The organism is Thioalkalivibrio sp. AKL12, from assembly GCF_000377925.1.
In the GTDB taxonomy this organism is placed as follows: Bacteria; Pseudomonadota; Gammaproteobacteria; order Ectothiorhodospirales; family Ectothiorhodospiraceae; genus Thioalkalivibrio; species Thioalkalivibrio versutus.
The window spans coordinates 1-56,687 of the sequence record NZ_KB898901.1; the positions used below are offsets into that span (position 1 = coordinate 1).

51 protein-coding genes and 1 pseudogene (1 of these 52 running past the window's edge) are annotated in these 56,687 nt (G+C 68.2%); 19 read left to right on the top strand and 33 right to left on the bottom strand.

Features of this window, described 5'->3' with window-relative positions:
* Window positions 1-999: ISL3 family transposase (locus D579_RS0110980; protein ID WP_018952049.1), on the top strand; the 999-nt coding region annotated here is incomplete at its 5' end.
* A 120-nt stretch (window positions 1,000-1,119) separates the two neighbouring features.
* The gene (locus D579_RS0110985) at window positions 1,120-1,587 is read left to right on the top strand and encodes a HEAT repeat domain-containing protein (protein ID WP_018952050.1); all 468 of its coding nucleotides are present in this window, start codon (window positions 1,120-1,122) and stop codon (window positions 1,585-1,587) included.
* A 126-nt stretch (window positions 1,588-1,713) separates the two neighbouring features.
* Here the strand turns inward: D579_RS0110985 and D579_RS0110990 are convergent, their stop codons facing one another.
* A complete protein-coding gene (locus D579_RS0110990) occupies window positions 1,714-3,369 on the bottom strand; it encodes a tetratricopeptide repeat protein (protein ID WP_231373001.1) in 1,656 nt (551 codons plus the stop codon).
* A gap of 370 nt (window positions 3,370-3,739) precedes the next feature.
* Between D579_RS0110990 and D579_RS0110995 the strand changes: the two genes are divergently transcribed.
* From D579_RS0110995 to D579_RS0111010, 4 genes are all read left to right on the top strand, one after another.
* Window positions 3,740-4,123 carry a DUF6394 family protein gene (locus D579_RS0110995; RefSeq protein WP_018146378.1) on the top strand — a complete coding sequence of 128 codons (384 nt, stop codon included), beginning with the start codon at window positions 3,740-3,742 and terminating at the stop codon, window positions 4,121-4,123.
* 33 nt (window positions 4,124-4,156) lie between these two features.
* Window positions 4,157-5,875, top strand: a complete 1,719-nt coding sequence (locus D579_RS0111000) for a TrkA family potassium uptake protein (RefSeq protein WP_018952052.1) — start codon at window positions 4,157-4,159, stop codon at window positions 5,873-5,875.
* Window positions 5,876-6,264: 389 nt separating this feature from the next.
* Complete coding sequence (locus D579_RS0111005) at window positions 6,265-8,376, top strand: molybdopterin-dependent oxidoreductase (protein ID WP_018952053.1); 2,112 nt, start codon at window positions 6,265-6,267, stop codon at window positions 8,374-8,376.
* On the top strand, window positions 8,376-9,215 hold the full coding sequence (locus D579_RS0111010; protein WP_018952054.1) for a hypothetical protein: 840 nt from the start codon (window positions 8,376-8,378) through the stop codon (window positions 9,213-9,215). The genes D579_RS0111005 and D579_RS0111010 overlap by 1 nt, the downstream gene beginning before the upstream one ends.
* A 228-nt stretch (window positions 9,216-9,443) precedes the next feature.
* Here the strand turns inward: D579_RS0111010 and D579_RS0111015 are convergent, their stop codons facing one another.
* From D579_RS0111015 to D579_RS0111025, 3 genes are all read right to left on the bottom strand, one after another.
* Window positions 9,444-10,355: a D-hexose-6-phosphate mutarotase gene (locus D579_RS0111015; protein WP_018952055.1), complete on the bottom strand. Its 912-nt coding sequence runs from the start codon at window positions 10,353-10,355 to the stop codon at window positions 9,444-9,446.
* 185 nt (window positions 10,356-10,540) lie between these two features.
* The gene (locus D579_RS0111020; RefSeq protein WP_018952056.1) at window positions 10,541-11,287 is read right to left on the bottom strand and encodes an RES family NAD+ phosphorylase; all 747 of its coding nucleotides are present in this window, start codon (window positions 11,285-11,287) and stop codon (window positions 10,541-10,543) included.
* A gap of 12 nt (window positions 11,288-11,299) precedes the next feature.
* The gene (locus D579_RS0111025; RefSeq protein WP_018938814.1) at window positions 11,300-11,659 is read right to left on the bottom strand and encodes an MbcA/ParS/Xre antitoxin family protein; all 360 of its coding nucleotides are present in this window, start codon (window positions 11,657-11,659) and stop codon (window positions 11,300-11,302) included.
* Between the two features lie 220 nt (window positions 11,660-11,879).
* On the opposite strand from D579_RS0111025, the gene D579_RS0111030 reads away from it, so the two are divergent.
* The gene (locus D579_RS0111030; RefSeq protein ID WP_018952057.1) at window positions 11,880-12,206 is read left to right on the top strand and encodes a DUF3634 family protein; all 327 of its coding nucleotides are present in this window, start codon (window positions 11,880-11,882) and stop codon (window positions 12,204-12,206) included.
* A gap of 42 nt (window positions 12,207-12,248) precedes the next feature.
* On the opposite strand, the gene putA is transcribed toward D579_RS0111030, so the two are convergent.
* The 3 genes from putA to D579_RS0111045 form a co-directional block, all read right to left on the bottom strand.
* Complete coding sequence (gene putA, locus D579_RS0111035) at window positions 12,249-15,926, bottom strand: bifunctional proline dehydrogenase/L-glutamate gamma-semialdehyde dehydrogenase PutA (protein WP_018952058.1); 3,678 nt, start codon at window positions 15,924-15,926, stop codon at window positions 12,249-12,251.
* A 91-nt stretch (window positions 15,927-16,017) separates the two neighbouring features.
* Entirely contained in the window at window positions 16,018-16,671 is a 654-nt protein-coding gene (locus D579_RS0111040) for a cupin domain-containing protein (RefSeq protein WP_026289512.1), read from the bottom strand.
* A 73-nt stretch (window positions 16,672-16,744) separates the two neighbouring features.
* Window positions 16,745-17,314 carry a Spy/CpxP family protein refolding chaperone gene (locus D579_RS0111045; protein ID WP_026289513.1) on the bottom strand — a complete coding sequence of 190 codons (570 nt, stop codon included), beginning with the start codon at window positions 17,312-17,314 and terminating at the stop codon, window positions 16,745-16,747.
* Between the two features lie 123 nt (window positions 17,315-17,437).
* On the opposite strand from D579_RS0111045, the gene D579_RS0111050 reads away from it, so the two are divergent.
* From D579_RS0111050 to D579_RS0111060, 3 genes are all read left to right on the top strand, one after another.
* Complete coding sequence (locus D579_RS0111050; RefSeq protein WP_018938810.1) at window positions 17,438-18,799, top strand: GntP family permease; 1,362 nt, start codon at window positions 17,438-17,440, stop codon at window positions 18,797-18,799.
* A complete protein-coding gene (locus D579_RS0111055; RefSeq protein WP_081621411.1) occupies window positions 18,792-19,946 on the top strand; it encodes a glycerate kinase in 1,155 nt (384 codons plus the stop codon). The genes D579_RS0111050 and D579_RS0111055 overlap by 8 nt, the downstream gene beginning before the upstream one ends.
* Before the next feature lie 92 nt (window positions 19,947-20,038).
* Window positions 20,039-21,142 (top strand): alkene reductase, encoded by a 1,104-nt coding sequence (locus D579_RS0111060; RefSeq protein ID WP_018952062.1) that lies wholly within the window; start codon window positions 20,039-20,041, stop codon window positions 21,140-21,142.
* A 41-nt stretch (window positions 21,143-21,183) separates the two neighbouring features.
* On the opposite strand, the gene parE is transcribed toward D579_RS0111060, so the two are convergent.
* Window positions 21,184-23,070, bottom strand: coding sequence for a DNA topoisomerase IV subunit B (gene parE / locus D579_RS0111065; RefSeq protein WP_018952063.1), 1,887 nt, complete (start codon window positions 23,068-23,070; stop codon window positions 21,184-21,186).
* Window positions 23,071-23,202: 132 nt separating this feature from the next.
* On the opposite strand from parE, the gene trxA reads away from it, so the two are divergent.
* Window positions 23,203-24,078: a thioredoxin gene (trxA, locus tag D579_RS0111070; RefSeq protein WP_018168052.1), complete on the top strand. Its 876-nt coding sequence runs from the start codon at window positions 23,203-23,205 to the stop codon at window positions 24,076-24,078.
* 262 nt (window positions 24,079-24,340) lie between these two features.
* On the opposite strand, the pseudogene D579_RS14265 reads toward trxA, so the two are convergent.
* The 5 genes and pseudogenes from D579_RS14265 to D579_RS0111095 all read right to left on the bottom strand — a co-directional run.
* A pseudogene (locus D579_RS14265) lies at window positions 24,341-24,631 on the bottom strand (OsmC family protein); the annotation flags it as partial.
* 431 nt (window positions 24,632-25,062) lie between these two features.
* Window positions 25,063-25,776, bottom strand: coding sequence for a DsbC family protein (locus D579_RS0111080; protein ID WP_018952064.1), 714 nt, complete (start codon window positions 25,774-25,776; stop codon window positions 25,063-25,065).
* 91 nt (window positions 25,777-25,867) lie between these two features.
* On the bottom strand, window positions 25,868-26,773 hold the full coding sequence (xerD, locus tag D579_RS0111085) for a site-specific tyrosine recombinase XerD (RefSeq protein WP_018168175.1): 906 nt from the start codon (window positions 26,771-26,773) through the stop codon (window positions 25,868-25,870).
* A 3-nt stretch (window positions 26,774-26,776) separates the two neighbouring features.
* Complete coding sequence (locus tag D579_RS0111090) at window positions 26,777-27,595, bottom strand: slipin family protein (protein WP_018168176.1); 819 nt, start codon at window positions 27,593-27,595, stop codon at window positions 26,777-26,779.
* A 39-nt stretch (window positions 27,596-27,634) separates the two neighbouring features.
* A complete protein-coding gene (locus tag D579_RS0111095; RefSeq protein ID WP_026289514.1) occupies window positions 27,635-29,188 on the bottom strand; it encodes a nodulation protein NfeD in 1,554 nt (517 codons plus the stop codon).
* A 127-nt stretch (window positions 29,189-29,315) separates the two neighbouring features.
* Here D579_RS0111095 and mobA point away from each other — a divergent pair, with 127 nt between their 5' ends.
* The 3 genes from mobA to glp are packed head-to-tail and all read left to right on the top strand — an operon-like array spanning window position 29,316 to window position 31,763.
* Window positions 29,316-29,897, top strand: coding sequence for a molybdenum cofactor guanylyltransferase MobA (mobA, locus tag D579_RS0111100; RefSeq protein WP_018168178.1), 582 nt, complete (start codon window positions 29,316-29,318; stop codon window positions 29,895-29,897).
* A 52-nt stretch (window positions 29,898-29,949) separates the two neighbouring features.
* Complete coding sequence (mobB, locus tag D579_RS0111105) at window positions 29,950-30,492, top strand: molybdopterin-guanine dinucleotide biosynthesis protein B (RefSeq protein WP_018168179.1); 543 nt, start codon at window positions 29,950-29,952, stop codon at window positions 30,490-30,492.
* Between the two features lie 14 nt (window positions 30,493-30,506).
* On the top strand, window positions 30,507-31,763 hold the full coding sequence (gene glp, locus D579_RS0111110; RefSeq protein WP_018952066.1) for a gephyrin-like molybdotransferase Glp: 1,257 nt from the start codon (window positions 30,507-30,509) through the stop codon (window positions 31,761-31,763).
* A 19-nt stretch (window positions 31,764-31,782) separates the two neighbouring features.
* On the opposite strand, the gene D579_RS0111115 is transcribed toward glp, so the two are convergent.
* Window positions 31,783-32,136, bottom strand: coding sequence for a PilZ domain-containing protein (locus D579_RS0111115; protein ID WP_018168181.1), 354 nt, complete (start codon window positions 32,134-32,136; stop codon window positions 31,783-31,785).
* Window positions 32,137-32,195: 59 nt separating this feature from the next.
* Between D579_RS0111115 and D579_RS0111120 the strand changes: the two genes are divergently transcribed.
* The gene (locus D579_RS0111120; RefSeq protein ID WP_018168182.1) at window positions 32,196-32,735 is read left to right on the top strand and encodes an RDD family protein; all 540 of its coding nucleotides are present in this window, start codon (window positions 32,196-32,198) and stop codon (window positions 32,733-32,735) included.
* Window positions 32,736-32,808: 73 nt separating this feature from the next.
* On the opposite strand, the gene D579_RS0111125 is transcribed toward D579_RS0111120, so the two are convergent.
* From D579_RS0111125 to lptF, 3 genes are read right to left on the bottom strand one after another with little or no spacing between them, the layout of a single operon-like run.
* Window positions 32,809-33,453, bottom strand: a complete 645-nt coding sequence (locus tag D579_RS0111125) for a GDSL-type esterase/lipase family protein (RefSeq protein ID WP_018952067.1) — start codon at window positions 33,451-33,453, stop codon at window positions 32,809-32,811.
* Entirely contained in the window at window positions 33,450-34,523 is a 1,074-nt protein-coding gene (gene lptG / locus D579_RS0111130) for an LPS export ABC transporter permease LptG (protein ID WP_018952068.1), read from the bottom strand. The genes D579_RS0111125 and lptG overlap by 4 nt, the downstream gene beginning before the upstream one ends.
* Window positions 34,520-35,647: an LPS export ABC transporter permease LptF gene (gene lptF / locus D579_RS0111135; RefSeq protein ID WP_018952069.1), complete on the bottom strand. Its 1,128-nt coding sequence runs from the start codon at window positions 35,645-35,647 to the stop codon at window positions 34,520-34,522. Before lptF ends, lptG begins: the two co-directional genes overlap by 4 nt.
* Before the next feature lie 88 nt (window positions 35,648-35,735).
* Between lptF and D579_RS0111140 the strand changes: the two genes are divergently transcribed.
* A complete protein-coding gene (locus D579_RS0111140; protein WP_018952070.1) occupies window positions 35,736-37,214 on the top strand; it encodes a leucyl aminopeptidase in 1,479 nt (492 codons plus the stop codon).
* Between the two features lie 16 nt (window positions 37,215-37,230).
* Window positions 37,231-37,653, top strand: coding sequence for a DNA polymerase III subunit chi (locus tag D579_RS0111145; protein WP_018938788.1), 423 nt, complete (start codon window positions 37,231-37,233; stop codon window positions 37,651-37,653).
* On the opposite strand, the gene D579_RS0111150 is transcribed toward D579_RS0111145, so the two are convergent.
* Genes D579_RS0111150 through leuS form a run of 8 tightly spaced genes read right to left on the bottom strand, consistent with a single transcriptional unit; the run spans window position 37,610 to window position 45,337 of the window.
* Entirely contained in the window at window positions 37,610-38,263 is a 654-nt protein-coding gene (locus D579_RS0111150; RefSeq protein WP_018952071.1) for a nucleoside triphosphate pyrophosphatase, read from the bottom strand. The genes D579_RS0111145 and D579_RS0111150 overlap by 44 nt on opposite strands.
* Window positions 38,264-38,270: 7 nt before the next feature.
* Window positions 38,271-38,741, bottom strand: a complete 471-nt coding sequence (gene rlmH, locus D579_RS0111155) for a 23S rRNA (pseudouridine(1915)-N(3))-methyltransferase RlmH (protein ID WP_018938786.1) — start codon at window positions 38,739-38,741, stop codon at window positions 38,271-38,273.
* A gap of 22 nt (window positions 38,742-38,763) precedes the next feature.
* Window positions 38,764-39,156 (bottom strand): ribosome silencing factor, encoded by a 393-nt coding sequence (gene rsfS / locus D579_RS0111160; protein ID WP_018146421.1) that lies wholly within the window; start codon window positions 39,154-39,156, stop codon window positions 38,764-38,766.
* An 8-nt stretch (window positions 39,157-39,164) separates the two neighbouring features.
* Complete coding sequence (gene nadD / locus D579_RS0111165) at window positions 39,165-39,815, bottom strand: nicotinate-nucleotide adenylyltransferase (protein WP_018952072.1); 651 nt, start codon at window positions 39,813-39,815, stop codon at window positions 39,165-39,167.
* 45 nt (window positions 39,816-39,860) lie between these two features.
* A complete protein-coding gene (locus D579_RS0111170) occupies window positions 39,861-41,168 on the bottom strand; it encodes a glutamate-5-semialdehyde dehydrogenase (protein ID WP_018952073.1) in 1,308 nt (435 codons plus the stop codon).
* A 4-nt stretch (window positions 41,169-41,172) separates the two neighbouring features.
* Window positions 41,173-42,210, bottom strand: coding sequence for a DNA polymerase III subunit delta (gene holA, locus D579_RS0111175; protein ID WP_018952074.1), 1,038 nt, complete (start codon window positions 42,208-42,210; stop codon window positions 41,173-41,175).
* A complete protein-coding gene (lptE, locus tag D579_RS0111180; RefSeq protein WP_026287982.1) occupies window positions 42,210-42,749 on the bottom strand; it encodes an LPS assembly lipoprotein LptE in 540 nt (179 codons plus the stop codon). The genes holA and lptE overlap by 1 nt, the downstream gene beginning before the upstream one ends.
* Window positions 42,746-45,337, bottom strand: coding sequence for a leucine--tRNA ligase (leuS, locus tag D579_RS0111185; protein ID WP_018952075.1), 2,592 nt, complete (start codon window positions 45,335-45,337; stop codon window positions 42,746-42,748). Before leuS ends, lptE begins: the two co-directional genes overlap by 4 nt.
* 221 nt (window positions 45,338-45,558) lie before the next feature.
* On the opposite strand from leuS, the gene D579_RS0111190 reads away from it, so the two are divergent.
* Window positions 45,559-46,413 carry a DUF2189 domain-containing protein gene (locus D579_RS0111190; protein WP_018146427.1) on the top strand — a complete coding sequence of 285 codons (855 nt, stop codon included), beginning with the start codon at window positions 45,559-45,561 and terminating at the stop codon, window positions 46,411-46,413.
* 117 nt (window positions 46,414-46,530) lie between these two features.
* Here D579_RS0111190 and D579_RS0111195 read toward each other — a convergent pair whose 3' ends face one another.
* On the bottom strand, window positions 46,531-48,945 hold the full coding sequence (locus D579_RS0111195; protein ID WP_018952076.1) for a Lon protease family protein: 2,415 nt from the start codon (window positions 48,943-48,945) through the stop codon (window positions 46,531-46,533).
* A 197-nt stretch (window positions 48,946-49,142) separates the two neighbouring features.
* On the opposite strand from D579_RS0111195, the gene D579_RS0111200 reads away from it, so the two are divergent.
* A complete protein-coding gene (locus tag D579_RS0111200; RefSeq protein ID WP_018938778.1) occupies window positions 49,143-49,700 on the top strand; it encodes a zinc ribbon-containing protein in 558 nt (185 codons plus the stop codon).
* 4 nt (window positions 49,701-49,704) lie between these two features.
* Here D579_RS0111200 and lnt read toward each other — a convergent pair whose 3' ends face one another.
* From lnt to D579_RS0111235, 7 genes are all read right to left on the bottom strand, one after another.
* On the bottom strand, window positions 49,705-51,195 hold the full coding sequence (gene lnt / locus D579_RS0111205) for an apolipoprotein N-acyltransferase (protein WP_018168197.1): 1,491 nt from the start codon (window positions 51,193-51,195) through the stop codon (window positions 49,705-49,707).
* A gap of 5 nt (window positions 51,196-51,200) precedes the next feature.
* Window positions 51,201-52,133, bottom strand: coding sequence for an HlyC/CorC family transporter (locus tag D579_RS0111210; protein WP_018176983.1), 933 nt, complete (start codon window positions 52,131-52,133; stop codon window positions 51,201-51,203).
* The gene (ybeY, locus tag D579_RS0111215; RefSeq protein WP_018952077.1) at window positions 52,126-52,641 is read right to left on the bottom strand and encodes an rRNA maturation RNase YbeY; all 516 of its coding nucleotides are present in this window, start codon (window positions 52,639-52,641) and stop codon (window positions 52,126-52,128) included. Before ybeY ends, D579_RS0111210 begins: the two co-directional genes overlap by 8 nt.
* Window positions 52,631-53,644, bottom strand: a complete 1,014-nt coding sequence (locus D579_RS0111220) for a PhoH family protein (protein WP_018952078.1) — start codon at window positions 53,642-53,644, stop codon at window positions 52,631-52,633. The genes ybeY and D579_RS0111220 overlap by 11 nt, the downstream gene beginning before the upstream one ends.
* Before the next feature lie 12 nt (window positions 53,645-53,656).
* Window positions 53,657-55,009 (bottom strand): tRNA (N6-isopentenyl adenosine(37)-C2)-methylthiotransferase MiaB, encoded by a 1,353-nt coding sequence (miaB, locus tag D579_RS14270; RefSeq protein WP_018168201.1) that lies wholly within the window; start codon window positions 55,007-55,009, stop codon window positions 53,657-53,659.
* Window positions 55,010-55,054: 45 nt separating this feature from the next.
* Window positions 55,055-55,543, bottom strand: a complete 489-nt coding sequence (gene ssb, locus D579_RS0111230; protein ID WP_018952079.1) for a single-stranded DNA-binding protein — start codon at window positions 55,541-55,543, stop codon at window positions 55,055-55,057.
* Window positions 55,544-55,672: 129 nt separating this feature from the next.
* A protein-coding gene (locus D579_RS0111235; protein ID WP_018952080.1) for an MFS transporter crosses the window boundary here: on the bottom strand, window positions 55,673-56,687 show its 3' portion. The gene runs 356 nt beyond the window's last position; only the last 1,015 of its 1,371 coding nucleotides appear in the window; its start codon lies beyond the right edge, outside the window; the stop codon is at window positions 55,673-55,675.

Genomic DNA, 56,687 nt, shown 5'->3' on the forward strand with positions numbered 1-56,687 from the left:
GTGGTGCCGCGTCGCCGGGTGTGGTGCGAGCACTGCGGCGGTCCCCGGTTGGAACGTCTGAGCTGGCTGGGGCGCTATCAGCGGCTGACCAACCGGTTGGCGGATGCCTGCAGTCAGTTGTTGCGTTCGGCCAGTATCCAGGCTGTGGCCGCGTTCTATGGCCTGGGCTGGCACACGGTGAAGACCGTGGACCGGCATCGCCTGGCGGCTTCGCTACCGGAGCCGGACTGGGCGTCGATCCGCTATCTGGCGATGGACGAGTTCGCCCTGCACAAGGGGCACCGCTACGCGACCGTGGTGATCGAGCCGATCCGGCGCCAGGTGTTGTGGGTCGGCGAAGGCCGCTCGCGCGAGACCGCGCGGGCCTTCTTCGAGCAGCTCCCCGAAGGCGTGCGCGAGCGCATCGAGGCGGTGGCGATCGACATGACCACGGCCTTTGAGCTCGAGATCCGGGCGCAGTGCCCGCGCGCCGAGATCGTCTATGACCTGTTCCATGTGGTCGCCAAGTACGGCCGCGAGGTGATCGACCGGGTGCGTGTCGACGAGGCGAAGCGCCTGGGCGACGACCGACAGGCCCGACGCGTGATCAAGTCCAGCCGCTGGCTGCTGTTGCGCAACCGGGCATCGTTGAACGCCGGCCAGTCGGTGCGCCTGGACGAACTGCTGCAGGCCAACCAAGCGTTACTGACGGTCTACCTCTTACGCGACGAACTCAAGCGACTGTGGTTCCAGCGCAGCCCCGAGCGGACGTACCAGGCGTGGCGGCAATGGGTGCAGCAAGCGCACGAGAGCGGAATCCAAGCCCTGCAGCGCTTCGCACGCCTGCTGGAGCCCTACCTGCCCGGCATCGTCTCGCGCTGCCGCCACCGGCTGAACACCAGCGTCGTCGAGGGCATTAACAACACGATCAAGGTCATCAAGCGTCGGGCCTATGGCTACCGCGACCAGGACTACTTCTTCCTCAAAATCCGCGCAGCCTTCCCCGGTAATGCTCGATGAACCAAAATTGAGTGCGGATAAACCCTCGGCAATACGTGGATCGGAAGGCATTTGAAAGACAAACCCCTGCCGTTTTGCCCCTCTTCTGCCTGCTGGCTGACCGCATGGCTGGCCAGCGGGATGCTGCTTGTTGGCTGCGCCGGCGGGCCGCCATCGGCAAAGCCACCCGCCGCCACGGGTGCCGCGCCGCAGGAGCAGCCCGCCGCCGCGGCAGACGGACCCGCGGAGGGGTTCGCCAGCCTCCGGGACGAGATCCACTACTACCTCGAGCGCCTGTCGGATCGCGCGTTCACCGAGACCTACGGGGGCGAGGAGCATCCGCGTACCTGGTACACCGCGGCCGAGGCGCTCGGCCGGATCGGTGCGCCGGCGGTCCCGCATCTCGTGCCCTACCTCGATTCCGATGACCCGTGGGAACTGAAACTGGCGCTGTACGCCCTGATGCTGGCTTCGCAGGATCCGGCGGTGACCTCGCAAACCGGGGGCGAGTACATCCGCCTGGGAACCGTCCTCGACGAACGCGAGAACGTGGCCAACCGGGCCCTCGCCCGCGACTGGTGGGAACGCTGGGGCCACCTCTGGGATTAGCAAGCGCATCCGCGCTCGAACGAGCAACACGGCACGGGTGACGAAGCGCTTACTGGATAGACGATACGGGACCGACATGGCAACGCCCCCGCCAGGGTCAGCGCGACGCGGTGTCCGACACACGCATCAACGCACAACACGCGTTCGGCAAGCGCAGGAGGCCCGAATGGGAATATCGGCGCGGGCAGTGGCGAGGTCCAGGCGCTGCTTGATGATGGTGGCCTCCTCGTTGCGTCCGAGGCGCATCAGGCACTCGTGGTAGCCGTGCAGCGCCCAGACGTTATCCAGATGCTGGTACGGCCGCGGTAGCGCGGAGTCAAAGCCGAGGTCCTCACGGTATAGCTGCGCTGCCGCCGCGACCTCGCCCTGTTCCAGAAGCAACGCGCCACAGGCGTGGCGAGTCGGCTGCATCCACCCCCAGGGTTCGTCAAAGGGAAGCCCATCGTCCTGCTTGATGGCCTGGCGCAGGAAGGCGAAGGCCTCGTCGTAGTTGGCCTTGCGGTACTCCAGCTCTCCGTTCAGCATCGCACGGGCGATCGCGAGAATATCGCGGCAGCGATTGTTGAACAGGTAGCGAGTGTCGGGCATGCATGCCGCGGCGGCCTCGAAGCGCACGCGCTGTTCCTCGCCCTCCTCGATGCGACCGGTGGCGGCGTTGGCCACGCCCTTCGCGTAGTGGGTCAGCGCGGTGCTGAACGCATACAGCTCGGGGTCGGCAGGCAGCGGGGTGTCGATCAGTTCCTGCCAGCGCCCGAACCGCACCATTACGTGCAGGTGCATCGGCACGAAGGACTCCAGCCAGTCGGCCATTGGTGGCGATTCGATCCGCAGAAGGGCCTCCGGAATGGTGGCGCGCAACCCCTCCGCTGCCTCGCACGCGTCAGTATATCGGCCTTGGAACATCGCGCCGTACAGCTTGAAGTGGTAGTTGTGAGAGCGGTAAAGGGTGTAGAAATTGATGGCGCCTTCGCGCTCCAGATACTTGCTGTCGGCCGCGATTGCCTCATTGTTGATCCGCACCACGTTGTCGTACTGACCGCACAGCACGTCGATGTGCGAGGCCATGTGTTGGAGGTGGCCCGCGTCCGGCACCAACCCACGCAGCCGGTCGCAAACCCGCAGGGCGCGCTCCGGGTGCGGCGACATCTCCATCAGGTGTACGTAGTAGTGGAGGATGCCGGGGTGCCTGCGCGCCTCTTCGCGATAGAGCGCAGTCTCCAGCACCTCGGTGGCCTCGACCGTGCTGGCACCTTCCGCCGGGGCGTTGGCCTTCAGGTCCCACAACTGCCAGGGAGTGCGGTTCAGCAGGGCCTCGGCAAACAGGGCCACCACATCGAGGTCTTCGCCGTGTTCGCGGTACACCGCGCGCATGGCATCGGCGTAGTCGTCACTCCAGCGCTCGAGTGCGCCCACAGCTGGCGGCTCTGCCGTCTGGCAGCGTACCTGCAGCGCGTTGATCAGCGCCTGCTCCACCGGACTGCTGGTGGCAGCCTGCTGCGCCCGGGCCAGTGCCGTCGATCCGCGTGACAGGGAGTCTGCCAGCTCCGAATCGGCGAACGCCTCCCACGGCTTGTTGTAGTTCGGGCCAAGCGCCCAGGCGATGCCCCACCACGCCATCGCGCACTCGGGGTCATGCTCAATGGCCGTTTCGAAGCAACGGATGGCCTCCTCGTGGTTGAATCCATAGCCCCACAAGAGCCCGCGATTGAACCAGAGCCGAGCCTCCGGCGACGGTGAAGAAATACCCCGACGGTAGGGCCCAAGGTCGTAATAGCGTTCCATGATCCGCCTCCAACATCGTTCCGGATCATTACTTCAGATCATAGGCAGAAGAGACCAGAGCTGCTGCCGGTAGACGCCGGGCCGGAAGAAGGCGAATGCCACGGGTGGCTCCCGGATCGAATCTTGGCCGTTGCCTCTCCCTGCGCGACCGTAAGGAGACCAACTTCGTGGCACTTCGGCCGATTGCCACGGCCTCTGCGAGGCCTCGCAATGACGTTGCCCTGGCGTTTCGGCACGTGGGGAGATGAGCGCCCTGCCCTCGCCATCCGGGGCTTGTTGGGCCATGCTCCATGCTGCGGGCAGATGAAGACGGGGCCCGTGTCGCGGCGCCGGGCAGGAGCCGTTACCTCGAACGACAAGGAGCATGCGCATGAACCTGGAGAAGGTGATCTTCGGCTTTTTCATCATCCTGGCGTTCACGCTGAACTTCGGGTTCTTCCTCGGCGAGATCGATGATCCGGCGCACCACAATGTGTACGAGCTGTTCGCAGCCATCGTGGTAAACGTCATCGCGACGGCCCTGAAGCTGGGGGACCGGACGCAGACCGGGGCATTGCTACTGGCCAGTTCGCTGGTCGCGGTGCTGCAGTTGATCGCGGCCGCGGCGGTATGGGCCTATGCGAGCCACGTGCATGCCGGGGGCATGGATGCGATGTTCATGGCCAGCATCGTCTCCCTGGCGGGCGGGGCCATGGTGGCCAACCTGATCTCCGTACTGCTGCTGATCGCGGATACGGTGGCGCTGCGCCGCTGACGGCGGCCGCGAGCGCTACAGACACCACGAGCCGTGGGCCCCACGATCAACAAGGTGCTGTTCCTGTTCCTGCGGCGCATGCGGGCACCCCTGCTTGCGCTGACGGCGGCCTACGCGATCTCCGTTCTCGGCCTGGTGCTGATACCCGGCGTGGACGATCAAGGGGAGCCCTGGCGCATGGACTTCTTCCATGCCTTCTACTTCGTGACCTACATGGCCACCACCATCGGCTTCGGCGAGATCCCCCACGCCTTCACCGAGGCGCAGAGGATGTGGACGGTGGTTGCCGTTTACCTGTCGGTGGTGGCCTGGCTGTATGCGATCGGCAAGATCCTCGCACTGATCCAGGACCCGGCCTTCCGCCTGGCCGTCAGCCAGCATGCGTTCGACCGCACGATCCGCAAGCTGCAGCGACCGTTCCATATCGTGTGCGGCTATGGCGACACCGGGGCCCTGGTGGTGCGCTCCCTGCTCGGGCGCAATGGCTTTGCGGTGGTGATCGACCAGAACCCGGATCGCATCAACGAGCTGGTCCTGGAGGATTACCCGCTGCAGATCCCCGGTCTGTGCGCGGATGCCAGCATCGCCAATCGCCTGCTTGATGCCGGGCTCCTCAACCCGCACTGCCAGGGTGTGGTGGCGCTGACCAGCGACGATGCGGTGAACCTGCGGATTGCCATTGCCGCCAAACTCCTCAACCCGGAGCGCCCCGTGATCTGCCGTGCCGAGAGCCACGACACAGAGAAGAACATGGCCTCGTTCGGGACTGACCAGGTCATCAACCCGTTCGACATCTTCGGCCAGCGCCTCGCCCTCGCGCTGCATTCCCCCGCGCATCACCTGTTGCACGAGTGGCTTGGGAGCATCCCCGGGAGCCCGCTGCCGATGCCGATCGACCCGCCCTGCGGGCGCTGGATCCTGTGCGGCTTCGGGCGCTTCGGCAAGGCCGTGCATGCCGGGCTGATCCAGGAGGGCGTGGAGGTAACCCTGGTGGAAACGGACCCCGAGGGCGCGGACTGTCCGCCCGACTGCATCAAGGGCCGCGGCACCGAGGCGGACACCCTGCACGAGGCCGGCATCGAGAGCGCCTCCGGGATCGTGGCCGGAACCGGCCGCGACGACTACAACCTGTCCATCGTGATGACCGCGCGCGAGCTGAACCCGGACCTGTTCATGGTCGGACGCCAGAACCGCGAGTGCGATTCGCTCCTGTTCGCGGCGGCCGACCTGCCGCTGGTGATGCGCCACGACCGGGTGATCGCCGAGGCGATCCTGGCCCATCTGACCTCGCCGCTCCTGCCGCGCTTCCTGGAATTGAGCCGCAACCAGACAACCGACTGGGCGAACGAGCAAGTCAGCTCCATCACGGCCGTGGTCGGCGACCGTGTGCCGGCCATCTGGACCGAGCAACTGGACGAGGGGACAGCTCCGGCCCTCCTTGCCCATCTGGAGCAGGAGCCGGTGACCCTGGGCCAGTTGCTGCGCGCCGACCATCCCGTGCGCCAGCGACACGCCTGCATTGTGCTGCTACTACGGCGCGAAGCCGGCGGCGAGGATATCCTCGCGCCCGACGACAACACGCCCCTGCAACCCGGCGACCACCTGCTGTTCTGCGGCCGCTTCGCGAGCGCCCTCACCATCTCGCACACCCTGCGCGACCCCCACGCCCTGCGCTACCTGCTGACCGGCGAAGATACCCCGGAAGGCTGGATCTGCCGTGCCCTTCGCGCGGCCCGCAGACAACCGGCCTGAGGCACGCAAGGCAGACCCGCCAGCACGCAAGTCCGTAAACGCGCATCGACAGAGGCAAACGGTTGGGGACCGATACCGTTCCGCCCCCACACCCGGTCATCCCGCACACCGCAAAGCGAAAGCGGTGAGCCAGAACCTCCTCGCCGGGGCTCTTCAACCCGGAGATCCCGGCTCTGCGCTGCGCTCTGGCCCGGATGACGGGATGTGTTTTGTCGCGAGTGACCGTGCCAGGTGTTGCCTTACCCCCAACCAAGCGAATCGGCACCCAGGCCACGAGTGAAAAAGAGGTGCCCCCGCGGTTCCAGGCGTTGTTCGTGGCGGACCGAAGGCTCCCGGCATAATGCCCGCGCAGCAATCAGGAACGACCGCTGAACAAGGTAGACCGTCCGATGGCGACCGTGAAAAGTACCTGTTACGAGTGCGATGCCAACTGTGCCATCGACGTCACCCTGGACGCCGTCGGCGAGCCGGTCGCCATTGACGGCCCCGATTGCCCGCGCTGCTACGTCCAGCTCGACCGGCGCAACCATCCGGAGCGCTTGCTGTACCCGCTGCGGCGAACGGGCCCGCGCGGCAGCGGCCAGTTCGAGCGCATCTCCTGGGACGAGGCACTGGACACCATCGCCGAGCGCCTGCGCGCCACCCGCGAGGAACACGGGGCCCCGGCGGCGGCCTTCTTCGCCGGCTATACCAAGGAGGCCCGGCCGCAGCTCCAGCGCCTGGCGCATGCCTTCGGCTCGCCCAACTACCTGACCGAGAGCGGCTGCTGCTTCTCCTCCACCAAGGTGGCGGAGGAGGTGACCTTCGGCACCAAGATCAAGACCTCGTCCACCGTCGCCTCGGATGCGACGCGCTGCCTTCTGGTGTGGTCCACCAACCCGCGCGGTTCCATCCCGCCGTTCCACCAGCACCCCCTGGCTGAAGCCCGCCCGGGCTGCGCGACCGTGGTGGTGGACCCGCGGGTGACCCCGCTGGCGGAGCAGGCCGAGGTACACCTGCAGATCCGCCCGGGCACCGATGGCGCGCTGGCGCTGGGCATGCATTACCTGATCTTCGAAAACGGCTGGCAGGACCAGGCCTTCCTCGACGAATGGGGCAGCGGCGTGCAGGCCTTCCGCGACTACGTGGACGAATTCCCGCCGGAGCGTGTCGCACAGATCTGCGGCATCGACGCGGCCGATCTGCGCCGCGCCGCCGAGCTCTATGCCGCCAACGCGCCGGCGCAGATCATGCTTTCGCCCACCGCCACCGTTCAGCACAGCAACGGCTTCCAGAACCACCGCGCGGTGATCCTGCTGGCCGCGGTGGCCGGCAACATCGACCGCGAGGGCGGCAACCGCTTCTTCAACGACAAGGTCACGCCGAAGCCGATCGACCTGTTTGACCACTGCCGCGAGAACCTGCCGCCGCGCATCGGCGACGAGACCTTTCCGGTATGGACGGCCCACTGGCCGGCGGCGCAAAGCATGCTGCTGCCGGATGCCATCCTCGAGGGGCAGCCACAGCCAGTCCGCGCCCTGCTGGCGATGGGCATCAACACCGCGATGTGGCCGAACTCGAAGCGCATGGAACAGGCGCTAGGCGCGCTGGATTTCTTCGCCGCCTCCGACTTCTTCCACAACCCGGCCACGCGCATGGCGGACATCGTGCTGCCGGCCGCCACCAGCCTGGAACGCGCGGCGCTGATCGCCTACCCCGGCTGCAACTTCCGCGGCGAACTGCGCTACCGCCACGCCGCCGTTGCCCCGCGCGGCGAGGCGCGCCCGGATGGCGAGGTATTCCTGGAGCTGGGCGTGCGCCTGGGGATGGCAGAGCAGTTCTGGAACGGCGACCTGGAGGCCAGCTGGGCCGAGGCCGCCGAGGGCATACCGGAGACCATCCGCGAACAGGTCTATAACGACCCGGACGGCGTCACCGTGTTCGCCAAGGCGCTGGACGACATGCTCGAGTACGGCTTCGAGGAAGGCGACCGCCAGTACCGGATCAACGGGTTTCGCACGGTCAGCGGCAAGGTGGAGTTCGACGCCGCGGAACTGCGCGCGGCCGGGCACGACGGCCTGCCGGTCTACCGTGAGCCGGCGGAGAGCCCGATCTCCACGCCGGAGCTCGCCCGCGACTATCCGCTGGTACTGACCAGCGGCGCCCGCCACAAGCACGCCACCCACTCGCAGCACCAGCACCTGGAGCGCATGCGCCGGGCGATGCCGGAGCCGCTGGTGGAGCTGCACCCGATGGATGCCGCCGCGCGCGGGATCGTCAACGGCGACACGGTAGAGGTGCGCTCGCCACGTGGGCGCGTGGCGTTCGTGGCCAAGGTCACGGACCGCATCAAGCCCGGCGTGGCGCACTGTCAGCACGGCTGGAACCACGCCAACGTGAACGAACTGACCGACGACCGCGCGCTGGACCCGATCAGCGGGTTTCCCGCGTTCAAGTCGCTGCTGTGCGAAGTGGAGCGCCTGGCGGCGGGCCACGCAACGCGCCAAGCGGAGGCCGGGTAGTGCCGTTTGTCGGTGTCCTCCCCGAACGCGAGCATCTCTTCCGGCCCGAGCCGTGCCGCGAGGTGGCCGTGTCCGACGCCGCCGCCTGGCGGCTCAATCCGGACCACCGGCATGTCTATGACAAACTGCATCTGGCCCTGGATGCCGGACTGACCGCCGCGCCCTGCGGCGTGGCACCCACGGACCTCGGCATCGCGGCGGACGCCGAGGTGTTCGTCAAGCCGATCACCAACCTGGCCGGCATGGGGCTGAACGCACGCACCATGCCGGCCGGCGACGTGCCGGCAGAGCCCGGCAGCTTCTGGTGCCAGCGCCTGCAAGGTACCCACACCAGCACCGACTGCCTGGTGGAGAACGGCGCGGCCCGCTGGTTTGCCCACACCCGCGGTTCGGAGGCGAAGGACGCCGCCCGCCCGATCTACTGGGAGATCGGCGCCGCCGCGCCCGAGATCGAGCCCTGGATCGCCGACTGGGTACGCCGCAACCTGGCCGGCTACAGCGGCCTCTGCAACATCGAACTGATCGGCGGCCGGCCGATCGAGGCCCACCTGCGCGGCTCCAACGGCTTCTTCGACTTCTACGGCCCGGAGTTCATTCCAGCCTGGGTCGCGCTGGCCGACGGCGAGGCGTTCACCCCGCCCCCGCCCATCCCCGGCGGCTTCGTGATCTCGGTGTTCGGCAACGCCGACCTGCGGGATGACGACTTCCGGGCCGCCGAGGCGGCCGGCGTGAACCTGCAGCCCGATCCTTCCACCCCGGGCCGCGCCGCCATCCTGCGCTGCCGTGACCGCGAGGCCGGCTTCGCCATCTACCGACGACTCACCGGGCACACGCTGTAGCCAAGGCGCACCGCTTCCGGGGCTGGCGCAATACCAGGATCAGGCGTGACAGGTCGAGACAGGGCAAAGGGTTGGGACCGTCCCCATTCCGCGCCCCCCCTGCGTCATCCCGGACACCGCAACGCGGTGAGCCGGGATCTCCGCCGCCTCTCCAGCCCGAAGATCCCGGCTCTGCGCTCCGGGCCGGCGAGGCTGGCGGCCACGCCGGGGCGTTGCCCGACGGCTCGCTCAGCGCACGGAGAGCCGCATGCTCATGGCGTGGGTTGCGCCCGCAGCAAGCGGGTAGGCATCGTCCAGGGCGTTGGCGACTTCGACGCAGACCGTCTTGCGGTACTGGTCGTCGGGCATGTCGGCGAACGACTGGACACCTTCCGGGCCGGGGTTCCAGAGCACGCTGCTGGCGCTGTTCTCGCGTTCGATGACGATCTCGCGCGCGTTGCCCCGATCCTCGATCACGAGCGTGCCCGGGTGGCCGACGAACACCTGCTCCATCGGGGTCGTCATGGCGACCTCGCCGGACTGCGTCCCGCGTTCGCCGTCCGCCAGCTTGTCGATCCGCATGGTTCCGTCCAGTCCGCGCACCACCAGGCCCTCGGCCTCGCCCACGCCGAAGTAGGTGTGGAAGGCCTCCGACACACGCCACTCGCGCTTGCTGCGATTCTCGCCCTCCAGCGTCATCTCCAGGGTCTCGCCCAGGGTGACGTGCAGGCGCAGCGAGAACTCCAGCGGCCAGGCCTTGCGGATATCGTCGCCGGGGGTCAGCACGAACACGACGTGCGTGGCCTCGCCGACCGATTCCACGGACTCGACATCCCAGAACGCATAGCGGGCGATCCCGTGACCCTTCTTGTATTCGTCGCTCGGGTCGGGCCCCAGCGCGGCCGGATCGTACGGGCCAAACCATGGCCAGCAGACGGGGACCCCGCCGCGCACCGGTTTCTTGCCGTCGTACAACGCGGTATCGCTCACCCACAGCACGTCGGCACCACCCTTCGGGCGATAGCTCAGCAGTGTCGCGCCAAAGGTCGTGATCGTCGCGCTGCCGTGCGCGTTCTCGATATCGACCATCACAAGCGCATCCTGCTGGCGAAACCGCACTTCGGGATGCGGAAACTGTTCCGTGAGCGCTGCAACCGTCATCTGATCTCTCCTGTCCGACAAGGGCCGAAGCGTAGCAGACCCCGTGGTGCACCGAGTGCCTGCACGGGCGCCGGATCAGGTCGGGCCTTCTGCCCCGGCATTGCGACCGACCGGCGGCCCAGCACGCTCCGACCGATTGCCACGGCCTCTGCGAGGTCTCGCAATGGCCGGTGTGGGTACGGCTGTCAGGCGGGTAGCGGCAGCCGGCCCTGGTAGTGGAACTGGGTCAGGGGAAAGTCGTGCAGGGCGCCGTCGCGGGGCTTGAGGAAACGGACGTGGTCGGCGGTGAGCTGGCACAGCCAGGGATCCTGGCGTGTGGGTTTGTTGCGGGTAAACGGGCGCGCATTGAAGAGCCCGAGGTTCAGGCCGGCCTCGTGATCGCGTGCGGACGGGTATTCGAACAGGTCGATGCCGGCCTCGCGCAGCGCGGCGCCCAGGGCCTGGGTGGCCTGATAGTCGGCGGGATGACGCAACAGGTCCGCGTGTTCAGCGAACGGGGGCTGATGGAGCTGCAAGCCATTGGGGCTCTGGTAGCGTGCGGCGAACAACGTGTGCTGGGTATCGAGCTTGCGCGGTGGCGGGGTCGCCATGCCATGCCAGAACACAAACCGGTAGTAGGCCGCCTCGGCGAGGACCGTGCGCTCGCGCAGGGCGCCGTAGAACAGGCTGGGTTCGTGGCGACGGCCGAAGCGCGATCCGTGACGTAGCGGCGGGTAGCGAAACGGCGTCGCCAGCAGGTAGTGCAGCCGTTCCGTACCCGGGCGCCGGGGCGGCTTGGTCGCCTCCAGCATCTCTTCCAGAACGGCCTGGCGGTCGAGCGAGCTGACGATCTGGTTGGTGGCGACCTGCTCCTGGCTCTCCACCAGGCGCAGGACCTCCCCCCTCAGCGTGACACGCGGCGCCGCTTCGACCAGGGCATCCCAGTCCGGCATGTCAGGTTGCCCTCATAGCTTGCCGCGGATCGCATCGAGGTACTCCAGCACCCCCACCAAACCCTGAACCGTGCGGATCTGCTCGGCGGGCACCCCTCCGGTGTGGTGGTTGTGCGTCTGCATCCAGTGTTTCATCGCACCGACATCCCCGCCGGTGAGGACATAGAGCGCGCGATAGCAGCGAATCAGCAACAGCGCCAACTCACCCGGCTTGCTGGCCGGGTCGATGTTGCCCCGACTGATATCCGTGCGCCCGCGCCCGACCACCTCGCCCAGCTCCGCCTGGGTCAGGCCCAGCGCCTTGCCGGCATTGACCAGCGCCTCGCGCAGGACCTCGGAACGTTCCGGGGCCAGAAGCTCTGCAGTGCTCATGGCTCACCTCCAGACAAACCGTATTAAGCACATACTAGCACTCCATGTGCATACTGCACATTCCAACCCTGCGCGACCTTTGGCCATCCGGTACCGCACGCGCCCATCAGTCCGACAGCGCGAGACGCAACCGCGTGTTCGAGTGCTACGATCGGCGCGACGGATTCATTACGCCCCGCCCCAGACTCATGCAGGTCGGGGCACCACCGGAGAGGACTCCATGCTGATCACGCTGCTGTTGATGATTGTGTTGCTGCTGGTGGCGGGCGCCTTGCTGATCTGGCAGGCAAGCATCATCTTCAGCCTGGAGATCGCGGACGGAACGCTACGGGTGCGGCGCGGCGACCCGCCGATGCACTTCGAACATACGGCGCGGGATATCGTCCGCCGCTACGGCATCGGGAACGGTCGCCTGACCGCCATTCGCACCGGCAAGGGTTTGCGCCTGCGCAGCTCGTCCTCCATACCGAAGGAGGCGCACGGTGAGCTGCAGGCCGCACTCCAGCGCGTAAAGGTGGGCCAGAAGCGCCGCAAGAAGCGCCGGTAACGCGCCCGCGCCGGACCGACGCCCCGCAAAACGCGGCCGGCATCAGTCAGCGGCTGCGAGCAAACTGGCGTTGCCACCGGCGGCGGTGGTGTCGATGCACAAGTGGCGCTCCACCACATAGCGCTCCGGCGCGATCAAGGTGGTCTCCAGCGCAATGATCGGCCCGTCGCGCAGCGCCAGCGCCTTGCGCAAACTGCGGGTCCACTCGCTGCTACCGACCGCGGCGACCGCTACCAAACCGTTGAGTACAGCCAGCGTTTCCGGCTCGACGACGCCGTCGATCCCCTGCAGCGGGACGTCGGCCTTTTGCAGCGCCCGCGCGGCGCGTTCGGCACCCGGGACTACCATGACCACCGGACACCCCGCCCCCAGCGCCTGCACCGCCTGCGCCAGTGCAACCTCCGCACTCGGCCCCAGGCACAGCACCGGACCGCGGGGATAGAGACGCAGGCGATTACTCTCGCCAGTCGACCCCGGTAGCGTCTGCGGACTCGTGTCGAACGCCGCGGTCTCCGCCAGGGCCTGGCGCAGCAGCCCCGTGCGTTCCGGCAGCGCCTTGCGCAGCACCTCCATCCGGTCGGTGCGCGCGGCCCAGTCACCGGCATCCAGCGCGTCCAGGGCCCGCTGCAGGACCGTGCGCGCGACGCCTTCGCCCCCCGGCTCCGGCGCGGCGGGTACCTCCGCAGGTGTGCCGGGCCGGCGCCCGAAACGGGTCAGGTACAGCGGCCCGCCGGCCTTCGGGCCGGTGCCGGAGAGCCCCTCGCCGCCGAACGGCTGGGAACCGACGATGGCGCCGATCTGGTTGCGGTTCACGTACTGGTTGCCCACGCGCAGGCGCTCGACCACCTGCTGCACGCGATCGTCGATGCGGGTATGCAGGCCGAAGGTCAGGCCGTAGCCGCGGGCATGGATAGCATCCACCACGGCGTCCAGGTCCCGCGCGCGAAAGCGCGCGACGTGCAGCACGGGGCCGAACACCTCGCGCTCCAGGGCCTCGATCCCCGGGAGCTGGACGATGGAAGGCGCGACGAAGCGCCCCGCCTCCAGCACCGGAAGCGACTTCACCAGTCGGCCGTTCTCCGCCTGTGCCTTCAGGTAGTCGCGGATATCCGCCTGTGCGTCGGCATCGATCACCGGCGAGACGTCGGTTGCCAGCTGCCAGGGATCGCCGATGGTCAGCGCGTCCATCGCGCCCTGCAGCATCTCCATCAGGCGGTCATGGGCCTCGTCCTGCACATACAGCATGCGCAGCGCCGAGCAGCGCTGGCCGGCCGACTGGAAGGCGGAGGCGAGGATGTCGCGCACCGCCTGTTCGGTCAGCGCGGAGCTGTCGACGATCATCGCGTTCAGCCCGCCGGTCTCGGCAATCAGCACGGCATCCGGCCCGGCGTTGTCCGCCAGACTGCGGTGGATCAGCTGCGCGACCTCGGTGGAACCGGTGAAGCAGACCCCACTGATACGCGGATCGGCGGTGAGCGGCCCGCCCACTGACGGGCCGTCACCCGGCAGCAACTGCAGGGCGGTCTCCGGCAGGCCGGCCTCGCGCATCAGCTCGACCGCGCGGGTGGCGATCAGCGGGGTCTGCTCGGCGGGCTTCGCGACCACCGTATTGCCCATCGCCAGGGCCGCGGCGACCTGACCGGTAAAGATCGCCAGCGGGAAGTTCCACGGGCTGATGCAGACGAACACCCCGCGCGGCTCCAGCTCCGCCTCCTGCGCCAGCCGCTCGGCCTCGCCGGCGTAGTAGCGCAGGAAGTCGGCCGCCTCGCGTACCTCGGCGATGCCGTCCCATACGGTCTTGCCGGCCTCGCGGTTGGCCAGTGCGATCAGCTCGGGGGCGTGCGCCTCGTAACGCTCCGCGATGGCACGCAGCAGATCCGCCCGTGCCGCGACCGGGTGCGCCGACCAGTCGACAAACCCCATCAATGCGGCGCGCAGGGCCTGCTCGACTTCCTCCACCGTGGCCTCGCGCACCGCCCCCACCACGTCGTCGGGGTCGGCAGGAGAAACCGCGTCGCGCGGTTCGCCCTGTGGCGCATACCCCGCTGCCAGCATCGGCGCCGCCTGCCAGCGCGTCCGCGCGAAGGCCTCGCGCGCCTCGAGCAGCGGCAGGATGGAGGCGGGTTCGTTGACGCAGTAGCCACGCGAGTTCTGCCGCTGCGGCTGGTAGAGATCGGCCGGGTCGCGAATGGCCGGGTTGGGGATGGCATCACCCAGGGCGTCCAGGTCGGCGAGCGGGTCGCGGGCGATCTCATCCGGCGCGATGGTGCTGTCCACCACCTGGTTGACGAAAGAGCTGTTGGCGCCGTTTTCCAGCAGGCGGCGAACGAGATAAGCCAGCAGGTCACGATGCGCGCCCACCGGGGCGTAGATGCGGCAGCGGGTGCCAGCCGTTGCCTTGACGATGGCGTGCACCGACTCGCCCATGCCGTGCAGGCGCTGGAACTCGAAGCCGTCGCGATCGTCTCCGGCCATGGCCAGCACCGCCGCACAGGTATGCGCGTTGTGGGTCGCGAACTGCGGGTAGATGCGGTCGCGCCGGTCCAGCAGCATCTGCGCGCAGGCGATGTAGCTGACATCGGTATTCACCTTGCGCGTGAACACCGGGAAGTGTTCCACGCCCAGTTCCTGTGCCAGCTTGATCTCGGTATCCCAGTAGGCGCCCTTGACCAGGCGCACCATGAGCCGCCGGTCGAGGCGCTCCGCCAGCGCGTAAAGCGCCTCGATTACCGGCGCCGCCCGGCGGCCGTAGGCCTGCACGACCACGCCGAAGCCGTCCCAGCCGGCCAGCTCCGGATCCGCCAGCAGGGCCTCGATCACGTCCAGCGACAGCTCCAGGCGATCCTGCTCCTCGGCGTCGATGTTGAAGCCGATGCCGGCCCGCGCCGCCTGCCGGGCCAGTTCCCGCGCCCGCGGCACGAGTTCCGCCATCACCGTCGCGCGGTGGGTGTACTCGTAGCGGGGATGCAGCGCGGAAAGCTTGACCGAGACGCCGGGACTGGAACGCACGTCGCCCTGCGCCTGCTTCGCGATCTCCGCGATGGCCGTGGCATAGGCCTCGTGATAGCGCCGGGCGTCGGCATCGGTGCGCGCGGCCTCACCGAGCATGTCGTAGGAATAGGTGTAGCCCCCGCGCTCCATCTCGCGCGCGTTGCGCATCCCCTGGGCAATCGTCTCGCCGAGCACGAACTGGCGCCCCAGCAGCTTCATCGACTGCGCCACGGCAGTACGCACCAGCGGCTCGCCGACCCGCCGGATCAGCCCGCGCAGTGCGGCGGCCGGGCGCTGCGGGTCGTCGCTCAGCACCTTGCCGGTCAGCATCAGGGCCCAGGTGGAGGTATTCACCAGCGAAGACGAGGAATGCCCGAGGTGGGCGCCCCAGTCGGAGGGCTCGATCTTGTCCTGGATCAGCTCGTCGATGGTCTCGGCGTCCGGCACCCGCAGCAGGGCCTCCGCCAGACACATCAGACCGACACCCTCCTCGGTGGACAGGCCGTACTCGGCGAGGAAGCTCTCCAGCAGCGACGGCGATGTGTCGGCGCGCACCCGCTCGACGATGCGCGCGCCCTCGGCCGCGATACGGGCGCGAGCCTCGGCATCCAGCCGGATGGCGGCCCGCAGGTCGCGCAACACGGCCGCCTCGTCGACCCCGTATGCCGCCCGGATGCGGGCACGATACGGGTCGAGGACAGTGTCCTGCTGGGATTCGGGCTGCTGCATCGGCCTGCTCCCGTGTAAGGGGGTCCCTGTACCCGGCCCGGGCGCCTTCGGTCACCTTACCCTGTGAAAGCGCAAGCCCGGGCGCAGGGCATCACAGGTGACCGGTCTTCACGTAGATCAGCGTCTCCTCCTCCACCCAGGGATCATGCTGACTCGAATGCGGGCTGCGGATCCACGTGCCGGCGGGATAGCGTCCGTGCTCGTCGATGAATTCGCCGGACAGCACCAGGATCTCCTCGCCGCCCCAGTGCCGGTGGGGCTGGAAATGCTCCCCCGCCGGCCAGTGCACCAGTGCGGTGTGTTCGGTCCCAAAGCTGTGCAGATGCAGGACGCGCAAGCCGCCGATGCCCGGCTGGAAGGGCGCCGAGTGGGTATCGACCACCACCTTCTCGCGGTCCTCGGGCGCGAACTGCTCCAGCTTCACGAACAACGTGCAGCCGGGACCCGAGTGCGGCGTATGGCGGGAACCCGGCGGATTGCGCAGGTAGGTGCCAGCGGGATATTCACCGGTTTCGTCGGAGAACACGCCGTCCAGTACCAGGATCTCCTCGCCCAGCGCATGCGTGTGCGGCGGGAAGCGGGCTCCGGGCTGGAACTGCACGATGCTGGTGGCGCGGCCCGCTTCCGCCTGTTCGCGCTCCAGCGGCTTGCGCACCACGCCGTCGGCACGGCTTCCGCTCCAGGGCTGCGCCGCCGTCTCCACGACCGCCGGCCGGTTCAGATCCAGGTTCAGGGCTCCCGTCATGCGCGCTCCGATCGTCTCTTCAGTCGAACGCGGTGCCACGCAATTAGTTCCTTGCCGGGAAGGGCACGGGCATTCAGTGGTGGTGGCCCGGATGGCCGTGATGATGGCCATCCGGGCGGTCTTCCGCCTCGCCGTGATAACCGCGGGCCTGCCGATAGCGCGCCTTCTGCTCGTCGCTGAGCAATGCGTCCATCTTCAGGTGGTAGGACAGGTGCAGGTGGCGCAGGCGGCCGCGCAGCTCGCCGATCTCGACCGTGAGCGTCTCGATGGTATCGCTGGAGATCCCGCCCTCCGCGAAGCGCGCGTCCAGCTCGCTTTCACGCTCCACGATGCGCCGGCCCAGTTCGCGCGCCTGCTCGCGCATGGTCTCGAACAGCCGCTCGGTCTCGCGGTGTTGTTCGGCCGTCAAGTTCAGTTCCTCGGCCACCTCCAGCACATGCAGCGGGCCCGGGTAGCCGTGCAGCTCGGCCGGCAGCGCCATCCCCATGCCGCGCCCTTCCAGGAGGTCCTCGGTCTCCTGCGCGGAGAGTGCCTTGATCTCGCGCTCCTGCAACCCGGAATACGGATTGGCCGCGGCCGATGCGGACATCACCAACGCAAGGCTCGCGCCCATCAACCCCGAAAAAGCGATAACACGATGCATGAAGGAATCCCCTGGCAAGCAATGGCGTCTGGATTGTAGCCCCCGATCGATCATGGGACACCGAATCGCTCACGGACGTCTAGACTCCGGATCGATACTCATAAGAAGGCAAAAGGACGCGACATGCTGATTATCGGATTGATTGTGGTCGTCGCCGCGCTGGTGTTCGCCACCGCGAAACTGCGCGTACATCCGTTCCTCGCCCTGCTGATCGCCGCCTTCGCGATGGCACTCATCGGCGGCATCGCGCCGCGCGAGGCGATCAGCGTCATCAACGACGGCTTCGGCAGCACCCTGGGCTACATCGGCATCGTGATCGCCCTGGGCACGATCATCGGGGTCATCCTCGACCGCACCGGCGCGGCCGTGGTGATGGCGGAGGCGATCATCCGCGCGCTGTCCGACCGCTTCCCCACCCTGACGGTCTCGATCATCGGCTACATCGTATCCATCCCGGTGTTCTGCGACTCCGGCTACGTGATCCTGAACTCGCTGAAGAACGCGCTGGCCAAGACCGCCGGCATCTCGGTGGTGGCCATGAGTGTCGCGCTGGCGACCGGGCTGTTCGCCACGCACAACTTCGTGCCGCCCACCCCCGGCCCGATTGCGGCCGCCAGCAACATCGGCATCGCCGATGCCCTGGGCCTGGTGATCCTGGTGGGGCTGTTCGTCTCCGCGGTGGCGGCCGCGGTGGGCTGGCTGTGGGCCAGCCGCTACGCGCATGCCAATGACGAAGAGCTGCTGGAACCGGACCCGATCAGCGAGGCCACCGGGCAGGAGGTCGAGAGGGAAGAGATCAAGCTGGAGCACCGCCCGACCACGCTGGGCGCGTTCATGCCGATCCTGGCACCCATCGTGCTGATCTCCATCGGCTCCGTTGCCTTGCTGGCCACCCGCGACACCGAGGCCGGGATATTCGCCAGCGCACTGATCTTCCTCGGCACCCCAGTCGTGGCGCTGGCCATCGGCGTGATCTTCGCGCTGCTGCTGATCAAGGGCGCCGGCATCAAGGACCGCTTCCACCAGATGACGGTCGACGCGATCCTTCTGGCGGCCCCGATCATCCTGATCACTGGGGCCGGCGGCGCCTTCGGCAACGTGCTGCGCGAGACCCCGATCGGCGATCAGCTGGGCGACCTGCTGAGCGGTCTGGGCCTGGGCCTGCTGGTGCCGTTCCTGATCGCGGCGGCGCTGAAGTCCGCCCAGGGCTCGTCCACCGTGGCACTGGTCACCGCCTCCAGCATGATCGCGCCGATGCTGGCCTCGCTGGGGCTGGATTCGACCATGGGGATGGTCCTGGCCGTGATGGCGGTGGGTGCCGGTGCGATGACCGTCTCGCACGCCAACGACAGCTTCTTCTGGGTGGTCACCCAGTTCAGCCGCATGAAGGTGTCCACCGCGTACAAGGTGTTCACCACCGCCACGTTGCTACAGGGCATCAGCGCGATGATCACCATCTACATCCTGGGCCTGATCTTTGTCTGAACGACTCCGGGTCGTCGTTTGCCCGGACAGCTACAAGGGCAGCCTGGAGGCCGAGGACGTGGCCGCCGCCATGGCCCGCGGGGTGCACGCCGCCCGACCGGATGCCCGGGTACGCTCCCTGCCCATGGCGGATGGCGGCGAGGGGACGGCGCGGCTGGTCAGCCACACCCTTGGCTGGGCCTGGCACCTGTCGGATGTGACCGGCCCCACCGGCGCCCACCTGAGCGCTGGCTGGGGCTGCGATCACCGCGAGCAGCGGGCCGTGATCGATGTCGCCTCCGCCTGCGGGCTGGACCGAATCCCCGACGACCGGCACGACCCCTGGCAGCTCCACAGCTTCGGCGTCGGCGAACTGATGCGGGCGGCCCTGGACGCCGGCGCCGAACACCTGATGATCGGCCTCGGCGGCAGCGGCACGGTGGACGGCGGCGCGGGCATGCTGGCCGCCCTGGGCGTGCGCTTCCTGGATGCCGAGGGGCACGCGCTTGCGCCCCACCCGGCGGGCCTGGCCGATCTCGTACGGGTCGACTTCGACGCGCTGGACCCGCGCCTGGCCCGCATCGACATCACGGTGCTGAACGACGTCGACAACCCCCTGACGGGGCCGGATGGCGCGGCGGCGGTGTTCGGCCCGCAAAAGGGCCTGAAGGCGGCCGACATCCCGGCGATGGATGGGCACATGGAGCACCTGGCCCGTTGCATTGATGCCGCCGGGCACCTCCATCGTCCCACGGACACCCCGGGCGCCGGCGCCGCCGGCGGACTGGGCTTCGCACTGGACTGCGTCCTCGGCGGTAGCGCGCGCATGGGCGCGGGCTACCTGGCCGAACTGATCGGGCTGGATGCCGCGATCCGCGAGGCCGACCTGGTCATCACCGGCGAGGGCCAGCTGGACGGCCAGACCTCGCACGGCAAGGTGGTGGCAGAAGTCGTGCGCCGCGCCCGCGAGCTGCGGGTGCCAGTGGTGGCGGTCGCCGGCGCCATCGCCTGCGACGAGGCCGAGATCGGCGACTTCGGCCTGAGCGACGCCCGCGCCCTGTGCGACGGCAGCATCACCCTGGACCAGGCCCTGGCCCGCCCCGCACACTACATCGCCGAGCGCACCCGTGCCCTGATCGAGGCGGCCGAACCGGGTGTCCGACCGTGAATCAGCGGAATGCTCCCGTCTGAAAGGAACGTGTTCGGTTGATCCCGGTCCGACTCGCAGCACGGATCGATACGAACCCAAAGGAAGACCCCATGACCAAGCACGATGACGCGCTTTTTCGCCCCTACAGCCTGGGCCCGCTGGAGCTGCCGAACCGGGTGCTGATGTCCCCGCTGACGCGCTCGCGCGCCGGGCAGCCAGGCGACGTGCCCACTGATCTGAACGCCGAGTACTACGCGCAGCGCGCCGGTGCCGGCCTGATCATCAGCGAGGCGACGCAGGTCTCGCCGCAGGGCAAGGGCTATGCGTTCACGCCGGGCATCCACTCGCAGGAGCAGGTGGACGGATGGCGCAAGGTCACCGAGGCCGTGCATGGCGGCGGGGGACGCATCCAGGCGCAGCTGTGGCACGTCGGCCGCATCTCGCGCCCGGAGCTGCAACCCGACGGTCAGAAGCCAGTCGCCCCTTCCGCCATCCAGCCGGAGGGCGCCTATACCTTCATCAGTGCCGAATCCGGCATGGTTGAAGTACTGGAGCCGCGCGCGCTGGAACTCGACGAGTTGCCGGGCATCGTGGAGCAGTATCGCCAGGGCGCGCAGAATGCCAAGGCGGCGGGCTTCGACGGCGTGCAGATCCACGCCGCCAACGGCTACCTGCTGGACCAGTTCATCCGCAGTGGCAGCAACCACCGCACCGACGCCTACGGGGGCTCGGTGGAGAACCGCATCCGCCTGCCGCTGGAGGTGGTGCGCACGGTGGTCGAGATCTGGGGGCCGGAGCGCGTAGGCATCCGCGTGAGCCCGACCGGCAGTTTCAACGGCATGCACGATGATGATCCGCTGGAAACCTACAGCGCCTTCGCCGAGGCCCTGGACGCCACCGGCATCGCCTACATCGAGGTGGTGGAGGACTCCTTCCAGGGCAATCACGAAACCGGCCGCCCGGAATCCATCATCGACGCCATCCGCGCGCGCTTCAGCCGAACCTACATCGGCAACGGCGCCTACAGCGCCGACGAGGCCCGCGAGCGCATCGCTGCCGGCCGCTGTGACCTGGTCACCTTCGGCCGCCCGTTCATCGCCAACCCGGACCTGCCCGAGCGCTTCCGCCAGGGTGCCCCGCTCAACGAGTGGGACGAAGCCACCTTCTACGGCGGCGACGAACACGGCTACACCGACTACCCGGCGCTCACGTGACCCGTGGCTCTTTCCGGCCGTCGGCAGGGCCTCTGAATTAACTAGACGGCGACGTCGGCCAGGTGGCCCTTGCCCTCCAGCCAGGCGCGGCGCTCGCCGGCGCGTTTCTTGCCGAGCAGCATATCCATCAGCTGCATGGTGTCGTCGGCGGCGTCGAGGGTGAGCTGCACCAGGCGCCGGGTGTCCGGGTTCATGGTGGTCTCGCGCAGCTGTAGCGGGTTCATCTCGCCCAGCCCCTTGAAACGGGTCACGGAGATCTTGCCCTTCAGTTTTTCTGCCTCGATGCGCTCCAGCACGCCAGCCTTCTCGTCGTCGTCCAGGGCGTAGAAGGTCTGCTTGCCGACGTCTACACGATAAAGCGGCGGCATGGCGATATACACGTGCCCCCGCTCCACCAGCGGCCGGAAGTGCTTCAGGAACAATGCGCACAAGAGCGTGGCGATATGCGCGCCGTCGGAGTCGGCATCGGCCAGGATGCAGACCTTGCCGTAGCGCAGCCCGTCCAGGCTGGCCTGGCCCGGGTCCACGCCCAGGGCCACGGAGATGTCGTGGATCTCCTGCGAGCCGAGCACCTGGTCCGGGTCCACCTCCCATGAGTTCAGGATCTTGCCGCGCAGCGGCATGATTGCCTGGAAGTCGCGATCACGGGCCTGCTTGGCGGAGCCGCCGGCCGAGTCGCCCTCGACCAGGAACAGCTCGGTGCGCTCGAGGTCCTGGCTGGCGCAGTCGGCCAGCTTGCCCGGCAGGGTCGGGCCCTGGGTAATCTTCTTGCGCACCACCTTGCGGCCGGCGCGCTGGCGCTTCTGTGCGTTCTGGATCGAGAGTTCCGCGATGCGCTCGCCCTGCTGCGGGTGCTGGTTCAGCCACAGGCTGAAGGCGTCCTTGACCACGCCGGAGACAAACGGCGCAGCCTGGCGCGAGGACAGACGCTCCTTGGTCTGCCCCGCGAACTGCGGGTCCTGCATCTTGAACGACAGCACGCTGGCCACCCGCTCCCAGACATCCTCCGGGGCCAGCTTGATGCCGCGCGGAATCAGGCTGCGAAACTCGCAGAACTCGCGGACCGCTTCGGTCAGGCCGGTGCGCAGGCCGTTCACATGGGTACCGCCCTGGGTGGTCGGGATCAGGTTCACGTAGCTCTCGCTGACCACCTCGCCGCCCTCCGGCAGCCAGGTCACGGCCCAGTCGGCCGCCTCGGTCGCCCCGGCAATCGAACCCATGAACGGCTCCTCCGGCAGGCGCTCCAGGCCGTCCAGGGCCTCCACCAGGTAGTCACGCAGCCCGGCGGCGTAGCACCATTCGCAGGCCTCGCCAGTCGTCTCGTCGCGGAAGGTCACGGTCAGGCCCGGGCACAGCACGGCCTTGGCGCGCAGGATGTGCTTGAGCCGGGGCACCGAGAACCGCGGCGAATCGAAGTACTGTGGGTCCGGCCAGAAATGCAGCGTGGTCCCGGTATTGCGCTTGCCGACGTCGCCGACCGCCTCCAGGTCCTGCGTCTTGTAACCGCCGGAGAAGGCCATGCGGTACTCGCGCCCGTCACGCTTGATCTGGATCTCCAGCAACTTCGACAGCGCGTTCACCACCGACACGCCAACCCCGTGCAGGCCGCCGGAGAACTGGTAGTTCTTGTCCGAGAACTTCCCGCCCGCGTGCAGGGTGGACAGGATCACCTCGACCCCCGGGCGCTTTTCGCGCGGATGCAGGTCTACCGGCATGCCGCGGCCGTCGTCGCTGACCGAGACCGAGTCGTCCTTGTGCAGGATCACATCGATGCGCTTGGCGTGGCCGCTGATCGCCTCGTCCACCGAGTTGTCGATCACCTCCTGCGCCAGGTGGTTCGGGCGGGTCGTGTCGGTGTACATGCCCGGGCGCTTGCGCACCGGGTCCAGCCCCTCGAGGACCTCGATATCGGATGCGGAATAGCTCACGTGATGGTTCCTGTGTCGATTGCGCACTCGCGGATGCGCGAAGGGTAGCAAATCAGGGCTGCTTGCAATCGCCCCCATGATCCCAACAATGCTGTGCAGATTTCGTATTCAAGTGTTTTCAGGAGGGTTCCCATGGCAGAAGCCGCAAGCGCAACCGGCGACGATATCCTCGACGTCACGCAGGAAAACTTCCAGCAAGCGGTGCTGGACGAGTCCCACCAGCGCCCGGTGGTCGTGGATTTCTGGGCCGCCTGGTGCGGACCGTGCCAGCAGTTGATGCCGCTACTTCAGCAGCTCGCCACGCAGTACGCCGGCAAGTTCCGCCTGGCCAAGGTCAACAGCGACGAGCAGCAGGCCCTGGCACAGCAATACGGTGTGCGCAGCCTGCCGACCGTCATGATCTTTCGCCACGGCAAGCCGGCGGATCAGTTCATGGGCGTGCAGCCGGAGCCGAACATCCGCGCGATGATCGACCAGTACCTGGAGAAGCCCTCCGACAAGCTGATCGAACAGGCGCGCGAGCAGGCCAAGACCGGCGACGTGGACGGCGCCCTGGCAACCCTCAAGGCCGCGCTGGAGGAGGACCCCGACAACGGCGACCTGCGCATCGAGCTGGCGCGCGCCCTGGCCCAGTCCGGCGATCCCGAGGCGGCCGAGACCGAACTCGCCAAACTGCCGCTGGATCAAAGCGAGAAGGAAGAGGCCAAGACCCTGCGCGCCCGCCTGGTGTTTGCCAAGACGGCGGCCGGCGTCGACCCGCAGGCGCTGGCGAAAGAACTGCAGACAGGCGACCCGCGCCCCGAGGCGCTGGAGCAAATGGCCGCCTACGCGATGCTCTCCGGACGCGCCGAGGAGGCGCTGGGACTTTACCTGCAACTCATGAAGCAGCACCGCGCCTATAACGATGGGGCCGGCCAGCAGGGCCTGCTGGCCGCGTTCAAGGTGCTGGGGGATGACCACCCGCTGGTCGGGCAGTATCGACGGCAGATGGCGTCGCTGCTCTACTGAACAGGGCCCGGTTACCGGCGCAGCATCCCTCCAACCGGCTATGGCCTCGACCACGCCCCATCGGCCAGAGGCTGGCCTCCTGCACGTCGGTATCCCCGGATATCGACGTGCAGGAGCCGAGCCCCTCGGCGATCGGGCGCTGGTCAACCACCATCGATCCGAGATTCCCCTGCGACGGGAACCGCGGTGTGCAGGTCAAGCGCGGGCGGGGGCTTCGCGAGCAAGCTCGCTCCCACAGGGGGCTTCCCACCTGTTGCACGACCTATTGCCTGGCGACGACCTCGCCGGTGAGTTGGGTGCCGGCGGCAAGGGTGGAGTAGATGGTGCCCTTCTGCACGTTGCGGTGCAGCAGCTCGACCATTTCCTCATCGGCATCGGTGCCGACCTCGACGCGATACTCGATCTTCGCGATGGCCGGTGGGTCGTCCTGGCGCCAGCCGCGCAACTGGATGGAGATGCTGTCCACCTCCATGCGCAGCATCGGCAGGGCGCGCTGGATGCCGCGCACCATGCAGGCACCGAGTGACGCCAGCAAAAGCTCCGGGGGACCAAGGGAGACGCTGATTGAATCGCGCATCCGCGCTCGAGTCGCTTTTGCGTGCGAACAAGGCGCGGTGACTGCCGTGCAGTCATTCTGCACAAGGGAGCCGCAACGCCGTGCGCGCGCAAAAGCGGCCGAGCCCCTTCGGGGTTGGCACCCCAGGTTCCCCGATCCTGCGTTGCGGCCCTTGCCGGTAGCACCACTACCGGCTGCGCACCGCGCCTTGTCTCGGAAAACCTGGGGCGCCAACGCGGATGCGCGATTCAATCAGCGTCTCCCTAAGCATCGTCGCGCCCGTCCATGTCGGTGTCCAGGGTGACTTCGGCCTGCTTGGCGTGCGCCAGGCTGCCGTGCGCGTCCACCCGTTCGACGTTCAGCTGATACTCAAGCATGTCATCTCCATCCCGCAGCCGGATCGCAATGCGCGACCCGGCGCCTGGATATCAGTTACTGCCGAGGATGCGCTCGATCACCGCCTGCGGTTCCTGGTAGCCGGACATCTGTTGTCCGCTCTCCGTGATCAGTGCCGGGGTGCCGCGCAGCCCAAGTTGCTGGCCCATGGCCATGTGCTGATCCTGCGGCGTGGCGCAGCTGCCGTCGATGTCGTTCAGCTTGTCGCCTTCCTTGGCCCGATCCATCGCGTCTTCGCGGTCATCCGCGCACCAGATGCGATCCATGATCTCCGGAGAATCGCGACCGAGGACCGGGAACATCAGGTAGCGCACCTTGATGCCAGCCGCCAGATACTCCGGCAGGTCCTGGTGGATTTCGCGGCAGTAGGGGCAGTTCGGGTCGGTGAAGATGTTCAGCACACCGCGAGTGTCACCGTTCGGCGAGTAGGTCACCAGCTCGCTGTCGCCGATGGCGGCGAACATGTCGGCGCGCACCCCGCTGAGCGCGGCCTGGGTCAGGTTCTCGCGGGTGTCCAGATCGACCAGGCTGCCCTGAATCAGATAGCGGCCGTCCCCGGACACATAGAGGATATCGGTGCCATAGCGCACCTCGTAGATGCCAGCCATCGGGGTCTCCCGGATGCTGTCGGCCTCGGCATCCGGAATCACCCGGGCCATGGTTTCCTCGATGGCATCGGTCGCCATGACCGGGGTGCTGAACACGGCCAGGGCCGCGGCAAGGGGAAGAACGCGTTTCAGGAGCATGGATTCTCTCGTGTCAGTACAGAAAACGGAGCCAGTCTAGCAGCCCCCACGCGGGGAACCTGCGAAAGCTGGCAAGAGTGCGTAGTAGACGTCAGCCGCGGGGATGATGTTCCGCATGCAGGCTTTGCAGGCGGGCGCGTGCGACGTGGGTATAGATTTGCGTGGTCGAGAGGCTGCTGTGGCCCAGCAGCATCTGCACCACGCGCAGGTCCGCCCCGTGATCGAGCAGGTGGGTCGCGAAGGCGTGGCGCAGGGTATGCGGCGACAATGGCGATTCGATGCCGGCACTCCGTGCATGAGCCTTGATACGGTACCAGAAGGCCTGGCGCGTCAGCCCGCGCCCGCGGCGGGTGACAAACACCGCCTCGCAGGGCGGGTGGCCATCCATCAGGTCCGGCCGCGCCTCGCGCTGGAAACGGGCCAGCCAGTGCGCCGCCTCCTCGCCCAGCGGCACCAGGCGTTCCTTGTCGCCCTTGCCGGTGATGCGCACCACGCCCTGACGGCTGTTCACCTCCGACTGCTCCAGGCCCACCAGTTCCGACACGCGCAGGCCAGTGGCGTACATCAGCTCCAGCATCGCGCGGTCGCGCAGGCCCACAGCGGTCTCGAGGTCGGGCGCCTGCAACAGGGCGTCCACCTGGGCCTCGGACAGACTGGCCGGTAACGGGCGTCCGGCGCGGGGCGATTCGATCCCGGCACTGGGGTCATCCTCGCGCTCGCCCTGATAGACCCGATAGCGATAGAAACGCCGGATGCTGGACAGCGCCCGGGTAATGGACTTCGGCCGGGCCCCGGCCTGCATGCGCGCGCTGATGTACCCCAGCAGGTCGGGCGCCCCGGCGGTCTCCAGGTCCACGCCCCTGGGCTCCAGCCAGTGCGCCAGGCCCTCCAGGTCGCGGCGGTACGCCGCCAGGGTGTGATCGGAGAGCCCCTCGACCGCCCAGAGCTCGTCCAGGAAACGATCGAGGGGCGACGAGGTCGTCTCGGCGCTGGTCACGCGTTACGGCTGGCCGCCCCCGGGATTGCCCGGATTGCCCGGTGCCCCCGGGGTCTCGGCGCGGAATTTTCCGGCCAGGCTCTCGAACACCTTGGTCAGTTCCAGCGGCAGCGGGAAGAAGATGCTGTTGGCGGTGCCGTTGGTCGACATGTCGGCCATGGTCTGCAGGTAGCGCAGCTGCAGCGCGGCCGGGCTCGCTTCCATCTTCTGCGCGGCCTGCACCAGCTTCTCGGCCGCCTGCAGTTCGCCCTCGGCGTGGATGACCTTGGCGCGGCGTTCGCGCTCGGCCTCGGCCTGGCGGGCGATCGCACGGATCATCGAGTCGTCCAGGTCGACGTGCTTGATCTCGACGTTGGTGACCTTGATGCCCCAGGCGTCGGTCTGCGAGTCGAGGATCTCCTGGATGTCGTTGTTCAGCTTGTCGCGCTCGGAGAGCATCTCGTCGAGATCATGCTTGCCGAGGACCGAGCGCAATGTGGTCTGCGCCAGCTGGCTGGTCGCGGCGTAGTAGTCCTCCACCTGGATCACCGACTTGGCCGAATCCACCACGCGGAAGTACAGCACCGCGTTGACCCGTACCGTCACGTTGTCCTGGGAGATCACGTCCTGACTGGGCACATCGAGGGTGATGATGCGCAGATCGATCCGCACGATCTGCTGGATGCCCGGGATGACGATGATCAGGCCCGGACCCTTGACTGCCTGGAACCGCCCCAGAAAGAAGATGACGCCACGCTCGTACTCGCGCAGCACCTTGATCGACATCACGATGATGGCGATCAGGATGACTAGCGGAACGACAAAGAAACCGAGATCGTTCATGTCCTGCTCCTTCTACGTTGTGAGTACTGCACCGACCGGTCAGCCGGTCGATGCAGTGCCCGGGGTGTCCTCTTCGGTCGCGGGTTCGACCTGCAACTTGAGTCCGTCGATGGCGGTCACCCGCACCTTCTGCCCCTCGCGCACGGGTGCCGAGGTCTCCGCGTTCCACTGCTCGCTGTGGACCCAGACCCGGCCGCTGCGTTCAAAGTCCTCGCGTGCCTCGCCGACCATGCCGATCATCTCTTCATAACCGGTGGCGGGCTTCTTGCCACGCAGCTTGAACAACCGGCCCAACACCCAGACCGACAGGATGCCGATGGCGATGGCCGTGCCAATCACCAGCGGCAGAGCCACATTCAGGTTGGGATCGTCCCACAAAATAATCGAACCGGTCGTAAACGCCACGATTCCTCCTATGCCCAGGGCCCCGAAACTGGGCACAAAGGCCTCCGCGATCATGAAGATCATCCCCAGCAGCATCAGCGCCAGACCCGCATAGTTCACCGGCATCACCTGCAGCGCGAAGAACGCCAGGATCAGCGCGATCGAGCCGATCACGCCGGGATAGATCGCGCCCGGATTGGCCAGCTCGAAGATGATGCCGTAGATCCCCAGCAGCATCAGGATATAGGCAATGTTCGGGTTGGTGATCACGGACAGCAACTGGGTGCGCCAGTCCGGGTCCATGCGCACGATCTCCAGTCCCTCGGTGGAGAGTGTGCGCTCACCGTCGTGCATGCGCACGGTATGCCCGTCGATCTGGGCGAGCAGGTCGTCCAGGTTGTCCGCCACAAAGTCGATGACGTTCTGCTCCAGCGCCGCGGAGGCGGTCAGGTTGGAACCCTCGCGTACCGTCTCCTCCGCCCAGTCGGCGTTGCGATCATAACGCTCGGCCAGACCGCGTATGTACGAGACCGCGTCCTCCAGCACCTTCCGCCCCATCGCGTCGTCGCCACGCCGCGGGGCCGCCTCGTCCTCCAGCAGCTCTTCCTCGCTGGCCGGCTCCACCTCGCCATTGGCCGTTCCGTTACCGTCCGCCGCCGTATCCGTATCATCGTCGCGCGCGTCGCCACGGGCCTCGTCGGCGTCCTCGTCGTCGCGGGCGTCCTCGCCCGCTTCCGGCGGATCCATGCCCGGGAGCCCACCGCCCCCCATCTGCACCGGCGTGGCCGACCCCAGATTGGTGGCCGGGGTCATGGCCGCAACATGCGACCCATAGAGCATGTAGGTCCCGGCACTGGCCGCGCGCGAGCCGGCCGGGTGGACATACGTCACCACCGGCACGTCCGATTGCAGGACGTTCTTGATGATGCTGCGCATACTGGAATCCAGTCCGCCGGGGGTATCCAGCATCAGGATCAGGATCTCGGCGTCTTCCGCCTCCGCGCGTTCAATGCCGCGACGGATGTAATCGCCGGTGGCCGGGCCGATGGCGTCCTCCACGGTCAGCATCAGGCCGTGGCGATCCCCGGTATCGGCCATACTCGCCGCGACCAGCCAGCCCGCACCGAGCACCAGCAAGGCCAGCCACAACAGATGTCGCCAAGGGCGCCATCCGCCCTGTCCCGCGTTGCGCCCGAATGGAACCCGCATGGGCTTCCTCTCCCGTCAGGATGGATTCGTCGTACACTGCGTGCGCACACGCGACAGCCGACACCACCACGATAAACCAAAGCCCGGACCGGCGCCGAACCCGCAGACCCGCATGGAAACGCAGGCAATGCAGACCCCGCCCGAAACCCTCACCGCCGTGATCCTGGCCGGCGGCCAGGGCCGCCGCATGGGCGGGTGCAACAAGGGCTGGGTCGAGTACCACGGGCGCCCGCTGATCGAACACGCGATCGAGCGCCTGCAGCCCCAGGCCGCACAGCTGGCCATCAGCAGCAATACCGATATCGACCGCTATCGGGCGCTGGGGTTTCCCTGTCTGTGCGATCGGCACCCGGATTACCGCGGCCCGCTGGCCGGGATCGCGGCGGCCTTCGCAGCCTTCCCCGGCCAGAACCTCCTGTGCGCCCCGGTGGACGCCCCGCATTGCCCGCGGGATCTCGGCGAACGCCTGCAACAGGCCGTGGACCGGGAACACGCCCCGGCCGCGGTCGCCCACGACGGCGAACGGCTGCAGCCGCTGTTCGCGCTGCTGCGCCCGACCCTGGCGCAGGCCCTGCTGGACGACCTGGAGCGCGGGTCCCTGGCCGCAGGACGCTGGTTTCGCGACATGGGGGCAATCCCCGTCGATTTCTCCGATCAGCCGCAGGCGTTCGCCAACATCAACACACCGGATGACCTGGGGAGGGACTGATCATGATCGCTATACTTTCGATCCCGAACCGCAGTGCCCGGGAACGACGCCCATGACCCAACCGACCATCCCCTCGCCCCTGCCCCGCATCGCCTTCGCCGCCTGGAGCGGCAGCGGCAAGACCACCCTGCTCAAGGGCGTGATCCCGGCCCTGCGCGCCCGCGGCCTGCGCCCGGCAATGATCAAGCACGCCCACCACGAGTTCGACGTGGACAAGCCGGGCAAGGACAGCTTTGAGCTGCGCCACTCCGGGGCGGACCAGATGCTGGTCGCCTCCGGGCGGCGCTACGCCCTGATGGTGGAGACGCCGGAGACCGACGACGGCCGCGTGCCGGATCTCGACATGCTGTGCGCGCGGCTGGACCCGCGACGCTCCGACCTGATCCTGGTCGAGGGCTTCAAGCAGTGGGACCTGCCGAAGATCGAGGTGCACCGCCCGTCGGTCGGCAAGCCGCCGCTGTACCGCGAGGTCGCCGGGGTGATCGCGGTGGCCACCGATGCCCCGACCCTGGACTTCGACGGCCCACTGCTGCCGGTCAACGACCCCGACGCAGTGGCTGCCTTCATCATCGACTACCTGAATATCCATCCCTGAAGCGGAGACATCCCATGCCCGAGGCTGCCCCCGGTTGCGACGAATTCGACCCCAGCGCCAAGACCCTGGAACAGGCCCGTGCCGCGATCCTGGAGGCCTGCCGGACGATCACCCAGAGCGAACAGGTCACGCTGGAAGAGGCCCTCGGGCGCACCCTGGCCCAGCCGATTCACGCACGCATCGACGTGCCACCGGCGGCGGTCTCGGCCATGGATGGCTACGCCCTGCGCGCCGCGGACGCAACGGACGGGGCCTGTCTCGCACTGATGGGCACATCGGCGGCCGGGCATCCCTGGGATGGCGAGCTGCAGCCCGGCCAGTGCCTGCGCATCCTGACCGGCGCGGTCGTCCCGGCCGGGGCCGAACTGGTCATCATGCAGGAGCAGGTGCAGCGGGACGGGGAATCGATCACCCTGCAAAACGGCGGCCTGACAACGGGACACAACATCCGTGGACCGGGCAGTGACACCGCCGCCGGCAGCCCGCTATATGCTTCCGGGCAGCGCATCGGCGCCGCCGAGATCGGGGTCCTGGCCAGTCAGGGTATCGCCCGGGTAAGCGTGCTGCGCCGGCCGCGCGTGGCCTTCTTCTCGACCGGGGACGAACTGGTCCCCGTCGATCAACCGCTGGGCCCGGGACAGATCCACGACAGCAACCGCCACACCCTGCGCGCGCTGCTGAGCGCCTATCCGGTGGAGGTACTGGACTACGGCGTGATCCGCGACACCGAGGCGGAGGTCTCACGAGCCCTGACCCGGGCCGGTGCGGACGCGGACATGATCATCACCACCGGGGGCGTCTCGGTGGGCGATGCCGATCACGTGACCCGCGTACTGCAGGCCTCGGGACAAGTCGGTTTCTGGAAGCTGGCGATCAAGCCCGGACGGCCACTGGCATTCGGACAGTTCGGCCGCGCGCATTTCTTCGGCCTGCCCGGCAACCCGGTGGCGGTGATGACCACCTTCGCCCTGCTGGTGCGCCCGGCCTTGCTGCAGCTGGCCGGGCGCGACGCGACCGAGCCGCAGACCCTGAACGCCCGCCTGCTGGAGGATCTGTACAAGACCCCGGGCCGCAAGGACTTCCAGCGCGCGTTACTCGAGACCGACGACCGCGGCTGGGTGGTCCGCGCCGCCGGCGGCCAGGGCTCGCACCAGCTGCGCGCGATGAGCGAGGCCAACGCCTACGTGGTTTTGCCCCGCGAGTCCAGCGGGGCCCGGGCGGGGGACTGGGTGGAGGTGCTGCCGTTCCGGGAGATCTTCCCGGAGGTGTAACCCGGGTTTCCGCCCGCGCTCAGGGGGACTGGACGAGCGCGGCGAATTCCCGCTCCAGCAGGGCCTCGTCACCCAGGTTGAGCTCGACCAGGCGCCGCAGGTGCGAGGCGGATTCGAGCGGCATCGCCTCGATCTCCACGCCCAGCCACAGGCCTTCGTGCCAGCACACGCGGCCCTCGACGGTGATGCGCGCCTCGCCGCTGAGCGGGATATCGACGCTGACCTCGTCCCCATCGGCCAGGACCGGAAGATCCGCGCCCTCCAGCAGCACCCCCTTCAGGGAGATATCCTCCACGCGAACCGCGCAGTCCCCGCCGTCGGTGAGCAGGGTAGCCGGAAATTCCAGAGGGATACGTTGAAAGCGTCGCTCCATACGGCAAGACTACGCCCACTCCGCGCCTGCGGCCAAATCCAGAACCATCCGGGAATCCCATGACCGAAACCGCCGCCTCGTCCGTCGACGGCCAGCCGACCAGCCTGCTCCGCCGCCTGGCCGCCATCGTCTACGATGCCCTGCTGCTGGTGGCGATCTGGATGGTCCTTGGCCTGCTGGTGGTTGTCCTCGGCAATACCACCGGGCTGTACTCGCCGCGTGTGCACTTCGTGCTCAACCTGATCGTGGCCTGGGGCTTCTTCTACTGGTTCTGGACCCGCACCGGACAGACACTTGGCATGCAGGCCTGGAACATCCAGCTGCGCACCGAGGGGGGCCACGCGGTCAATGCCTGGCAGGCCACCCTGCGCTACCTGGTCGCGGTGGCCCAGTGGCTAGTAATCCTGATGGCGATCTGGGCGGTGCGCGAGCACGGCGCCGTGGCAATCACCGTGGTCACGGCGGCGGCGCTGTTCGCGCTCGGCCTGTCGCAGTTCCACCCGCGCCGCTGGATGCTGCACGACTGGCTCTCCAGCACCGAACTGGTACGCATCCAGGGTCTCGCCAAGCCGCGCTGGAAACAGAACCGCAAGAGCTGATCTCGGACCGGTTGTTTGTTTCACCACGAAGCGCACGAAGACACGAAGAAGGGCGCTTCGTGGTGAACAGCCATCAGGGGGCGAGCCAGAGGCCGAGGTCGTCCAGGGCCTCGGCAATCTCGTCGGCGATGCGACGGTAACCACGGGCGTTGGGGTGCACGGGGTCGGCGCGCAGCTCGCGCTCGGACAACACGCCGGAGAGCACGCCCTCGATCAGGGCCACCTGTTCCTCGCGGGCGAGTTCGCGATAGATCGGATCGTCCCGCAGGCGCCCGGTGGCGGCCCCCAGGGCCGAGGCCCGCGGCACCCCCAGCAGCAATGGCTGGGCCCCGTGTTCATGCACCGCTGCCACCAGGGCGCGCAAATCCTCCTTGACCGCGGCGGGATCGCGCTGGCGCAGAAAGTCGTTGCCGCCCAGCCAGATCAGCACCAGGTCCGGCTGGTGTTCGCGCAGGCTGGGCTCCAGGCGCCCGCGGGCGCTATTGGCGCGGTCGCCCGGCACCCCGTCGTTGATGAGCGTCCAGCCGGTGATCGCCGCCAGCCGCGCCGGATAGTCCTCGCCCGAGCCCGCCCCGGTCCCGTGGGTCACGCTGTCGCCGAAGGCGAGCACCGTGGCCTGGCGCGGGAGTGGCTCGAAGTCGCCCGGGCCCGCGCCACCACAGGCCGCCAGAAGGGCCGCCAGCAGGATCAGGAACCCGCCGCGCAGCCAGCCCCTCATGTCTGACGCCCCATGCGTTGCAGCGCCACCAGCGCAAGGATCAGGAACAGCACCACCGGCAGGCTCGCCGCAACCACCGGGGGCAGGTTGTAGACCAGCCCCAGATGGGTCATCGCGCGCATCACGATGGCGAACGACACGCCGATGGCGATGCCGATGAACAGGCGCCGCCCGGCACCACCCTCGCGCTGCGAGCCGAACAGGAACGGGATCGACAGCAGCAGCATCACGAAGGTGCTGGCCGGCAGGGTCAGTCGCTGCCAGAACGCGACCTCGTAGGGGGCCGAGTCCAGGCGATTTTCCTGCAGGTAGTCGATATAGCGCGCCAGGTTCTGCGCCGCCATCTGGCTCGGCTCGACCACCAGTACGTCGAAGTACTCCGGCGCGATCAGGCGCTCGATGGTCTCCTCCTCCAGGCGTTCGGCCTCGACGCGCTCCAGCGACAGCCGCGAACGCTCCACGCCCTGCAGCCGCCAGGCCCCGTCCTCGTACTGCGCGCTCTGGGCGCGCGTGATCTCGCGCGGCTCGCGGTTCGCATCCACCTCGATGATGCGTACGCCGATCAGGCGATTGCCCGGCAGCACCGCATCCGCCTGCACCATGCGCTGGCCATCGCGCGCCCAGAGCCCGATGGGGCTCACACTCAGCTGTTCATCGAAGGCGCTGGCCTTCAGGTTCTGTGCGCGGCTCTCGGCGGCCGGGGCGAAGAATTCGCCGACCACCACCATCACCACCACGACCACCAGCCCGGCCTGCATCACCCAGCCGATGAAGCGCCCAAGCGTCATCCCGGCGGCCCGCATCGCGGTCAGCTCGCTGTTGGCAGCCAGATTGCCCAGCCACAGCAGTCCGCCGAGCAGCGCCGCCGGGGGCAGCATGTCGTACATCCGCCGCGGCAGGGTCAGCGCCACATACAGCAGCGCCTCGGTCAGGCCATAGTTGCCACGCCCGGTGTCACGCAGCTCGTCAATCAGCGCGAAGACCGCATCCAGCGCCACCAGCAGGACCACGGCCAGCGCCGTCCCGATCAGGACCTGACGCATGATGTAGCGACCCAGCACGGTCGTCACGAAGCCACCTCGTCACGCTCGACGCGGCGAGGGCCGCCACCCGCGCCCCGGCCAAGGCCCAGCATGCCCTTGCGCCAGGCCAGCCACAGCCAGAGAACCAGCATCAGGCCGTGCGTCCACCAGAGCCCCAGGGCCAGTGGCGTGCGGCCGTCCGCCAGCTGCCCCTGCCCCAGGATCAGGAAGTTCGCGTACAGCACATAGACGCCGATCGCCGCCGGGATGCGGGCATAACGCCCGGAACGGGGCGGCACCTGGGCCAGCGGCAGTGCAATCAGGGTCAGCACCAGGATGGACAGTGGCATCGCAATGCGCCATTCGAGCTCCGCACGGTGTTCCGGCCGATCACGCTCCGCCCACAGCTGAAGCGTCGACATCGCGTTCAGCGAGCGCCGCCCGGCCCCGGCATCCGGTTCGGTGATCTGGGTCCGCAGTCGCTCGAACTCGAGCATGCGGAAGCTGCCCTCGCCGGGCACGCCGACATGGCGATAGCCGTTCTCGAGGATCAGGAAACCACTACCCTCGGCCCCCGGGTCGGGAATCGCGCGCTCGGCTACGGTCACCTGCGCCTCGCCGTCGACCTCGCGGTAGATGAACACCTCGAGCAGGGCCTCGCGGTCCTCGCTCAAGCGCTCGGCGAAGAAGACCTGCTCGCCAACCCGCGAGCGCAGGAAGCGCCCGGGCGTGATGCCGACCAGGTCGGAGCGTGTCTCGGCGAGGTCGCGCAGTTGATCGATCTGGGCCTCGGTGCGTGGCACCACCAGCGTCATCAGCACCAGCAACAGCAGCGTGGCTGGCGCAGCCACCCAGAACAGCGCGCGATAAAACGCGGCGAAGGACATGCCGCTGGCCTGCAGCGCCACCAGCTCGCTGTCGCGCTGCAACCGGCCCAGCACCAGCATGAAGGCCAGGAACAGCGCCACCGGCCAAAGGAACACAATGCCCTTGAACGCGCCGAAGGCGACCATGCCCGGCAGGAAATCCACGGGGATACTGCCCTCGGCGACATCGCGCAGCACCCGCCCCAACACGCCGCCGATGATCACCAGCAACAGCACGACGGTGACCGCGGTCTGCGTGACCAGCAGCTCGCGGGCGATAAGACGCTCGGCGCGGCGCAGGATCATGCGCGCATTACCCCGCGGCCCGCGCGGCGCGTGGTCGGGCGCCGCTTGGCGCTGGTACCATGATCGAACTCATTTTCGGGAGGCATTCATGCAATTCTCCGTCACCACCTCGACCCTCGACAAACCCCGCGCCGGCATCCGCGCCGCCGGGATCGCCCACAAGCGCAAGCCGGCCGCGGGCGCCACCGCCCTGGATGCCGCGCGCGATGGCGAGATCACCGCCCTGCTGAAGGCCGGCGAGATGGACGGCGAGGCCGGCAGCCGGCTGTTGCTGCCTACCGGTGGAGGCAAGGGTAACGCACTCCTGATCGGCCTGGGCGCGAAGAAAGACTTCGACGCCCGCGCCGCGCGCAAGGCGGCGCAGACGTTGGCGGCCGCCCTGGTCGAGCGCCCCGCCACCAGCGCGGTGATCGCGGTGGCGGACTTCCAGCCGCGCGGCAAGGACATCGCCTGGACGGTGCATACCCTGGTGGCGGCGATCTCGGATGCCGCCTACCGCTTCACCCCGTTCAAGGGCAAGGAGAAGACCACCCCGGTGAAGCTGGAGAAGATCCAGCTCAGCGTGGAGCGCGACGAGGCCGAGGCGGCGAAGCGCGCCTGCAGCGAGGCTGCGGCGATCGCCACCGGCGTCAATCGCGCCAAGGACCTGGGCAATACCCCGCCGAATGTCTGCTACCCGGAGAGCCTGGCCGACACCGCGCGCGAAATGGCGAAGCAGCACAAGAAGCTGAAGACCACGGTGCTGGACGAGAAGGACCTGGAGAAACTCGGCGCCGGCGCAATCCTGGCCGTAGGCAAGGGCTCCGAGCGCCCGCCGCGCCTGATCGCCATGGAATACTCCGGCGGCAACAAGGGCGACGCCCCGGTGGTCCTGGTCGGCAAGGGCATCACCTTCGACACCGGCGGCATCTCGCTCAAGCCCGGTGCCGAAATGGACGAGATGAAGTACGACATGTGTGGCGCGGCCAGCGTGTTCGGCGTGATCGAGGCTTGCTGCGAACTGGAGTTGCCGATCAATGTGATCGGCGTGGTGACCAGTGCCGAGAACATGCCCGACGGCCGCGCGACCCGCCCCGGCGATATCATCACTACCCTGTCCGGGCAGACGGTGGAGATCCTGAACACCGACGCCGAGGGCCGCCTGGTCCTGGCCGACGCCCTGACCTGGGTCGAGCGCTACAAGCCGAAGGCGGTGATCGACATCGCCACCCTGACCGGTGCCTGCATCATCGCGCTGGGGCACCAGGGCGCGGCCGTGCTCGGCAACAACGAGCGTCTGGCCAAGGGCCTGCTGGCCGCCGGCGAAGAGAGCGGGGATCGCGCCTGGCAGCTCCCGCTGTGGCCGGAGTACCAGGAACAGCTGAAGAGCAATTTCGCCGACATGGCCAACATCGGCGGGCGCCCGGCCGGCACCATCACCGCCGCCTGCTTCCTGTCGCGCTATACCGAGGACTACACCTGGGCGCATGTCGACATCGCCGGCGTGGCCTGGAAGAGCGGCAAGGAAAAGGGCGCGACCGGGCGCCCGGTGCCGATGCTGATGCGCTACCTGCTCGACCAGGCCTGATCGCGGTCCGGCGGGCATGACCCACGTCAGCTTCTACCTGCTCGAGGACCCGGCCCCGGAGGCACGCCTGCGCTTCGTCTGCCGTCTGGCAAAGAAGGCCAGCGGGCAGGGACATCGAGTACATATCCATACCGGCTCGCCGGAGCTGACGCGCACCCTGGATGAATGGTTGTGGACCTTCGAGGACACGGCCTTCCTGCCGCACAGCACCGACGTGCGCGACACGGATGTCCCGGTCTCCCTGCACGAGGCGCATGCGCCGTCGGATCGTTGCGACGTGCTGATCAACCTCGCCCCCGAGGTCCCCGAGTACTGTGGCCGTTTCGAACGGGTCGCCGACATCGTCGGTGGCGACGAGACGGGACGCGAGGCCGGCCGTAGCCGCTACCGCTTCTTCAAGGAGCGCGGCTACCCGCTGGAACACCACAAGATCCAGTAACGACCGCGGGAGACGCCGATCCGACGCGCGGCGGCGGGTCGGGGATCTCGCGCAGCCAGGCCTCCAGCTCGAACAGGGGCAACCCGACCACGTTGGTGTAGGAGCCCTCGATCCACTCGACAAAGGCGGCGCCGCGGCCCTGGATGGCGTAGGCACCGGCCTTGCCGCGCGGCTCGCCGGTCGCCCAGTAGGCCTCGATGTCGGCCGGGCTCAGCTCGCGCAGGCGTACCCGGGTCGTCACGTGACGGGCGCGCAGGGCCTCGCCGGGGCGCCAGAGGGCCATGCCGGACACGACCCGGTGCTCGCGTCCGGACAGCCGCCCGAGCATGGCGGCGGCGTCGGCGAAATCCGCGGGCTTGCCCAGTGCGTCGTCGTCCACGGCGACCACGGTGTCGGCCGCCAGCACCCACTGGCCGGAAGCCAGGCGATCGCGAGCCGCCTCCGCCTTGGCGACGGCCAGGCGCTCGACCAGGGCCTCCGGCGTCTCGCCCGGCCGCGCGCTCTCGTCCACGTCCATCGGCGCCACCTCGAAGGCGAGCTGGACCTGCTCCAGCAGTTCCCGCCGACGCGGCGAGGCGGAGGCGAGCAACAGCGGCGGCGTCAGGCTCATGCGGGACTCAGGCGCGGTGATAGGGGTGGTTGTTCAGCAACGACCACGCGCGGTAGAGCTGCTCGGCGACCAGCACCCGCACCAGCATGTGCGGGAAGGTCAGCGGCGATAGCGACCAGGCCCATTCGGCGCGGGCACGCACGGCCTCGTCCAGCCCGGCGGCCCCGCCAATCACCAGCGCGACGTCGCGACCGTCCGCCTGCCAGTCCTCCAGGCGCTTGGCCACACCCTTGGTGTCGACCGCCTTGCCGCGCTCATCCAGCAGGATCACGCGCGCACCCTCGGGAATCGCCTTCAGCAGGATCTCGCCCTCGCGGCGCAGGAGCGTGGTGGTGTCCATCGACTTCGCGCCCGAGGGGCCCGCCAGCGCTTGCAGGTTCAGCTCCAGCTCGCGCGGCAGGCGCCCGGCGTATTCGGCGAAGCCGTCCGCCACCCAGTCGGGCATGCGCTTGCCGATCGCGATCAGGTCCAGGCGCATCGGGCGAAGCCTCGCTCGGCGTTCAGCGCCGCAGGCGCCGGACCCGCTCCAGGCTGGGGTCCTCGGGGGCGGCCTTTTCGGTGTCCGCGGCCTCCTCCGCCATCCAGAGCTTCTCCAGGTTGTAGAAGTCGCGGGTCTCCGGGAGCATCACGTGAACGATCACATCGTTCAGGTCCACCAGCACCCACTCCTGGCTCTCCTGACCCTCGACCCCCAAGGGCGGGATGCCGGCCTGCTTGGCCTCGGTGGCCACCGACTCGGCGGTGGACTGCACGTGACGCCCCGAGGTCCCGGAGGCGATCACCATGAAATCCGTCAGCGTGGTCTTGCCACGCACGTCGATGGTGCGGATGTTCTGTGCCTTCATGTCGTCCAGAGCGGTGGTCACCAGCTCCAGGAGTTGTTCGCTGTTCATTGTGTCGGTCATGTCCCGTGATTGCGGTTCGACCCGGCCCGGTACAGACCGTGGTCCTGGATGTAGCGATTGACGGCCCCGGGGAGCAGGAAGCGCGGGCTGCGCCCGGCCTGCAGTTCGTCCCGGATGGCGGTGGCGGAGATGTCGAGCTGGGTCACCGGCTGGAAGTAGACCAGCCCCCCGGGCGCCTTGCGCAGCGCCGCCGGGTCGTGCGTCGCGGCGTTCCCCAGCCAGCCGCCCAGATCGTGGGAGGCCGGGCTGCCGGGGCGGTGCGAGACCACGATATGCGCCAGCTCGAAGATCTGCTGCCAGCGGTTCCACGATGGCAGCCCGGCGAAGGCGTCCATGCCCATGATCAGCACCAACGGCGCGTCCGGCCCCAGCTCCTCGCGGAAACTGAGCAGGGTATCCACGGTGTAGGACGGCCCCTGACGATCCAGCTCGCGACGGTCGGCGACGAATCCCGGTACGTCCGCAATCGCCTGCTCCACCATCGCCAGGCGGTCGTCGCTGCCGGTGCCGGGGCTCGTGCGATGCGGCGGTACGTGGCAGGGGATGAAGTGCACGCGCTCCAGCCCCAGGTGCTGCTGGATCTCCAGCGCCGGGCGCAGGTGGCCGAAGTGGATCGGGTCGAAGGTGCCGCCGAGGATCCCGATCACGCGGGGATCGCCCCAGGGAGACGCTGATTCAATCGCGCGTCTCCCTTAGCCACGTACATGGCCGTCGCCGAACACCACGTACTTGAGCGTGGTCAGCCCGTGCAGGCCCACCGGACCCCGGGCATGCAACTTGTCGGTGGAGATGCCGATCTCCGCGCCCAGGCCGTACTCGAAGCCGTCGGCGAAGCGGGTGGAGGCATTCACCATGACCGAGCTGGAGTCCACCGCGCGCAGGAAACGCCGGGCGCGGGTGTAGTCCTCGGTCACGATGCTGTCGGTGTGGTGCGAGCCATAGGTATTGATGTGATCGATCGCCATATCGAGGTCGTCGACCACGCGGATCGCGAGAATCGGCCCCAGGTATTCGGCCACCCAGTCGTCCTCGGTGGCCTCCGCGATGTCGGCTCCGCTCTCGGCGAGAATGGCGCGGGTCCGCGCGCAGCCGCGCAGGCTGACCTGGTGCTCGCCCAGGACCGTGGCCAGGCGCGGCAGGAAGGCCTCGGCCTGGTCCGCGTGCACCAGGAGTGTCTCCATGGTGTTGCAGGTGCCGTAGCGCTGGGTCTTGGCGTTCACCGCGACCGCCAGCGCCTTGTCGGCATCCGCGCCGCCATCCACGTACACGTGGCAGACGCCGTCCAGGTGCTTGATCACCGGGATCTGCGACTCGTTGCTGACGCGCTCGATCAGGCCCTTGCCGCCGCGCGGGACAATCACGTCCACGTACTGCGGCATGCGCAGCAGCGCGCCGACCGCCGCGCGGTCGGTGGTCGGCACCACCTGCACCGCCTCGCGCGGCAACCCCGCCTGCTCCAGACCGGCCTGGATAATCGCGGCCAGGGCCTGATTGGAATGCAGCGACTCGGAGCCGCCACGCAGGATCGCCGCATTGCCGGACTTCAGGCACAGCGCGGCGGCGTCGATGGTCACGTTCGGCCGCGACTCGTAGATGATCCCGATCACGCCCAGCGGCACGCGCATCTGGCCGACCTGGATACCGCTCGGCTGGTAGGCCATATCGGAGATCGTGCCCACCGGGTCGGGCAGCCCGGCTACCTGGCGGCAGCCCTCGATCATGGTATCGATGCGGGCATCGGTCAGCGCCAGGCGATCCAGCATCGCGGCGTCCAGGCCGCGCTCGCGCCCGGCCTCCAGGTCACGGCTGTTGGCCTCATTCAGCTCGGCGCGGCGCGCGGCGATGCCCTCGGCGATCGCATGCAGTGCGGCGTTCTTCGCCCCCGGCTCGGCCTCGGCCATGCGCCGCGATGCGGCGCGCGCAGCGCGGCCGAGCGCCTCGACCTGGGCGACCACGCCGCTGGTAGCGGCGGATTCAGTGGGGTTCACGGCAGCGTTCATGCAGTCAGACTCGTTGAGAATTCAGTGCGGGTTCGGGTCGGGTCAGCGGCCGCCCCGCCATACGGGCCACCAAGTCTAGCAACCCCTGCCGGGCATTGCCGTTTTCCTGACCCTTGATGACCCGATCCACGCGCGCGGCCTCGCCCAGCAGGCCCCGCGCCGCGTTCAGGTCCAGGCGCGACATTGCCTGGCGCAGAGCCTTCTGGCCGTCGCCAAAGCTGCCCTGGAAGGCCTCGCGGTCGGGCGCACCGGCGGCCTTGCGCTCCATCGCCTGCACCAGCAGCCGGCACTCGCGCGCCAGCGCCCACAGGATCAGCGGCTCGGCCTGGCCCTCGTCCAGCAGCCCCTCCAGCATGCGCAGGGCGTGGCGGACATCACCGCGCAGCGCGGTCGGGGCCAGGGCGAACAGCTCGAAGCGGGCCGCGTCCGTGGTGGCCTCCGCCAGCACGGTCTCGTCGATCTCGGTCACGCCGGCCAGCGCCAGCTTCTCGATCTCCTGGCGTGCGGCCAGCAGGTTGCCCTCCACCCGCGCGACCAGCAACGCCAGCGCCGGGTCGGTGATGCGCAGACCGTTCCTCTGCAGCCGCGCACGGATCCAGCTACCCAGCTGGGCCGGCGGCACCGGGCGCGCGTGGATCACCACCGCACGGTTCTCCAGGGCCTTGAACCAGGCCGCCCGCCGCATGTCGCGATCCGGCCGCGGCAACTGCAGCAGCAGAACCAGGTCAGCCTGCGGGTCGCCGGCGTAGGCCTTCAGGTGGTCGCCACCGGTCTTGCCCGGCTTGCCGGTCGCCAGGCGCACGTCCAGCACCGTGCGCTCGGCAAACAGCGACCGGTCGCGGATCGCGGCCTCGAACGGGCCCCAGTCGGATTGCGCGGTCAGGTCCAGCACCGTGCGCTCCAGGAAGCCCTGCTCGCGGGCGGCAGCGCGGATCGCATCGGCCGCCTCGATCGCCTGCAACGGCTCCTCGGCCAGCAACAGGTAGATCGGCGCGAGCCCGCGCGCCAGATCCTGCTCCAGGCGGGCGATATCCAGCGCCATTACGGGGCCGGGTCCTCCGCGGCTTCGCGCAGGCTGCCGTCCGGCTCGATCAGGGCGGCGATCCGGCGCTGCAGCTGGCTGACGATGTCGCGGTCCATCGCCTCGCGCAGGGTGGATTCGCGCTCGCCCCGGCTGAGCACCGCGGTGCCATCGAACAGATAGATGCGCGAGGCGCGCAGTGGCCCCAGGTCGACCGCCTCGCCGTCCACCGGGCGCAGGCGCGCGTCGACCGTGCGCACCAGTTCGTACTCGGACACCCGCGCGGCCTCGGTCACCGACAGCGTGCGGCGCTGATCGTTGACCGAACGGATCTCCAGGATCGCACCCTGGCCCTCCGGGCGCTGGCGCACGACGTCCACGCCCGAGGAGCCCAGGGTCACGGCCAGTTCGCGGTACAGCGAGTCGCGCGCATTGATGCCCGTGATCTGCACCGGATTCAGTGTCTCCGGCCACTCGCTACCGCCACGCAGCTGAAAGCCGCAGGCGGCCAGCGCGGCCACCAGGACCAGTACCAGACCCGCGCGCAAAAGGGCGCTCATTGCGGCTTCACCACGAAATTGACCAGACGGCCGGGAACGACAATCACCTTGATCACATCCTGCCCCTCGATATGGCGCTGCACGTTCTCGTCGTTGCGCGCAACGGTCTCGATCGCGTCCTTGTCGGCCCCGGACGGGACCGCGATCTCGGCACGGCGCTTGCCGTTCACCTGCACCGCCAGGGTCTCCTGCGCGGCCTGGCGTGCGGCCTCGTCGACCTGCGGCCATTGCGTGGCGGCCACCAGCTCGTCGTGACCCAGGGTCCGCCACAGCGTTTCGGTCACGTGCGGGATGATCGGGGCCAGCATGCGCACGATGCCCTCCAGCGCCTCCTGGCGCACGGCCGGGGCCCCGGCGGCGTCCTGCGGGAACTTGCCGAGGTCGTTCAGCAGTTCCATGTTCGCGGCCACCGCGGTGTTGAAGGTCTGGCGCCGGCCGATGTCGTCGGTAACCTTGGCGATGGTGTCGTGCAGCTTGCGCCGCAGCTCGCGCCCGGCATCGTCCAGCGCGTCCGTGTCCAGCGCCCCGGGCGACTCGCCGCCCACGTGCTCGTGGACCGCGCGCCACAGGCGCTTGATGAAGCGATGCGCGCCCTCCACGCCGGAGTCGGACCATTCCAGCGACAGGTCCGGCGGGGCCGCGAACATGGTGAACAGCCGCGCGGTATCCGCGCCGAAGCGCTCGATCAGGGCCTGCGGGTCCACGCCGTTGTTCTTCGACTTGGACATCTTCTCCATGCCGCCGACCACGACCGGCGCCCCGTCCTCGCGGTGGCGCGCGGCCTTCACCGAACCGTCCTCGGCGCGTTCCAGTTCGACGTCCGCCGGGTTGATCCAGTCCTTCCCGCCGTCAGCACGCTCGCGGAAGAAGGTCGGTGCGATCACCATGCCCTGGGTCAGCAAGCGGGTGAACGGCTCGTCGGAGGCCAGCAGGCCCTCGTCGCGCAGCAGCTTGTGGAAGAAGCGCGCGTACAGCAGGTGCAGCACCGCGTGCTCGATGCCGCCGACGTATTGATCCACCGGCAGCCAGTGGTCGGCGCGCGCATCCAGCATGGCCGTGTCGTTGTCGGCACAGGCGTAGCGGGCGAAGTACCAGCTGGATTCGAAGAAGGTGTCGAAGGTATCGGTCTCGCGCCGCGCCGGCTGCCCGCATTCCGGGCACGGGGTCTCGAAGAATTCGGGCATGCGCGCCAGCGGCGAGCCGGCCCCGTCGGGGATCACGTCCTCCGGCAAGCGCACCGGCAGGTGTTCTTCCGGCACCGGCACTGCACCGCAGGCGTCGCAGTGGATCACCGGAATCGGACAGCCCCAGTAGCGCTGGCGCGAGATACCCCAGTCGCGCAGGCGGTAGTTGCGCCGGCGCCGGCCGATGCCGGTCTGCTCCAAGTGCTCGGCGATCGCCGCCTTGGCCGCCTCCGATGCCTGGCCGTCGAAATCACCGGAGTTCACCAGCACGCCGGCCTCGGTGAACGCGGCCTGCTGCACATCGACCGTGGCGCCATCCGCCGGGGCGATCACCTGGCGGATCGGCAGGCCATATTTCGTCGCGAACTCGTGGTCGCGCTCGTCATGCGCGGGCACGGCCATCACCGCGCCGGTGCCGTATTCCATCAGCACGAAGTTGGCGACCCAGACCGGGACATCCTCGCCGGTCAGCGGGTGGCGGGCGGTGAAGCCCAGCGCGCGGCCCTTCTTCTCCATCGTGGCCAGGTCCGCCTCGGCCACCCCGCCCTGCGCGCAATCCGCGACAAACGCGGCCAGCTCGGCGTCCTGCTCCGCCAGCGCCTGCACCCGCGGGTGCTCCGGCGCCAGCGCCATGTAGGAGACGCCGAACAGGGTATCCGGGCGCGTGGTGTAGACGGCCAGCGCCTCGCCACCGTCCACCGCGAACTCGAGCTCCACGCCCTCGGAACGCCCGATCCAGTTGCGCTGCATGGTGCGCACCTGGTCCGGCCAGCCGTCCAGCTCGTCCAGGGCCCCCAGCAGCTCGTCGGCGTAGTCGGTAATCCGCAGGAACCACTGCGGCATCTCGCGGCGCTCGACGACCGCCCCGGAGCGCCAGCCTCGGCCCTCGATCACCTGTTCGTTGGCGAGCACGGTCTGGTCCACCGGGTCCCAATTCACGGTCGCCTTCTTGCGATAGACCAGGCCTTTCTTCAGCAGGCGCACGAACAGCCACTGTTCCCAGCGGTAGTAATCGGCATCACAGGTGGCGAACTCGCGCGACCAGTCGTAGGCAAACCCCAGGCGCTTGAGCTGGGTGCGCATCTGCTCGATGTTCTGGCGCGTCCAGGCCGCCGGCGGCACGTGGTTCTGCATCGCCGCGTTCTCGGCCGGCAGGCCGAAGGCGTCCCAGCCCATCGGCTGCAGCACACTCCGCCCCTGCATGCGCTGGAAGCGCGCGATCACGTCGCCGATGGTGTAGTTGCGCACATGGCCCATGTGCAGCTTGCCCGAAGGATACGGGAACATGGACAGGCAGTAGAACGGCTCGCCGGCGGCATCCTCGCGCGCACGGAAGCAGTCGGCCTCCTCCCACTGGCGCTGCACCTGCGCCTCGATCATCTCCGGGGAATACTGCTCCTGCATGTGGCCCACCTGCCCTGTGTGTTCGCGTGAAACAAAGAACTGCGCAGAATACCAGTCGCCCCCACCCCCTCCAAGCGGCTGGGAAACGGCCCGGCCACCCCTCGCCACACGTCTTCGATGTGATATCCGTCACGCAACTCCGGGAACAGTACCCCCACCTGACTGCCACAAGACCTACATTCAAAGAAAGCGGTTGGCAAAACGTTCCAAGGAGGCAGGTTATGAGCGAAGAGAAAGACGTGGTCCCCATGCTCCAGCGCGCCTATCCCGAGGACTTGGGGGAAACGGTCCCCGAACACACGCCGGAGACGGATTCCCCGGCCATCCGCGAGATCGCGACGGAGGACCTGGGCACCTGGCTCGGCAAAGGCTGGCGGGACCTCTGGCAGATGCCAGTGGCCCTGGTGCACGGCCTGGTGATCACCCTGGCCGCGCTGATCCTGCTGGGCCTGTCCTGGAATCAGCCGTGGATGGCCTTCTCGCTTCTGGCCGGCATCCTGCTCCTCGGACCCGTACTCGCCGTCGGTGTGAACTACCTCGCGCTGCAGAAAGAGCGCGGCGAGCCGGGCGGTTCCGGCCTCGGCTGGCTGGGGCCGATGGGTGGCTCGATCTGGGCCTTTGCCGCGCTGCTGGCCATCCTGTTCGTGATCTGGGCCAGCTTTGTGTGGATGTGGATCGCGGTGCTTAACATCGGCGAAATCGCGGTCATGGGGCAGTTGCATCACCTGGTGGGCGCGATGCTCAGCAGCGGCGCCGGCATTATCTCGCTGGTCGGGGTGGTGGTGGCCGCCATTGTGTTCGGCCTCGCGGTATTCGCCCTCAGCCTGGTCACGATCCCGGCCCTGCTGGATCACCGGATACGCGATGATGCCCCGCAAAAGAGCCTGATCGAATCGATCGGGGTCAGCCTGAAGGCCTTCAGCCACAACCCGGGTACGCTGATCCTGTGGGGTCTGATCATCACCGCGCTGTTCATGGTCTCGGTGGCAACCGCGCTGCTGGCGCTGATCGTGATCTTCCCCTGGCTGGGCTTTGCCATGTGGCACGGCTACCGGGATCTGGTCGACGCCCGTTAATCCCCAGCGACGCCCCACGCGATGGGTCCGACCCCGCGTCGGGCCCATGCCAGTCCACCTCGCGCTCCATCTCGGGTCGGCGGACGGAAGCCCCGGGGGACACCAATTGATGCCCCCTCAGGCACCCTCCCCGGAGGGGCCGCCCGGCGTGGCTTCCGCATCGTCATCGCGGGACCCGCGCCGATGGCTCAAGCGCGCAAACGCCGCCAGGCGATCGGCGACCACGCGGTTGAAGCTGCCCGCCGGGAACCCCCCCCACGCGCCGCGTTCACCCGCCGTCATCCCGGTCAGGAGCTCGATGGCCTCGTCCACCGTGGCTACGGGGTAGACATGGAATCGTCCCTCCGCGATCGCCTCGCGGACGTCGTGGCGCAGCATCAGGTTCTCGACATTACTCCCCGGCAACAGCACACCGTGACCATCCAGTTCGCCGGCCTCGCGACAGACGTCGAAGAAGCCCTCGATCTTCTCGTTGACCCCACCCACGGCCTGGACCTCGCCATGCTGGTTGAGCGAGCCGGTAACCGCCAGCGACTGGTGCAACGGGATCCGCGCGATCGCCGACAACAACGCGCAGGTCTCGGCCACCGAGGCGGAATCCCCCTCGATGTCGCCATACGACTGCTCGAAGGCCAGGCTGGCGGACAGCGAGAGCTCGCTGTCCTCGGCATAGTGGCTGGCGATGAACCGGGACAGGATCATCACCGCCTTGCTGTGCACCGGGCCACCCAGCTTGGCCTCGCGTTCGATGTCGACCACATGGCCCTTGCCCGAGCGCGCGGTCGCGGTGATCCGGATTGGCCGCCCGAACATCGCGTCGCCCAGCTGCAGCAGCGACAGCCCGTTGACCTGGGCAATCTGCGCCCCGCTGGTGGCGATCAGCACCACCCCGCGACGGATCTGCTCCAGGCTGCGGCGCTGTAGCCGCGCACCGCGCTCCTGGCGTTCCCGGATGGCCTGTTCGACATGCCCGGCGCCGACGACGTCCGCGCCGGCCTTCCTCGCCCAGTGGTCGGCCTCCAGCAGCAGGTCGCGCAGGGTGCGATCGTGGGCCGACAGCTTGCACTGGTCGCCGGCCAGACGGCTGGCATGCTCGATCACGCGCGCCACCGCCTCGCGGTTCAGCGGCCGTAGTTCGACACGCCGCGCCATCGTGGCCAGCATGCGCGCATACAGCACATGACTGGCGTCGCTGCGGTCCAAGTCGTCCTCGAAGTCGGCCTCGACCTTGAACAACTCAAGGAAGTCCGGATCGAACGCGGACAGCAGGTAGTACAACAGGCGATCACCGATCAGCACCACCTTCGGGGCCACCGGAATGGGATCCGGCTCCAGCCCCACCGCACTCACCAGCCCGAACAGGCGCTCCAGGGACTCGATGCGGATCTCGCCGGAAAACAGGACCCGTTTGAGGCTCTCCCAGGCCAGCGGCTGCGTCAGCACACGCCGGGCATCCACGATCAGGTAACCGCCACTGGCCCGGTGCAGGGCCCCGGCGCGCACCAGCGAGAAATCGGTAACCAGGGCCCCCTCGTGCACCTGGTGCTCGATCAGGCCGGTCAAGTGCTGATGATTCGGCAGGTCCTCGTAGATCACCGGGGCGCCCCGCGTGTCCGCGTGATCCACCAGCAGGTTGATGCGAAACCGTTCCAGCAGCCCCTCGGGCGGGGCATGGCTACGGCCGCCGCGAAACGCCTCCGCGTGTCTCACCACCTCGTCGAGGATCGCCTCCAGATGCTCGACCACCGCCGGCCGGTGTGACCATTTCTCCTTCAGCTCGTGGATCGGGCCGCCCAGGGCCCATTGCAGCATCTCCGCATTCAGGGCCCGAATCTTCTCCTGCAGCTCCTTGCGCAGGCGAGGCACCTGGTGCATGACCTGCTGCAACTTCTCCTGCAGCTCCTCGACCTTCTCGTCGATGCGCCCGCGTTCCTCCTCGGACAGTGCGTCGTATTCCTCCGGCTTGAGGATCTCCCCATCGCGCATCGGCGCGAACGAGAAGGTGTGTGGCGCGCTGATCAGGGCAATGTCGTGCGCCTCGGCCTCTTCCTGCACCTTGCGCGCGCCCTCGGTCTGGGCCTCTTCAGACGCATCCTTCAGCTCCTGCAGGCGCCGCTGGTATTCCTCGCTCTCGAACGCGGCCGGGATACTGGCATGCAGGTCTTCGATCAGACGGTCCAGGTCCGCCTGAAGGGTCCGGCCCTCGCCGGCCGCTAGACGAACGGCCCGCGGACACTCCGGCTGCTGAAAGTTGAACACGTAGCCCCAGTCCGGCGGGGCAGACTCGTCGGCCGCGCGGCGCTCCAGAAAGCGTCGCACCAGGTCGTGCCGCCCGCTGCCTGCCGGCCCCAGCACGAACAGGTTGAAACCATTGCCACGCATCGACGCACCGAATTCGAGCGCACGCAGCACGCGTTCCTGGCCACAGGGCAACTCGAGCGCCTCCAGCGTCTCGGTGGTCTCGAAATCCAGATGCTCTGGCGGGCACCGCTGGTAGACCTGCTCCGCGGTCAGGGATGCGGGTCGCGTCATATCCGTCTCCACTGTTGTTAGCCCCTACCTTGCGGGAGATGCAGCTCAATATGCACCCCCTGATTGCCGGTAACCAACGAAACCCGCTCCCGTGACGCTGGTGCGGCCCGGCCATCGTGCTACCTTGGACGCATTGACCATCCGAAACGTCCCCGAGCGGGACACACAGCCACATATCGATCAGCGAGGAGCAGCGCATGAGCGACAAACCCAGGGATACGGCCCCGGAACACGACCAGGAACGCGAGCACCGGTTGAGCGATGCGTACCACCGCATGCTGAACGAGGTCACCGAGGATCTCGAAAAGCTGGAGGACAAGACCAGCAAGGCGATCACCGAGGCTCTGGAGAACGCCCGCGACCGCGTGCAGAAGGCCAGTGACCTGACCCGCGAAGAGGCTCACGAGGTGATGGACTACCTGCGCCGCGACCTGCAGGATCTGGGCGCCTACCTCGACAACCGCAGCTCCGACTGGCGTGGCTGGCTGCAGATCGATCTGGGTCTGATCGAGGCCAGCATCAAGAACGCCCTGGAACGCATCGCCGACCGCACCCGGGTCGAGATCACCGAACTGACCGCGCGCGCCCAGGTGATGGGCGAGTGGCACACCGGCGAGATCACCGGCCCCGGCGAATTGCTCTGCAAGCAATGCGGCCATCCCGTGCACATGACGAAGGTCGGCCGCATCCCGCCGTGCTCCAACTGCCACAACACGACGTTCCGTCGCGGCCCCGGCGGGACCGAGGCCGAATAACCCGTCAGCGTCGGCGGCGACGGCCGACCGCGGCACCGGCAACCACCAGCACCAGCGCGGCCAGCACGGCCGGCCCCGCCCCGGTGGCGGTTGCCGGCGTCACGCCGTGGCGAGGCTGCAGCGTGCCCGTGACTACCTCGCGGGTGAAGATTCCCGAACGCTCGAGTATCCGGCCATCGGCATCAATCAGGGCCGAGATGCCGGTATTGGTTGCCCGGATCATCGGGCGCCCGGTCTCCACCGCCCGTACCCGGGCAATCTGCAGATGCTGGGCCGGGGCGAGGCTGTCGCCAAACCAGGCGTCGTTGGAGACGTTGACCAGGAACCCGGCCTCTGGCAGCGCGGCGCGGATGTGGCGCGAATATGCCGCTTCGTAGCAGATGCTGACCCCGGCGGTCTGACCGGCCACCCGCATGCGCCCGTCGCCGGTGCCCGGGGAAAGGTCGGACATCGGGATCGCCAGCAACCGGTCCAGCCAGTCGAGCTGGCCGCGCAACGGGATGTACTCGCCGAAGGGGACCAGCTGGCGCTTGTTGTAGCCGGCCCCGGTGGTCACGTTGACCACCGAGTTGTACACATGGCGTCCGGCCGAAGCATGGTCGAAGACCCCAGTCACCAGTTCGCTGTCATGCTCCGCCAGCGACTGGGCGAGCTGCCCGAGTGGCTGCTGGACCTCGACATAGAACGCGGGGATCGCGGTCTCCGGCCAGACCACCAGGTCCACCTCACCCGCCTCGCGGGTCAGTTCCTCGTAGACCCCCAGCGAATACTCGATGCCATCGGCATCCCACTTGCGCGCCTGATCGATGTTGCCCTGGACCATGGCCACCGAGATCGTCTCGCCGCCCGGCTCCACCCAGCGCGCGAGCCCCAGCGACAACGAGGCGATCACCAGTGCCCCCACCAGGCCCGCGCCCAGCCAGCGCTGCCGGGTCAGAAACACCAGGACCAGCGCCACGGCCAGCAGGGCCACCACCAGCCCCGCCCCCAGCTCGCCGACCAGCGGCAGCCAGGGCTGTAGCGGCGTGTCGAGCACGGTGTGGCCGAACAGCAGCCAGGGGAAGCCGGAGAACAGCCAGGAACGCGCCAGCTCCATCAGCACCAGGCCACCGGCCAGCGCCAGCAAGCCGGCCGGACGCCCCAGTGGCAGGAAGCGCGCCGCCAATCCGGCCAGCAACGCCGGATAGCCCGCCAGGGCCAGTACGAATAGCACGGTAATCAGCGAGGCGACCACCAGTGGCGCCTGCCCGAACACCAACAGGCTATTGAAGATCCAGCTCACCCCCATCCCGAAGAATCCGAGGCCGAAGGCATAGCCCGTCCACGCGGCGCGGCGCGGTCGGGCACCCGGCAACAGGGCGAACCACACGGCCAGGGCCAACGGGGCGGCCAGGAACCAGCCAACCGGGGCAAAGGCCAGGGTTGCACCCGCCCCGGCCAGCAGGGCAACGAGCCCGGAGGCCCAGGGCGGCAGGCGTTCGACAAGGGTCTGCATGCCGATCAGGGGATGTGGCGGTCGTCCGGCTCCCGGGCCGGACCATCGAACGGCTGCGAGCCTTCACCGGTGGCAGCCTGCATGTCCGGCTCCGGCAGGCGCATCTCCAGCAGGTGCAGGCGCCGGTTGTCAGCGCGCAGGACGCGGAACTGCATACCATCCACGACGATCTGTTCGCCACGACGCGGGACATGCCCGAAATGCGACAGCACCAGGCCCCCGATGGTGTCGAAGTCGTCCTCGCTGTAGGCGGTCTGGAAGTAGGCGTTGAACTCCTCCATCGGGGTCAGCGCCTTGATGGTGTAACGCCCGCCGGGGTGCTGCATGATCTGGGTCAGGTAGTCCTCGACATCGTGCTCGTCCTCGATCTCGCCGACGATCTGCTCCAGAACGTCCTCGATGGTCACCAGGCCGGCCACGCCGCCATACTCGTCCACCACGATCGCCATGTGGTTGCGGCTCAGGCGAAATTCCTTCAGCAACACGTTCAGCCGCTTGCTCTCCGGCACGAACACCGCCGGGCGCAGGATCTCCTGCATATCGAAGGCGGCATCGTCCGGCTCGCCAAAGAAGCGCAGCAGGTCCTTGGCGAGCAGGACGCCGACCACCTCGTCGCGGTGATCCCCCACCACCGGCAGGCGCGAATGCGCGGAAGCGACCACGTCCGGGAGGAACTCGGAGAGCCCGGCGTCGCGGCGCACCACTTCCATCTGCGCGCGCGGGATCATGATGTCGCGCACCTGCATGTCCGCGACGTTGAGCACCCCCTCCAGCATGGTCAGGGCCTCGGGATCGACCAGCTCGCGGGCGTGGGCACCGCGCAGGCACTCGATCAGCTCGTGTCGGGTCGCCGGCTCGCGGCGCGGGCGCAGGATCTCGCCGGCGCGGATCAGCCAGCGCCGCCAGATCGGTTGTTCGTCGGGTTCGGGTTCAGGCATCGGGGGCGGTTCCGGCAGGATGCGGCGACAGGACGCGGGCCGGAGGGTCGGCATCGTAGGGGTTGGGATAGCCTAACCCGGCCAGGATCGAGGACTCAATTGCCTCCATCCGCGCGGCCTCGTCCGGCGTCTGGTGATCCATGCCCTGCAGGTGCAACATCCCGTGCACCACCATGTGGTGGTAATGGGCCGCCAGTGTCTTGCCCTGTTCCGCCGCCTCGCGCGCCAGCACCGGCACGCACAGGACGATATCACCGAGATAGGCGCTCGCCTCGGGCGGCAAGCCCGGCGGCAGCGCCGGCGCCGGGAATGACAGCACATTGGTCGCGTAGTCGCGTCCCCGGAAGGTGTGATTCAGCGACTGTCCCTCCTCGGCCTCCACCAGGCGCAGAGTGACTGTGGCCGCGCCCGCCCCGCGCCAGGCGGCGCGGGCCGCCCGGTGCAAGGTGGTGGGGCCGGGCAGACCGGCACGCGGAACAGCGTATTGCACCGCGATTTCAAGCGCCATCGGCACTCCGCCCGGAACCGGGCTCCGACTCCCCAGCCGGCTTGCCAGACGCATGGTCGTGGGCCTCGTAGGCCTCGACGATGCGCTGCACCAGCGGGTGTCGCACCACGTCACCGGCCTGGAAACGGGTGATATGCACCCCCTCCACGCCCTGCAGGATCTGCATCGCGTGCTTGAGGCCCGATCCCTGCCCCCGCGGCAGGTCCACCTGGGTGATGTCGCCGTTGACCACCGCAGTGGAGCCGAAGCCGATGCGGGTCAGGAACATCTTCATCTGCTCGAGGGTGGTGTTCTGCGCCTCGTCGAGGATGATGAAGGCCTCGTTCAGGGTGCGCCCGCGCATGTAGGCCAGCGGCGCGACTTCGATCACCTGGCGTTCCATCAAGCGTGCGGTCTGATCGAAGCCCATCAGTTCGTACAGGGCGTCGTACATCGGCCGCAGGTAAGGGTCGATCTTCTGCGCCAGATCGCCGGGCAAGAAGCCCAGGCGCTCGCCGGCCTCCACCGCCGGACGCACGAGCACCAGGCGCTGCACGCGGTCCTGCTCCAGTGCGGCGACCGCGGCGGCCACCGCAAGGTAGGTCTTGCCGGTCCCGGCCGGGCCGATGCCAAAACTGAGATCGTGCCGCGCGATCGCGGACAGGTATTTCGCCTGACGCGGGCCGCGACCCCGGATCACCGCGCGTTTGAGCCGCAACGCGGGATCGTCGCCCGTGCCCTCGGGCTCCGCCAACCCCTCAACATGGGCGGTCTGCAACGCGGTATGCACCTGCTCCAGGCTGACCGGTTCTTCCTGCGCCATCCGGTGCAGGTCGTGGATCAAGGCCCCGGCCGCCTTCACGGCACCGCCCGGCCCGGTGAGATTGAAGCGCGGCCCGCGATTGTGCACGGCCACGCCCAGGCGCGACTCGATCAGGCGCAGGTGGGCATCCAGCGGCCCGGAGATCCGCGCGAGCGTCTCCTGGTCACCAGGCTCCAGGGTGAAATCCAGACGATTGGCCATGCGTCGGTTTCCCTAGGCGCCGACGGCGGCGGGCATTGTCCGCTCCACCGTGCGCCCGCGCAGGGAATGTGCCAGGGCCTCGGTAATCTCGACCGGTATCAACTGCCCGATCAGGCCGGGGTCCCCGGCGAAGTTGACGATGCGGTTGTTCGCCGTGCGCGCGGCCAGTTCGCCGGGGTTGCGCTTGGCCGGACCTTCTACCAGTACCGGCTCGATGTTGCCCACCATGGACTCGTTTCGCGCGCGGCCGTTCTGCTCGATCAGGGCCTGCAACTCGGCCAGACGGGCCTTCTTGGTCGCCATCGGCACGTCATCCGGCAGCGATGCGGCCGGGGTGCCCGGACGCGCGCTGTAGATAAAGCTGAAGGAGAAATCAAAATGCAGCTCCTCGATCAGCTTCATCGTCGCGGCGTGGTCGGCGTCGGTCTCGCCGGGGAAGCCGACGATGAAGTCCGAGGAGAGATCCAGGTCCGGGCGCGCCTCGCGCAGGCGGCGGATCTTGGACTTGTATTCCAGGATCGTGTGACCGCGCTTCATCTGCGCCAGGATGCGGTCGGAGCCGCTTTGCACCGGCAGGTGCAGGTGACTGACCAGCTTCGGTTCGTCGGCAAAGGCCTGGATCAGCGAATCGGAAAACTCCACCGGGTGCGAGGTAGTGAAGCGGATGCGCTCGATCCCGTCGACCGCCGCAACATAGTGGATCAGCAGGGCCAGGTCCGCAGTGTCGCCGTCATCCATCGGCCCGCGGTAGGCATTCACGTTCTGCCCCAGCAGGTTGATCTCCCTGACCCCCTGCGCGGCCAGCGCGACCACCTCGGCAATCACGTCGTCGAACGGGCGGCTGATCTCGTCGCCGCGCGTGTAGGGCACCACGCAGAAGCTGCAGTACTTGGAGCAGCCTTCCATCACCGAGACGAACGCACTCGGACCGTCGGCCTTCGGCTCCGGCAGGCGGTCGAATTTCTCGATCTCGGGGAAGGAGATATCCACCACCGGGGCGCGCTCACGGCGCACCGACTGGATCATCGCCGGCAGGCGATGCAGGGTCTGCGGGCCGAACACCAGATCCACGTACGGGGCCCGGGCGCGCAGGGCATCGCCCTCCTGACTGGCGACACAACCGCCCACACCGATGATCACCTCCGGCCGGCGTTCCTTGATCTGCCGCCAGCGTCCCAGTAGCGAGAAAACCTTCTCTTGCGCCTTCTCGCGAATGGAGCAGGTGTTCATCAGCAGCAGGTCGGCCTGCTCCGGATCATCGGTACGCTCCGCCCCGTGCAGCTCACGCAGTGCGTCGAGCATGCGATCGGAGTCGTACTCGTTCATCTGACAGCCGTGCGTCTGGATGTAGACCTTGCGGATCATGCTCTCGGTACTTCGCTAGTGGGTGAACAGTGACTTATGTGTTTTCTAGAAAGGGACGTCGTCGTCATCGAAGCCGCCGCCGGAGGCCGGCGCGTTGCTGCGGTTGCCGCCTTGCTGGCCACCGCCGCCGTAGGCATTGCCGCCGCCATAACCCGGGTCCTGGTCGAAACCGCCACCACCACCGCCGCCACTGCCACCGCGACCGCCGATCAGCTGCATCTCGTTGGCCACGACCTCGGTGCTGTAACGATCGTTACCGGATTGGTCCTGCCATTTGCGGGTCTGGATCTTGCCTTCGACATAGACCTGCGAGCCCTTGGACAGGTACTGCGCGGCGATATCCGCCAGGCGCCCGAACATCACCACCCGGTGCCATTCGGTATTTTCGCGCTTCTCGCCGGAGTTCTTGTCGGTCCACTGCTCCGACGTCGCCAGACGCAGATTGGTGACGGTAACCCCGTTCGGGGTCTCGCGCTTTTCCGGGTCGGCCCCGAGGTTGCCGAGCAGGATGACTTTGTTGACGCCGCGGGCCATGGGGCCTCCTTGTGTCCAGCATGGAGAAACAGATTCGGTAGTGTAGCAGCCCACCCCGGCCGCGACAGTGCACCGGTCCGGGATGTGGACAGATTCGCGCGGCCAGCCGGGGGAGGCATTGCGCGCGTTCTACGCGCCTGGCTTGCGCGCCAACCAGGCCGTCAGCTCGGGGGTGTCCGGGCCTCCTGGCTCCACCTTCAGGTACAAGGAACCGGCATCCGGCGACAGGTCCGCCTCGTGCACGCCGGGCCATGCGGCAAGCGCCCGCAGCAGTTCCGCGTCACGACCGGACCAGTGGTCGGGTACCGCGACCACCCGGTTTGACCGGTAGCGCGGATGCATCCCGCGGGCGATCCACCACCAGGCCAGCAGCAACGGCACCCCAGCAAGGAACACCCCGACCGGCCCGACCAGTGTCAGCAGGACACCTCCCAGCACGCCGCCGGCGAAGATCCCAAGGAACTGCCCGGTGGCAAAGCCGCCCATCGCCGTGCCCTTGTGGGCGACCGGCGCCACGCGCGCAACCAGCGACGGCAGTCCCGCCTCAAGCAGGTTGAAGGCGGCAAAGAACAGGACCATCAGCGCCGCCAGCGTCCACAGACCGCCGCCGTCGAGCACCAGCAGGGCCAGCAGGACCTGCACCCCGGCCAGCAGGGCGATCGCCCCGCGCAGCACGCTGTGCACGCGCCGGCGGCGCTCCCCGAAGATGATCCCCGGGAGCATCAGCGCGAACCCTGCCAGCAGCACCGGCACATAGAACTTCCAGTGGCTGGCACCCGCTAGCCCGAGCGTCTCCACCAGCAGCACCGGGATAACCAGAAAGTTCGCGGCCAGGACCAGGTGCAGCACGAAGATGCCGAGGTTCAGGCGCAACAGGTCCGGGGCGCGCAGCACGCGGGGCAGTGCCGACCAGACCGGCACCATGTCCGGGTGTGCCCGCGCCCGTGCCGGGGTTGGCACCCAAAGGAACAGGATCACGATCGCAACCAGCCCGAGCAATGCCGACAGGCCGAAGATCCCGGACAATCCCGCCGCCTGGTCCACCACCGGGCCCAGGGCCATCGCTGCGGTGAAGGTCAGGCCGATGGTCAGCCCGATCACGGCGAGGGCCCGCATACGCCGTTCCTCGCCGACCAGGTCCGCT

Excerpts from the sequence above, each read along its gene's own strand:
- D579_RS0111050 (WP_018938810.1), top strand. The coding sequence starts at position 17,438 with ATGCTGATTATCGGATTGATTGTGGTCGTCGCCGCGCTGGTGTTCGCC.
- D579_RS0111150 (WP_018952071.1), bottom strand. The coding sequence starts at position 38,263 with ATGAGCCTGACGCCGCCGCTGTTGCTCGCCTCCGCCTCGCCGCGTCGG.
- D579_RS0111140 (WP_018952070.1), top strand. The coding sequence starts at position 35,736 with ATGCAATTCTCCGTCACCACCTCGACCCTCGACAAACCCCGCGCCGGC.
- D579_RS0111145 (WP_018938788.1), top strand. The coding sequence starts at position 37,231 with ATGACCCACGTCAGCTTCTACCTGCTCGAGGACCCGGCCCCGGAGGCA.
- D579_RS0111120 (WP_018168182.1), top strand. The coding sequence starts at position 32,196 with ATGACCGAAACCGCCGCCTCGTCCGTCGACGGCCAGCCGACCAGCCTG.
- D579_RS0110990 (WP_231373001.1), bottom strand. The coding sequence starts at position 3,369 with ATGGAACGCTATTACGACCTTGGGCCCTACCGTCGGGGTATTTCTTCA.
- rlmH (WP_018938786.1), bottom strand. The coding sequence starts at position 38,741 with ATGCGCCTGGACCTGATCGCGATCGGCAAGCGCATGCCCGACTGGGTG.
- mobA (WP_018168178.1), top strand. The coding sequence starts at position 29,316 with ATGCAGACCCCGCCCGAAACCCTCACCGCCGTGATCCTGGCCGGCGGC.
- ybeY (WP_018952077.1), bottom strand. The coding sequence starts at position 52,641 with ATGGCGCTTGAAATCGCGGTGCAATACGCTGTTCCGCGTGCCGGTCTG.
- D579_RS0111210 (WP_018176983.1), bottom strand. The coding sequence starts at position 52,133 with ATGCCTGAACCCGAACCCGACGAACAACCGATCTGGCGGCGCTGGCTG.
- D579_RS0110995 (WP_018146378.1), top strand. The coding sequence starts at position 3,740 with ATGAACCTGGAGAAGGTGATCTTCGGCTTTTTCATCATCCTGGCGTTC.
- D579_RS0110985 (WP_018952050.1), top strand. The coding sequence starts at position 1,120 with ATGCTGCTTGTTGGCTGCGCCGGCGGGCCGCCATCGGCAAAGCCACCC.
- D579_RS0111040 (WP_026289512.1), bottom strand. The coding sequence starts at position 16,671 with ATGACGGGAGCCCTGAACCTGGATCTGAACCGGCCGGCGGTCGTGGAG.
- D579_RS0111115 (WP_018168181.1), bottom strand. The coding sequence starts at position 32,136 with ATGGAGCGACGCTTTCAACGTATCCCTCTGGAATTTCCGGCTACCCTG.
- D579_RS0111190 (WP_018146427.1), top strand. The coding sequence starts at position 45,559 with ATGAGCGAAGAGAAAGACGTGGTCCCCATGCTCCAGCGCGCCTATCCC.
- D579_RS0111220 (WP_018952078.1), bottom strand. The coding sequence starts at position 53,644 with ATGGCCAATCGTCTGGATTTCACCCTGGAGCCTGGTGACCAGGAGACG.
- holA (WP_018952074.1), bottom strand. The coding sequence starts at position 42,210 with ATGGCGCTGGATATCGCCCGCCTGGAGCAGGATCTGGCGCGCGGGCTC.
- lptF (WP_018952069.1), bottom strand. The coding sequence starts at position 35,647 with ATGATCCTGCGCCGCGCCGAGCGTCTTATCGCCCGCGAGCTGCTGGTC.
- ssb (WP_018952079.1), bottom strand. The coding sequence starts at position 55,543 with ATGGCCCGCGGCGTCAACAAAGTCATCCTGCTCGGCAACCTCGGGGCC.
- D579_RS0111015 (WP_018952055.1), bottom strand. The coding sequence starts at position 10,355 with ATGACGGTTGCAGCGCTCACGGAACAGTTTCCGCATCCCGAAGTGCGG.
- D579_RS0111200 (WP_018938778.1), top strand. The coding sequence starts at position 49,143 with ATGAGCGACAAACCCAGGGATACGGCCCCGGAACACGACCAGGAACGC.
- lnt (WP_018168197.1), bottom strand. The coding sequence starts at position 51,195 with ATGCAGACCCTTGTCGAACGCCTGCCGCCCTGGGCCTCCGGGCTCGTT.
- D579_RS0111045 (WP_026289513.1), bottom strand. The coding sequence starts at position 17,314 with ATGCATCGTGTTATCGCTTTTTCGGGGTTGATGGGCGCGAGCCTTGCG.
- D579_RS0111195 (WP_018952076.1), bottom strand. The coding sequence starts at position 48,945 with ATGACGCGACCCGCATCCCTGACCGCGGAGCAGGTCTACCAGCGGTGC.
- trxA (WP_018168052.1), top strand. The coding sequence starts at position 23,203 with ATGGCAGAAGCCGCAAGCGCAACCGGCGACGATATCCTCGACGTCACG.
- D579_RS0111170 (WP_018952073.1), bottom strand. The coding sequence starts at position 41,168 with ATGAACGCTGCCGTGAACCCCACTGAATCCGCCGCTACCAGCGGCGTG.
- D579_RS0111095 (WP_026289514.1), bottom strand. The coding sequence starts at position 29,188 with ATGCGGGTTCCATTCGGGCGCAACGCGGGACAGGGCGGATGGCGCCCT.
- D579_RS0111030 (WP_018952057.1), top strand. The coding sequence starts at position 11,880 with ATGCTGATCACGCTGCTGTTGATGATTGTGTTGCTGCTGGTGGCGGGC.
- D579_RS0111005 (WP_018952053.1), top strand. The coding sequence starts at position 6,265 with ATGGCGACCGTGAAAAGTACCTGTTACGAGTGCGATGCCAACTGTGCC.
- lptE (WP_026287982.1), bottom strand. The coding sequence starts at position 42,749 with ATGAGCGCCCTTTTGCGCGCGGGTCTGGTACTGGTCCTGGTGGCCGCG.
- D579_RS0111080 (WP_018952064.1), bottom strand. The coding sequence starts at position 25,776 with ATGCTCCTGAAACGCGTTCTTCCCCTTGCCGCGGCCCTGGCCGTGTTC.
- rsfS (WP_018146421.1), bottom strand. The coding sequence starts at position 39,156 with ATGAACAGCGAACAACTCCTGGAGCTGGTGACCACCGCTCTGGACGAC.
- D579_RS0111025 (WP_018938814.1), bottom strand. The coding sequence starts at position 11,659 with ATGAGCACTGCAGAGCTTCTGGCCCCGGAACGTTCCGAGGTCCTGCGC.
- D579_RS0111020 (WP_018952056.1), bottom strand. The coding sequence starts at position 11,287 with ATGCCGGACTGGGATGCCCTGGTCGAAGCGGCGCCGCGTGTCACGCTG.
- D579_RS0111125 (WP_018952067.1), bottom strand. The coding sequence starts at position 33,453 with ATGAGGGGCTGGCTGCGCGGCGGGTTCCTGATCCTGCTGGCGGCCCTT.
- miaB (WP_018168201.1), bottom strand. The coding sequence starts at position 55,009 with ATGATCCGCAAGGTCTACATCCAGACGCACGGCTGTCAGATGAACGAG.
- putA (WP_018952058.1), bottom strand. The coding sequence starts at position 15,926 with ATGCAGCAGCCCGAATCCCAGCAGGACACTGTCCTCGACCCGTATCGT.
- leuS (WP_018952075.1), bottom strand. The coding sequence starts at position 45,337 with ATGCAGGAGCAGTATTCCCCGGAGATGATCGAGGCGCAGGTGCAGCGC.
- D579_RS0111090 (WP_018168176.1), bottom strand. The coding sequence starts at position 27,595 with ATGAACGATCTCGGTTTCTTTGTCGTTCCGCTAGTCATCCTGATCGCC.
- mobB (WP_018168179.1), top strand. The coding sequence starts at position 29,950 with ATGACCCAACCGACCATCCCCTCGCCCCTGCCCCGCATCGCCTTCGCC.
- glp (WP_018952066.1), top strand. The coding sequence starts at position 30,507 with ATGCCCGAGGCTGCCCCCGGTTGCGACGAATTCGACCCCAGCGCCAAG.
- D579_RS0111060 (WP_018952062.1), top strand. The coding sequence starts at position 20,039 with ATGACCAAGCACGATGACGCGCTTTTTCGCCCCTACAGCCTGGGCCCG.